The sequence below is a fragment of the Pseudomonas sp. GW821-FHT09C10 genome (genome assembly GCF_059418085.1).
Genome location: NZ_JBWKPE010000018.1, coordinates 114,983 through 171,625 on the forward strand (window position 1 = coordinate 114,983; position 56,643 = coordinate 171,625).

The window sequence follows — 56,643 nt, forward strand, 5'->3', positions numbered from 1 at the left end:
ATCGGTCAATTATGCGCAGGTGACCGGCGACCTGCTGAGGAGGTCCTGCAAGAAGCCATTCGTCCGTTGCTGCGCAAGCACTTCAAGCCTGCCTTATTGGCGCGAATGCATGTCGTGCCGTATTACCCGATCACGGGCGAAGTCCTGCATGACCTGGCAAGGCTCAAGCTGGAACACCTGGGGCAAAGGCTGCAACTGCGCAAGCTCACCTTCAGCTATACCCCCGAACTGGTTGCCTGTGTCGCCGAGCGTTGCGCTGACGGTGACAGCGGTGCCCGCTCTATCGATCAATGGATCGACGCACACTTGCTGGCGCAGGTGACGGATCGTTTGCTGGAGGCCATGGCCGGGGGCGAATCGCTGTCCCGGGTGCATGCCGGCCTGGATGGCAGCGGTTGCCCTGTCTGTGAGGTCAGCCAATGACGGAAGATGCTTTCAACCGGTTGCCCCATCCTTCGGGGTACGCCGACGCGATGCTGGGTTGGTTCACCCGCCTGGGGATCGATGGTGACGCGACAACCTTGCCGGACCTGTGTGTCGCGGCGGTAGCCCAATTGAGCCAGTGCGAACTCAGCCAGTTGTATTGGCGCGACGAGGCGACGGGTCGGCTTGCACTGATTGCCCAGCATTTGCCAGAGGAGCTGCCATCCGGCGAGCTGGCTTCAGGCGTGGATTTCCAACATGAGCAGCTGTTGCAGTATGTGCTCAGTCAGCGCACAGCCTTGAGTCTTGAGGATCTGGAAAACAGCGTCTATGAAAGCCAGTTCCTTCCGGCGATGGCGACGCCTTGGCAATCGTTGACGTGCATGCCGTTGTTCGGTCGGCACAGGACTCTCGCGGGCGTGTTGCTGTGCGCCAGCCGGCGTCCGAAACAATTGGAGCACTACACCCGCTCATTGACTCAACTGGGCAGCTTTGCCTTGAGGCAGCTTGCACTGATGCAGCGTCTGAGTCCTGGGGTGAATGTCACGCCGCCAACGTGTCGCACGCCGGGATCCTGTGCCAGGTTCGGATTGATCGGCAACAGCAAGGCCATGGATGAAACGTGCCGCTTGATCGGCAAGGTGCTGAATACGCCCTACACCGTGCTGCTGCATGGCGAGACCGGTACCGGCAAAGAGGTGGTGGCGCGCGCCATCCATACCGCCGGCCCACGCAGCGGTAATGCCTTCGTGGTGCAAAATTGTGCAGCCTTTCCCGAAGGGTTGCTGGAAAGCGAACTGTTCGGCTATCGCAAGGGGGCGTTCACGGGGGCTGAACGCAACTACACCGGTTTGTTCGACACCGCTCACGGCGGCACATTGCTACTCGATGAAATCGGCGATATGCCGTTGTCGTTGCAGGCCAAGTTATTGCGGGTTTTGCAGGAGGGCGAGATTCGCCCATTGGGTGCCAGTACGGCCCATAAGGTCGATGTACGCATTATTGCCGCGACGCACCGTGATCTTCCCGCGATGGTCGCCCAGGGCAGCTTTCGCGAGGACCTGTATTACCGGCTCGCGCAGTTTCCCATTGAGTTACCGGCCTTGCGTGAACGGGATGGCGATGCGTTGCTGTTGGCTCGGCATTTTGCGCAAAAGGCCTGCGTTGCGCTGGGTCGCGTAGCGGTGGCCTGGTCAAGTGCGGCGTTGGACCAACTGTCCAGCCATGGCTTCCCCGGCAATGTGCGAGAACTCAAATGCCTGGTGGAGCGCGCGGTACTGCTCTGTGACGACGGTGTGATCCTGCCGGCGCACCTGCCCCTGTCACCGGCACCCGCCAACGATGCTGTCGATGCAACGTTGCGTCAACGCCTGGAGCGAGTGGAGCGGGTGTTCCTGATTGATTGCCTGCACAAGAACCGTGGCAATCGTACCCGTACCGCGCGGGAGTTGGGTGTCGCACGACGCACGCTGCTCTACCGCCTGGCACGCTTGAAGATCCCGGTTGGCGATGTTCGAGAGGAATGCTGAATAGCGTATGCGTGGACACCTTACTTTCATGGGAGATTCCTGATGCCTCTTCGTCCGTGGCAAGCCGTGGCGCTTGTGCTGTGTTTGCTGGGTGGCTGTAACGCCAATTATGTCTTTGACGATGCTGACTACCGTCCACTGGGTGACCCCCAGGCGAGCCGTCGTGGCCATTGAACAGGGGAGCCTTGCCATGCAGTTAGTGCTTGAAGTGTGCTCCGCCAGTGGCGAGCCGCCAGCCCGTAAAACCTTTGATGGTGTCGGCGGTGTGATCGGCCGTGGGACGGCGTGTGACTGGGTCATCCCCGACACCGCACGCTTGATATCCAGCCACCATGGCTTGGTCAGTTTTCGCGGCGGCCATTACTTTTTGACGGATATCAGCAGCAACGGTATCGGCGTATCCGGCAGCCTGGAGCGCTTGCGCAAGGGGCACGCGCGGCAGATCAGTGATGCAGAAGTATACCAACTGGGGGCGTTGGAAATTCGTGCCCGACTGATTGAGCATCAACGACCGCCGCTCGGGCGGAGCGAGGTGATTCCAGACGATGCTTTCCTGGGGCTGGACCCGATTCAGGCACTGGATCGCGAACAACGACGCGGCGAGTCGTCGCAAGAGCTGGAGGCATTGAACACGTTGACGGAGTCGACCGCCCAAGCGTTCTCTCCGGGAACCGTGGACCAGGACCACCTGGTCGTACCGCAATGGGCTGAGCCTGTCAGTGACGTAGTACCTGCACAGCCCGTTGTGGCTGCATCCGCAGTCCCTGAGACGTTCTGGGCGCAGTTCGGCGAGGCGTTGGGCATGGAGGTGGGGGCGCTCGATACGTCGGGTCGCGAAGCCCTTGCGATCAAGGTGGCCGGGTTGTTCAGGCAAGCCATCGAAGGTTTGCAGCAAAGCCTGCGAACTCGCGACGAGCTGAGCAGTGAGGTGCACCTGGGTTGGACCTCCCCGGCGCTTACGCGGCAGAACCCGTTGGTGGATTGTCCAGACGTCCAGACGGCCTTGACGGCGCTGTTGGGGGACGGTGAGTTGGGGCATCTGCCGCCCGAACGGGCGGTGGCCCACGCCTGCCGGGACCTGCAGATTCATCAGTTGGCCTTGGTGGTGGCCTGCCGTGCCGTCGTTCGCAGCGCGCTGGCGGCCTTTGCTCCAGGTCATCTGCTGCTGTGCTTCGAACGCGAGGGCAAGCCGCCCAGGCTCCTCACCGATGGCGCTCATTGGCGGGCGTACCAGCGCTATTACCGACGGCTGACCGACGAGGCGTCGTTGGGCGATCAATTATTACGCAACGACTTTTGCAAGGCCTACGAAGAGCAGGTGCGCCTGGTCTCTAGCCTGCATGCGGCTTACCCGGGATGACGTTCATGTATCTAACCACCGTTGCATCAACACTGCTGGCACTGGGCATGTTGACCGGCTGCAGCAGCGTTTCACCCTTTTCGACCTTGACCAAGCTGGACCTGGCGTTGATGGCCAGTGACGAGGTCAACCCCGACCTTCATGGCCGTCCTTCACCGGTGGTGGTGCATTTGCTTGCGCTGCGGCACCCCGTGGCATTCGAGAATGCCGACTTTTTCAGCCTCTATGGACGGGCCGAGCAGGCCCTGCCCAAGGACTGGGTCAGCAGCGAAGAGCTGGAGCTGCGACCCGGTGAACGGTTGATGCTCAAACTCAGTGTCGAGCCCCAAAGCCGCTATGTCGGCGTACTGGCGGCCTATCGCGACCTGCCCCATGTGCAATGGCGACTGGTGCTGCCTGTTGCCCCCCAGCAACGGACGCGGGCCAGAATAATGCTGGACCAGAACGGTATTCGCATGGCCGCCCCGCAGACCGGTCGGACGGAGGATTGAGATGCACATCCATAACGTTATCTGGCAGGAAGGCATGTTGCTGCGGCCCCAGCACTTGCAGCACAACGACCGCTACTATCATCAGCAGCTCAACCGAACGCGCTTGCTGGGCAGCGACGCCTGGGGGTTCCTGACCCTGGACATCGATGTGCAGTACCTCAACCTGGGCAAGGTGGTCGTCAACCAGGCCAGCGGCCTATTGCCGGACGGTAGCCTGTTCGAACTCAATGGCGCGATGGAACCTCTGGTATTGCAAGTGCCTGCCAACGTCGGTCGGCAAGCCGTGTACCTGGCGTTGCCGCTGGTTACCGACAATCAGATTGAAGTGCGCAGGCCGGAGCAACACGAAATCCTGGCGCGCTATGTTGCCTGTGAAATGGATATCGGGGACTCCAATGCCGGTGTCGATGCCCGTTGCCAGATCAGCTGTGCGCGTCCGGACCTGCGCCTGATGCTGGGGGAGCACTCCGGTGATCCGTTCCATGTGAAGCTGCAGGTCGCTCAGGTGCTGGACTGCACCCGTGAAGGCGGCGTGCGACTGGATACCGATTTTGTGCCGACGTTCATCTTTTTGCAGGGCGCCGGGTATGTGTCGTCGTGCGTCAAGGAGGTCATCAGTCTGTTGGCCAGCCGTGGAGACGCGATTGCCGCGCGCATCCAGGGTAATGGCGCGTCGGCCGGTGCGCAGGTGGGCGATCTTCTGATGCTGCAACTGATCAATCGCGCTGAATTGATGTTGCGCCACTTTATGAGCCAGGCCCAGGTGCGCCCGGAAACGTTGTATCGCGAGCTGCTGTCGATCCTTGGGGAATTGGCCACGTTCGCCACCGACAGCAAGCGCGCCCAATTGGAGGTGCGTTACCAGCATGGTGATCAAGGCGCGAGCTTTCGCGGGTTGATGGAGCGCCTGCGCGCGGTGCTGTCGATGGTGCTGGAGCAGCATGCCATTGAGTTGATGCTGCAACCCCGTCAGTACGGTGTGCTGGTATGCCCGGTGAGTGACCTCAAGTTGCTGGGGACGGCGACGTTCATCCTGGCGGCAACCGCCCAGTGTGATTCGGAAACGCTGCGTCACCGGCTGCCGGCGCATCTCAAGATTGGACCTGTGGAGCGCATCCGCGAGTTGGTCAACCTGCACCTCACCGGTATCAGGATCAAACCGTTGCCAGTAGCGCCGCGACAGATTCCGTTCCACGCGGGCAAGACCTATTTCATGCTCGAGCTCAGCGCCCAGGACATCGCGCAGTTGGAGCAGTCAGGTGGATTCGCCCTGCATGCCAGCGGCGAGTTTAACGAGCTGGAACTCAACTTCTGGGCTATCAGGAACTGAACCCTATGAGGATGGACAGTGAATACCCGCAGGACGAAAAAACCGTCTTGCTTGACCGCGAGGGACGCGGTCCGGCGCAGGGGGCGGTGACGGACTTCCCATCGCCGCCGCGTTTCGAGCAGTTGGAGGACAGGATGATCTATACCGCCCGGCTGCACAGCGCGCAGAGTCTGACTGTGGGTCCCAACATCCTGGTGGCGGCGGCTTGGGACCTGTTGTCGCAGGTGGTGCAGCTCAAGGGCAGCTCCGGCCGTGAAAGCCTGCAGACCCTCAACGACCGGTTGTCTTCGGGCATCACGACGTTTGAAGCGCACGCCCTGCACCTGGGGGGTGAGGAAGGTCAGGTGATGTCGGCGCGCTATGTGCTGTGCAGCGTCATTGACGAGGCGGTGGTCACCACCGCGTGGGGCCGCTGCAGCGACTGGTCCAGGTCCAGCCTGTTGAGTCGCTTTCACAACGAAACCTTTGGCGGCGAGAAGTTTTTCCTGCTGCTGGAGCGATTGTCCCGCGACCCTGTCAAGCACGTGGCCATGCTGGAACTGATGTACCTGTGCCTGTCGCTGGGGTTCGAAGGCCAATACCGCGTGATGGAGCGGGGAGGTGCTCAGCTGGAAGGGGTACGCGACGCGCTGTACCGGCAGATCAGGCATGTGCGGGGCGATCGGCTCTCGATGGCCGCGCCATCGGAGGCAGGCAAAGTCCGCGCCGTGCCGGTGCGCATGCTCTGTGCCAAGTGGCTCATTGCTGTTGGACTGGCCTGTTTGCTGGCGATGTACTCAGGGTTTGCCTGGGTGCTGGGCACGGAGCGCATGACGGTGCTGCAACCTTTTCAATCGTTGGCGTCGGACCAGGCTCGGACGCCCTTGTAACGCTGGGAGCAATGAATGAACGCATTCTTCAAGGGCGCGGGCACGATGCTGCGCAAGATTTGGTTATGGAGCCTGTTGCTGGTGCTGTCCAGCGCATTGCTGGTGTGGTTTTTCGGACCATTGCTGGCGGTGGATGACCATCGGTTCTGGCAAAGCGCGACGGCTCGCTTGCTGACCATCTGTGGCCTGTTCCTGCTGTGGGGACTGGCAATGGTGGTGGTCGGCGCACGGCGCGCCACGCGGCTCAACCAGCCGGAACACCAGGCGCATCATCAGCGCCAGGGGCTGATCCACGATGAGCAGAGTCAGGTACGCGGGCGATTCAAGGAGGCGCTGCAAACCCTGAAAACCTCCCGCCGCTACGGTGAACGCAGTGAGCGTTGGCGCAATGCGCTGCCCTGGTACCTGTTGATCGGCCACCAAGGCAGTGGCAAGACCCATCTGCTGGCCGCCAATGGATTGCAGTTCCCACTCGATCGGGCCGAGTCGCCAACGCCAGGTGCAACGGCCTACTGCGACTGGTACTTCGCCGATGACGCCGTGCTGCTGGAGACTGCCGGACGTTACCTGGACCAGCCTGACCGTACGGTGGATGCGGCGGGATGGTCGACGCTGCTCGGTCTGCTCAGGTCGCGCCGTCGGGCTCGCCCGCTCAACGGCGTTGTAGTGACGTTGTCGGTGGATACGCTTTGGGGGGGCAATGAGCATGACCTGGAACTCCACGCGCGTCATGTCCATACCCGCTTGCAGGACATCCAGCAGACGCTGCATGTGGATGTGCCGGTTTATCTGGTGTTGACCCGGGCCGACCGTTTGTCAGGGTTCGCCGAGTTCTTTGATGCGCAGCAGGGCGACGGCACGGAAGATATATTGGGCGGGCACCTGGTGGCGGGCACGTCCGGAACCGACATTGCCCAGGTGCGCGAGGCCTTCGAGGCGCTGCTCCAACGCCTGGCGGCGGAGCTGATCCCACGCTTGCATCAGGAGCGTAGCGGCGAGCGCCGCGATCGCATGCTGGATTTTCCTCGGCAGGTCGCACGCCTGGGCGACCGCTTGGGCCTGTTTGTCGAGACGGCGTTTTCCGCTCAGCGCTATCAGCGTATCAATGGCCTGCGAGGGTTCTACCTGACGTGTGCGAACGTGGGCGATACGCGCTCGCAGTTTGTCCAGGGCTTGTTCCGCCGGGTGATCTTCGCCGAGGCCGATCTTGCCGGGCTGCATACTCCTGAGCGCCGCCGCCTGCATCGACGCCAAGGAGGGCTGGCGCTGGCCACGGCGTTGGTCATCGGTATGGCGGGGTGGCTATGGGGGCACAGTTATTCATTCAATCATCAGCGTCTGATGCAGTTGCAGGCGCTGAACACGCCTGTGCCTGCTCAACCCGATACGGACGAGAGCCAGGCATTGCTGGCGCTGCTGGACAGTCGTCTGGCAGCGACCCGCGTGTTTCCACCGGTCACTGAGGTCCGCTGGGTTGATCGAGCCGGCTTGTATCAAGGGCAGGTGAGTCGTCCGTTATTGACCGATGCCTATCACGAGAGCCTGCGCCATCAGTTACTGCCGCACGTGGCAACCCTGCTTGAAGAACAGGTGCAGGCCAGCCTTGGCGAGCGCGAGCGGTTGCTGGACAGCTTGCGGGCGTACCTGATGCTCAACCTGCGCGAACGGCGTGATAACGCGTGGTTGGCGGAGTACATGGCAGGCCATTGGTCTGCGCGTTATGCGGGGGACACTTCGACGCAGACGCGTTTGAACGAACACCTTGGGCGATTACTGGAGCAACCGTTCGCAGCCCCGTTGAACGATACACTGGTGGCCCAGGCCCGCCAGGCATTACGCGGCGAGTCGCTGGCAGAGGTGGTCTACCGTGCACTGCGTGAACAAGCCCGCAGCCTGGAGCCTCTGCGACTGGCCGATGGCGGCGTGTTCGCCAACCTTGAGCCGCCCATACCCGGTTTCTACACCAAAAGGTACCAGCAGTATTTCGAAAAGCAGGGCCCTGCACTGGTCAATGCCATTGCCCAGGATAACTGGGTACTTGGGGAAGGTACCGACCTCAGCGCCATGGATATGCGCCGGTTGCTGCAGGCACTGGAACAGCGTTATTTGAGTGAGTACGCCGATGCCTGGAGTGACGCCCTCGGTCGTGTCCGCCTGCAGGAAAGTGACAGTCTGCGGCACAGCGCCGACCAACTGGCGAGCCTGATATCCGCCCAGTCGGCGTTGATGCGCCTGTTGCAGCAGGTTCGCGAAAACACTCGGCTGTTATCGATCCATGATCGGGTCGAGGTGCTGAGCCAGCAGGCCGGCGAGTCAAGTGCAACGGTGTCCGGTGCGTTGGTCAAACCGTTACAGGGCCAGATGCTGCCTGACACGGCCCGGCGTGCGTTGCAGCGCCGCTTCGAACCACTGCACCTGCTACTTGATGAAGAACAGAACCCGGGTGCTGAACTGACCCAGGCATTGCGGCTGCTCGATGAATTACACCTGCAATTGTCGTCGCTGAGCCGGGAGAGTTCCCCGGAGCAGGCAGCGTTTACATGGGTCAAGCAGCGCATGGAAGGGCAGCAGCCTCTTCTGGCCAATCTGCGTAATGCCGCCGCCCGCTTGCCGCTGCCGCTCAAGGGCTGGCTCGAAGACATTGCCGACCACGCCTGGCGTCATCTGCTTGATGGCACCTATGTCTACGTGAACCAGCGTTACCAAAGCGAGCTCTATGGTTTTTACGCCAGGGCCATCCAGCGTCGCTACCCGTTCAATGCGCATGCTACCAGTGACGTTGCCCTGGGCGATTTCCAGACGTTTTTTAAACCTCGAGGTTCCATGGCGCGCTTTTATGAAACGTACCTGCGGCCTTTTATCAGCGCTGATGGCAACCGGTATCGACTGCGGGGCCTGGACGGTCGCAGCCTGCCGATATCGCGCTCGCTGTTGGACCAACTGGCCAGGGCCCAGATGATTCGGCAAGGCTTTTTCACCGAGGAACAGGGTGAATGGGCTGTTCGATTCACCTTGGCGCCCTACAGTCTCGATCAAGCCGTCAGCCGGGCGATCCTGCGAGTGGGTGACCAACACTTGGAATACCGTCATGGGCCGATTGTGCCTGTGGCCTTCCACTGGCCAGGCGAGACGCCTGGCAGCCGCAGCAGCCTGGTGCTGGAACGGGGTGCCGAGCGACCGCTGGGGATCGAAAAAAACAGCGGCGAGTGGTCGTTGTTCCGCTTCTTCGACCTGATGCAGAGTGAGCCGGCAAATGGCAGGGATGCGCACATTCTCAAGGCCGACCTGGCCGGGCTGCGCGCCAATTACCTGCTCACCAGCCAGCGCAACCCGAGCCCGTTCCAGATGGTGGCATGGCGCACCTTCCGCCTGCCGGAGCAACTGTGAACACGGCGCACACCTGGCGCAGCGCCGGGCGCACGGTTCAAGGCAAGTTGCGTTCGCGCAACGAGGATGCGTTTCTCGATTGCCCCCAGCGTGGGTGCTGGGCGGTCGCCGATGGAATGGGAGGCCATCAGGCCGGGGATGTGGCCAGCCGATGGGTAATCAGCAGTCTTGCATCGCTGCCGGATCAGGGCAGTTTTGATCAGCGTGTCGAGGCCGTCCGGCGCTGCCTGCGCGGGCTCGACAGCCAGCTGGGGCAGGTGCCGACTGCGCCGGCCGACGGTCCGGCGGGCATCATGGGCAGTACCGTGGTTGCACTGTTGCTCGAAGACCAGCGTGCGGCCTGCATTTGGGTGGGCGACAGCCGTTGCTATCTTTGGCGCGGGCAGCGGCTGTACCAGCTGTCCCGTGACCATACCGTGTTGCAGCAACTGATGGATACGCAGCAGTTGAGCCTGGAACAGGCCCGGGTCTATCCGGGCGCGAGGGCCTTGACCCGTGCGATCGGCGCCCGACAGGCACTGAGTCTGGAAGTACTGGAGCTCAGTACTCAACCCGGGGATGTATTTTTGTTGTGCAGCGACGGCCTGTACCAGGGGCTCAGCCATGGCGAGCTGGGCAGCGCCATGAGCGTAGGCACACCATGGCGGGTGGTGGAGCGATTGTTCAACGACGTGTTACGCGGGCCGGCGCGGGATGACCTTACGGCCGTCGTGATCCAGCCATGAGCGAGGAGGCAAGCTCGACGAATTTGCTTGCCGGGCGCTATCAGCTTGAACGCAAGCTGGGCACAGGCGGCATGGGAGTGGTCTATCGCGCTCGGGACCTGCTGCACGAGACGTTCGGTGAGCCCGCCTCCAGCGTGGCCCTGAAACGCTTGGACGAAACATTTTCCGCGTGCCCTGACGCCCCTGTACTGCTGTACAGCGAGTTTGCCCTCACACGCCGCTTGCGGCATGAGCATGTGGTGCGGGTGTTTTCCTTCGAAGTCGACACGCTGCACCAGGTGGCATTCTTCACCATGGAGTTGCTGCACGGCATGACCCTCGATCGGCTGTTGATGGAATGTCCACAAGGAGTGCCCTGGCAGGAACTGCAGCCCATGGCCTTGCAGCTGTTGGACGCGCTGGCGTACACCCACCAGCAGGGCATTCTTCATGGCGATGTGAAGCCCGCCAATATCATCGTGGGTGAGCAGGGAGTGCGTTTGTTCGATTTCGGCCTGGGCCGGTCGAAGGTGCAGCAGACAGCCGGGCTGCCGGGCTTGAACCGCAGCCGTTTGAACGCCTGGACGCCCGCGTATGCAGCGCCGGAACTGATGGCGGGTGGAGGCTTGTCAGCGGGCGCCGATTTGTATGGCGCGGCCTGCGTGATCTATGAATTGGCCCAGGGCCAGCGCCTGGGTGAGCGCCAGCCCGATCGACCACTGCCGCGGCCGCGCCGATTGCCCAGGCATTGCTGGTCGGCGCTGCACTCAGCGTTGGCCATGGATCCGCAGCGGCGCAGCGTTTCCGTCGCCGAGTTGCGCGAAGCGCTGGATGGCCGGCGGCGGCACTGGTACCTGCCGTTGCGGGTTCAGCCGGGCAAGTCATGCAATTGACAGTACTCGGCCCAGCTCAGGCCGGCCATCTGCGCCACTTCCTTGTGTACTTCAAGACGCTGGGCCTCAAAGGCTTCGCGGGAGTCCGCAGTCAGCTTGAGGGTCAATTCCCAGGCAAACAGGCCCTGGCGCTCGGCTTCGGCTTCGAAGGCTTCATGCAGGCGTTCATCGCGGTACTGCGCCAGGGTTTCGCCCTTGGCTTGGGCCGCAAGCGGGTTGAGGGTGTTGAGTTCAAGAGCCACGTCCGGATGTTCGCTCAGGAATCTATCCAGGGCGCGCTGGTGGTTATCGCCAGGTGGGGTCAAAGGTTTACTCCTGAAAGGGAACGGTATCGGGGCCCTGGGCAGGTTCTCGGCGTTGGAGCGCCAATCGTCCACAAGGGCCTAAATTGATTTGGAATAATGACGGGTAGTGTGGCAAAAGTCTTTCGCTCACGGCATCAGGGCGTGTAGCGTGACAAGGGTTTTTTGGGCCTGCCCCTTGGGGGCAGAGAGCGATGGCAGAGGGATGGGGCATGGCGCAAACGCTATTCAAACTTTTCCTTACTCAGCGCCTGGCGGCCTTGGCCAGTACCGAGTCATTGCGTGCCATCCGTGAAGGGCTGCTGTGGATCCTGCCCTGCCTGCTGGTGTCGGCAGGGTTTCTGATCCTGTCCGAGTGCGCCCGAGCACTGGGCTTCGCCCCACAGGTGGTGACATTCCTGGCCGGGCTGCACAATCAGATCAGCTCAGTGATCCCGCTGCTGGTCGCCGCTTCCATCGGTTACATGCTGGCTATCCAGCACCGCCTGCCACAACTGCCGGTGGCATTCCTGTGCCTGGCCCATGTGGTGGTGGCGACGTTTATCCTGCGCGAATACCCTCGGGCCTCGGCGACGTTCGTGCTGTTCATCGCTATCGCCTCACCGTTGCTCAATGTGCCGGCCATTGCCTGGCTGCACCGTTTCCGTTGGACCCGCCTGGTCAACGAGGACCTGGTGGGGCACAACCTCAGGGGCACGATCAATATGGTGGTGCCAGGCCTCATCACGGCCCTGTTGCTGGTGGCGGTGTTGTCCTCGCTGTTGCAGGTTCCGTATGTGGCGCAGCTTCAGGGGCCTCAGGTACTGGATGCCCTGGAGTCGCCCTATGGCAGCGGTTTGTTCGTGACCCTGATGAACTCATTGCTGTGGTTTTTCGGGATCCACGGTGTGTACGCCATGCAGCCGCTGTTCGATGTACTGGACCAGGCCGTGGTGCTCAATAGCGCAGCGTCGGCGGCGGGCGAGCCGATCAGGTATGTATTGAACAGCGGCTTGCTGGGCAGCTTTGCTTTTATCGGCGGCTCGGGCGGTGCGTTGTGCCTGCTGCTGGCGATCCTGCTGTTTTCCAAGAGCCAGTCCATGCGCCTGGTGGCGATGGCGAGTTTGCCGCTCTCGCTGTTCAACGTCAGCGAGGTGCTGCTGTTCGGCTTGCCGATCATTCTCAACCCGCGCTTGTTCCTACCGTTTCTGTTAGTGCCCGCCATCAATGCCATGGTGGCGTTGACGGTGGTGCAGGTGGGTTGGGTGTCGCCGGCGGTCGCCAGTGTGCCGTTCACCGCACCGATACTGCTCAATGCCTACCTCAGTACCCATGGCGACCTGGCGGCGGTGGTGCTGCAACTGGGGTTACTGGGCCTGGGCACGCTGGTGTATGCGCCCTATGTGCGCGCGATCCATCGCCAGCCCGCCGAAGGCGGTACGGTGTACCTCAAGTCCCTGGACATGACCTTTCACGGCCTGGAAGAAAAAGGTCGGCTGCGCGAGCTTGACCCCGTGCTGGCGTCGCACCGGATCCAGTTGCGCCAGGCCAATGAACTGAGCCGCATCCAGCAGATCAGCGACTATGAGTTCTATCTTGAATACCAACCGCAGGTCTCGACCCGCACCGGGCTGTGCACCGGTTGCGAAGCGCTGATGCGTGCCCGCGACGCCCACGGTACGGTGCATTCGCCCTGGGAGTTCCTGCAATGGCTGGCCCAGGCGCGGTTGATGCCGGACGTGGATATGTGGGTGGCATCCCAGGCGATTCGCCAGTACCAGAAGTGGCAGAAACTCGGCTTTACCCTGCCGATGACGATCAATATTTCCAGCGCCACCCTGACCGACGCCGCCTACGGCGAGCGCCTGGTGGCGATCCTCGCCCAGGCCCACGGCCAGGTGTCGGTGGAGATCACCGAAGATGCACTGGTCAGTGATATCCCGGCCACGCGCCAGAACATCCAGAAATTGCAGGCCATCGGCGCCAAGGTCTATATCGATGATTTTGGCACCGGGTTTTCGGCCTTGAGTTACCTGCACCAGTTCCCGGTGGACTTTATCAAGATCGACCGCAGTTTCGTGGTGGCGCAGCACGATCCCAAGGGCGCCCAGGTCCTGACTGGCATGCTGCGTTTCTGCGAAGCGCTGAACCTGGGCGTGGTGGTGGAGGGCGTGGAGACCGCCGAGCAGTTGGCCTTCTTGAACACCGGCGACGAGCTGATTATCCAGGGCTGGTATTTCAGCAAGGCACTGCCGGGAGACCAGTTGGAAAGCTTTGTGCGCCAACGTGTGGCCATGGCGCAGGTCTAGTAGCCGCGTTGGGTTTGTTCGATCTCCTCGACCAAGCGATCGATACCCGTCAGGCGTGCACGGTTGTCGTGATCCCAGGGGTGAAAGCCGGGTTTGAAATAGTGCAACCACGGCCGCAGCATGCGCGGGAAAACGCCCTTGGGGCCATAAAGAAATTTCAACATGCGCCAGAAGCCTTTGAGGTGCCCACCCGCCTTGCGGTCGGCAATCAACAGACGCACATGAAAATCCAGCACCACCAGCCAGAAAAACACCGTGGTGGTCAGCATGGTCCCGGTGCGCAGCAGGTAACGCTTGGGCCCGGGTTTGATCACCGTGTTCCATACGTCGAAGGCCACGGCCTTGTGTTCGGTCTCTTCCAGAGCGTGCCAATACCACATCTGCTGATAGCCCTTGAGTGAGTCGCCAAAGCGCGACGGGTCGCTCAGCAGGATCTCCGCGAGCATCGCCGTATAGTGCTCAAGGGCAATGGTGATCGCCAGGTTGAACGACGGTGCGAAGTGTTTCTTCTGCAGATCGAGGATGAATTTAAGCCGACGGTCCAGGGTGTGCGCCGGAAGCCCGGCTGCTTGCATCAGGTCGTTATAGGCCACATGTTCGCGGCTGTGCATGGCCTCCTGGCCGATAAATCCCTGGATCTGTTTCTTTAGCGCCGGGTCGTCGATGCGTTGGCGGTAGTGGCGCACGCTGTCCATGAAGAACAGTTCGCCCTGGGGGAACAGCAGCGACAAGGCATTGAAGAAATGCGTGATGAACGGGCCCTGTTCGTGCCAGTCGGTGATGCGTTCGGCGGGCAGGGCAAAGTGGAGGTCGCGGCGGATCGGCAACATGATTCGTGCTCCTGTTCAAAGACGGGGCTTGTCGTTGGTTTCAAACACTGGCCTGCGTTGCTTGGGGGCCATGCGCTTGCTGGCCAGCACCACCAGCGCTTGATAGGCGGCCGGCAGGCAACGGGCGAGCAGGTCGAGGAAATACGCGTCACGGCCAATCAGCACGCGACGCTTGTTTTTGCGCACGCCTTGCAGGATCACCTTGGCGGCCTGGTCGGCATCGGTGATGAAGAGTTTTTCGAAGTCGGCGCGGGCCTGCTGTTCGCTGTGGATCAGGAAACCGGTCATGTTCGCGTCGATGCGGCTGCTGCGGCAGATATCGGTGCGGATGCCGCCGGGGTGCACGCAGGTGGCCGAGACGCCGCAGCGTTGCAGGTCCAGCTCCTGGCGCAAGGCTTCGGTAAAACCGCGCACGGCGAATTTGGTCGCGTTGTAACCGCTCATGCCGGGCTGGGAAAACAGGCCGAACACGCTGGACGTGTTGATCACATGGCCGTCGCCGCTGGCCTTGAGGTGCGGCAGGAACGCCTTGGTGCCGTGGACCACGCCCCAGAAGTTGATGCCGACTATCCACTCCAGGTCGGCGTAGTCCACGCCTTCGACCGTACTCGACAGGGCCACGCCGGCGTTGTTGAACACCAGGTTGACCTGGCCATGCTCGGCCACGCAGCGCGCCGCCCAAGCCTCCATGGCCTGGCGGTCGGACACATCCAGCACCTGGGTGGTAATCGTCACCGGCGCCAGGGTTGAGGTCTTGATCAGTGCCAGGGTCTGCTCCAGGCCCTGGGTGTTTTTGTCCGCCAGTGCCAGGTGGCAACCTTCGCGCGCGAGTGCCAGGGCCAATGCGCGGCCCATGCCGGATGCCGCGCCGGTAATCGCCGCCACGCGGCCGTTGAATGACTTCATGAGAGGCTGCCTTCTGCGGTGGAGTGGGGCGCCGTGGCCGGGCGGGGGGGAACAGTGAGGGGCAACAGGTCGACCGCATAGTCCTTGAGTGCGAACTGCCGGGTGACTCGCTTGAAGCGCCATGTCGAAGCGGGCCACAGGGTGGTGTTTTTGCCGGTACGTGGGTCCAGGTACCAGCTCTGGCAACCGCCGGTGTTCCAGATGGTGCGCTTGAGTTGGTCTTGCAATTGACGGTTGTAGGCCTGTTCCACCGTCGGTTTGACGTCCACCGTGGCGATGCGATGGCGCTGCATCTGCCTGAGCGCGTCGAGGATGTAGGTCACCTGCGCCTCGATCATCAGGATCATCGAGTTATGGCCCAGGCCGGTGTTGGGCCCGATGATCAGAAACAGGTTGGGATAGCCCGGCACCGTGGTGCCCTTATAGGCGTGTGCACCGTCGCGCCAGGTGTCCATCAGGTCCACACCGTCGCGACCGATGATGCAGTCCCGGGGCAGCGGGTCAGTGGCCTGGAAGCCGGTGCCGAAAATCAGGCAGTCGGCCGGGTGCTTGATACCGTCGGCGGTGATCACACCGTCGGCTTCGATGCGCAGGATTTTGTCGGTCACCACCTCGACATTGCTGCGCGACAGCGCCGGGTAGTAGTCATTGGAGATCAGCACACGCTTACAGCCGATGGTGTAGTCCGGCGTCAGAGCCTTGCGCAGGGAAGGGCGCGGTACTTGTTTGCGAAGGTGGCGCAGGGCGACTTTCTGCACCATTTTCATCAGCCGCGGATGCAGCGCAAACCCCAGCACACGGCCTTCCAGTGCCCAGTAGAAGGCGCCACGCACCAGGCGCTGGGTAACAGGCAGGTGCTTGAACAGCCAGCGTTCGAACGCTGAAATCCCGCGATCCGGCTTGGGCATGATCCACGGTGGAGTGCGCTGAAACAGATCCAGGTGCGCAACCTGCGGCGCAATCTGTGGCACGAACTGGATGGCACTGGCCCCCGTGCCGATCACCGCCACGCGCTTGCCCTTCAAGGCGTATGCGTGATCCCACTGCTGGGAGTGGAAGCGCTTGCCCTTGAAGGTGTCCAGCCCTGGAATCTCCGGCAGCGCCGGGCGTGCCAGGGCGCCCATGCCCGACACCAGCACCCGCGCACTGACGTGGCGGCCATCGCTGAAGCTCAACTGCCAGCGTTGTAGCTGTTCATCGAACACCGCGCGCTTCAGGCCCATGCCGAAACGCAGGTAGGGCGCCAATCCGAAGCGCACCGCGCAGTGTTCCAGGTAGGCGCGGATTTCCGCTTGCGGCGCGAACTGACGTGTCCAGTCCGGGTTGGGCGCAAAGGAAAACGAATACACATGGGACTGCACATCGCAGGCGCAACCTGGGTAATGGTTGTCCCGCCAGGTGCCGCCGAGGGTGTCGGCCTGCTCGGCGATAAAGAAGTCGGTGAACCCCGCTTCCTTGAGCTTGATCGCCATGCACAGGCCGGCAAAACCTGAACCGATGATGGCGATGTCGATGGAATCACTGTGGGCATTCATAGGCGGTCCTTCATGGGCATCGGATGGGCTCCTGTTTTTGTTGTGTCTTTTAGATAGAACACCATTGCAAAGAAAAATTGAATTAATTATTTTAAAAAAGATTTTAAATAATCTACCTGAAAATAGCGCCTACGCTAGGACCTTGTGCCTTATGTGCGACTTGTCCGACGGACGAGCGTGGTACGCACGCCGTTCAGGTCCAGGGTGTGGACGTTGGCCGAGGCCTTGATCAATTCCGGTCAGGTCGCCGGTCACAGGGAAGCTGAGGACGAGCTATGGCTGTGCAATGGGTGATTGCTGCAGGTGTGCTGGTGGGGGCGAGTGCGGTGCTATGGGGTTTCAGCGCCTGGATGACACGGCGCATCGAAGCCGCCGTTCCGATCAACGGGCGCTTCGTGGAGGTGAATGGCGAGCGCTTTCATTATGTGGAAGAGGGCAAGGGACCACCCCTGGTGATGATCCACGGGCTGATGGGCAGCAGTCGCAACCTGACCTATGCCTTGTCCGGCCAGTTGCGTGAGCACTTCCGGGTGATCACCCTCGACCGTCCCGGGTCGGGGTATTCCACGCGGCATAAAGGTACCGCTGCGGACTTGCCGGCCCAGGCGCGGCAAGTCGCGGCCTTCATCAACCAGCTTGGCCTGGACAAACCCCTGGTGCTCGGGCATTCCCTCGGCGGAGCGATTTCCCTGGCCCTGGCCCTCGATCATCCCGAGGCTGTATCGGGGCTGGTGCTGGTGGCACCGTTGACCCATCCCCAACCCAGGTTGCCGCTGGTGTTCTGGTCGCTGGCGGTGCGACCGGCGTGGTTGCGACGTTTTGTGGCCAATACCCTCACCGTGCCCATGGGCCTGTTGACTCGACGTTCAGTGGTCAAGGGCGTGTTTGCGCCGGACGCCGCTCCCGAGGACTTCGCCACCCGGGGCGGCGGCTTGCTGGGGATGCGCCCCGATAATTTTTACGCCGCCTCCAGCGAGATTGCGCTGGTCAACGACTGCCTGCCCGGGATGGTCAAGCGCTACCCCCAACTGACCCTGCCCATCGGCCTGATCTATGGCGCGCGGGACAAGGTGCTGGACTTTCGCCGGCATGGCCAGGCCCTCGCCGATAAAGTGCCCGGCCTCAAGCTGCAAGTGGTGGAAGGGCGCGGCCACATGCTGCCGATCACCGCCACGGCGCGGGTGGTCGAGGCCGTGCTGCACGTGGCCAAGCGCGTGCGCCCGGTGGAAACGGCCACGGTCCTGCATCCGCCCTTTGCCTTGGCGAACAAATAATCGTGGCCCTCATCGCCGGGTCGAGCGTCGCAAATGCCTGCCCTAGAGACCTGACCAAACGGCTGAAAAACAGACTGTTCAGTCACGTAAAAAAGGCCTCGAAAAAGTAGTTGACGACCTAACGATTCCGCGCTATTTATTTAAAAAAATATTTCAATATTTATTTTGAAATGATTTTTGAAATGCCTAAGAGCGAATAAAAATGAAAAAAACGTCTTTTATCGCATGGTTGATTTCCCGGAGCATCCAGCGCTCCCTGAACCTGTTGACCGCCTGCCTGCCAAGGAGGCTGCCATGAACCAGACTCTGGCAGCGCCAAGCGTTTGGACCGACGGCAAGCGCCACCTGTGGTGGTTGGGCATCCTGCCATTGGCCACCCCTCTGTTGTCCGGCGCACTCGCCATTGCCACTGGCATCCAGCAACTGTGGTGGGTCGGTGTACTGGTGATCTTTGGCCTGATCCCCCTGATCGACGGGCTGCTCGGCGAAGACATCAGCAACCCGCCCGAATCCGCCGTCAACCACCTTGAATCCCAAAGTTATTACCGTTGGATCGTCTACACCGGCGTGCTGTTCGTCATCTCGTCGGTGGTGATTACCGGATGGCTGGCCGCCGACGGCATCGACTGGATCATCCGGGGCGGCCTGCTGCACGCCACCGCCAACCTCGAACCTTCCAGCTGGTTGGCCCACGTCGCCGGCTACATCACTGAGCGTGCGCAACTGCATGGTCAACCAAGCTGGTTTACCTACCTGGGCATGGCCATGTCCACGGGGGCTGCCACTGGAATTGCGATCAACACGGCCCATGAATTGGGGCACAAGCCCAATGCCCTGGAAGTGTTCCTCGCCAAGGTCACCCTGGCGCCGACGTTTTACGGGCACTTTTATACCGAGCACAACCGCGGCCATCATGTGCGCGTCGCCACGCCGGAAGACCCGGCCAGCTCGCGGCTGGGTGAGAGTTTCTGGGCTTTCCTGCCACGCTCGGTGTGGTTCAGTGCTCGCTCGGCCTGGAACCTGGAGCGCGAGCGCCTGCGCAAACTCGGCCTGCCGGCCTGGCATCGGAAAAATGCTGTACTCAGCGCCTGGATGTACAGCGTGGTGTTGTGGGGGGCGATGATTGCCTGGCTGGGGGCAGCGGTGATTCCGTTCCTGGTTATCCAGGGCATCTACGGCTTCTCGTTGCTGGAAGTGGTGAACTATGTGGAGCACTACGGCCTTAAACGCCAGAAGTTGCCCAACGGTCGTTATGAACGGTGTTCGCCTCGGCACTCCTGGAACAGTAATCGAATTGTCACCAATATCTTTCTGTTCCAACTGCAGCGGCACTCCGATCACCACGCCAACCCGACGCGCAGTTATCAGTCGTTGCGCCACTTCGATGAGTCGCCGCAATTGCCTTATGGTTACGCGAGCATGATTGTCTGGGCCTATGTACCGTACTTGTGGCGGCGGCGCATGGATCATCGAGTGCTTAATCATTATGCCGGGGATATCACCCTGACCAATCTTCAACCTTCACAGCGTTTGAAGTACCTGGAGAAGTACAGCGGCAGTGCCAAGCCGTTTTGATCTGAGGTAACACTGAGTGTTGTTGTGTACTCGGGGGCCTGATTGCCGCGCAGGATTTTATCGCCCCGAGAAAGTGCTTTGACCCGAACAACAATAATTAAAGGGAAGGACATCCACCATGCAATCACCTGCCAAGTTCACCACCCATATCGTATTGGCCGTGCTGGGCCTGATCGCCTATCACCAGGCCCAGGCCGCGCGTATCGAACCGGCGGGCAGCGCCTTTACCGCCCAGGGCCCGATCAGCTTCTCCAAAGGCGCGCTGATCAGCGCCGATTGCACCATCAAGGTGGCTGGCAAGGTCGCTGCGGACGGTTCCTCGGTCAATGTCGACAAAGTCGAATTCGACGGCGGCCTCAAGTGCAGTCGGGTCGAAGCCATCAACTTGCCGTGGATTCTGGTTGCCAAAGATACCAGGAGCGGTTCCATGTCGAAAATCAGTGTGGATGTTCACGCCTTCGGCCTGGGCGGCAAGTGCGGGCCTTCTACCGCCGATGGCACCTGGGATAACGCCACCGGCAAGTTGGAAGCCGCCAATGTGCCCATTGGCGAAGACTGCAAGATCAAGACGGTGTCGATCAAGATGCCGCCGAACTTCAAAGTTGTTGAATAACGTGCTGCGGTAATTGAATTGAAATTTGGCTGGAAAGGGAAGTTCTGCAGTTTCACCGTGACCTCTCGTTCATGGCCATTACCCCCCGGCGAAATGAATTCGCCATAACATGTGAGGAAAAACAATGAAAAGTTTGAAAACCCTCGTATCGTTGTCTGCTTTGGCTGTTTGCATGGGTGCTGCTTCGATGGCGAATGCTGTCAGCCTGAGCCCAATTAATACAGGCTTTACCGCCACGGGTTCGATCACGGTTAAATCCCCGTCGTCGATCCAGATTCCAGTGACGTGCAGTGTGACCTTTACCGGGAATGTCGATGGCAGTGGCCTTGGGAAAATCACCGATGTCGTCGTGGGTGGCAGTAATTCACTGTGTAACCTGCCGCAGACCACCAATAAGCCATGGACGCTAACGGCTACAAGCCTGACGGCTCCGACCGCCGTGGGCAACGTTACCAACGTGGGTTACAACATTACCGCTTCAGGTGTTATCCCATCGAACTGTGGCCCGTCCACAATCACCGTTGGGTATAACAACACCACTAAGGTGCTGACGGCCTCCAACCAGCCTTTGTCCGGAAGTTGCACCGTTCAAAGCTTGAGCGTGACCGTAGTGGGTGCCGGTGGAGTGCCTATTGTTGTTGTTCCTTGAGGCAGTCTTGAGGACAAAGGGCTGATCACCCATTGAAAGACAGGCACCTTGAATAAGGTGCCTGTTGGGTGGCCCCAACAGCAGAGTGGGTGACCATAAGTGTCCACAGGAGATGTTATGCAAGCGCTGATTCGGTGTGCCTGTAAGACGGTATCGATGTTGGTAGTTGTTTTAATATCTTCCGTCTGCATGGGGGCAACATTTTCACCGGTGGGACCATTTGGTTCAATTACGGGTACGCTGACGCTTAAGTCGCCCTCGTCATTGCAAATTCCTATCAAGTGCGACATTCGCATGAGTGGCCAAGTGTCGCAGGATGGCACGGTCAGCATTACTAATAGCGTGATTTCAGGTGCGAATACGTTATGTCAGTACACGCGTACTGGCAGTACACCTTGGACACTGTCAGCCACCAGTCTTGCGGGTGTGACAATGTCGAATGTGCAGTTCTCAATATTCGGCCCTGGGGTGATTCAAAGTGCCTGTGGGCCCTCTACGCTTTCCGCTGGGTGGACGGGTTCATTTCGCCAATTGAATGCCTCGAGCCAGGTATTGTCGGGGAGCTGTACGCTGGTCTCATTAGAAGTGTTGTTCTGGTATTTGGATATTGTTCCTTAGTGGGTTTCACCATAAAGGAAGTTGTAAGCGTTGCAACGCCTGTTGTTCGAGACATGCCGTTGGTCGCGGTGATAACAATAATTAGGAGTGGTAAATGAATAATAAAAAACAACACGCTCGCACCTTGTTAGGACTTGCGGTAGTCGGTGGGCTGGTGTTCGCTACTTCTGCACACGCCGGTGGTTTTGCGACACCCACGTTCGGGGCAGAAGGGTGGGGCCGCGCCTTTGGTGGTGGTTCAATGTTTAAAGATGATCCTTCATCGGCCTATAACAACCCCGCGGCCATGGCGTTTATTGATCACAACATTGCACAATTCAACGTCGATTACGCGCGTATCAACATCAAGTATAAAGGCACCGCCAAAGATTACGCTGGCAATGACCCTGCCAAAGTGACCATTGACCCCGTGACGGGTGAGACAAGCTCTGTGCCCCGCACCGGTGACGGCGGCCAAGGCGGGTTCACCGCCTGGTTGCCGACCGGTTTCATGGTGATGCCGCTCGGTGACCGTTTCGCCTTCGGTCTGAGCCAGGTCGTGCCTATGGGCGCGCGCACCACGTGGGATGACGATTGGGTCGGTCGGGACTTTGCCGTAGATACTCGGATTGAAACAGTGGGCGTGACCGGCTCCCTGTCATTCAAGGTCAATGACGAATTCTCCGTAGGCGCCGGCGCCATCGTTCAGCATACAAAAGGGTTTGTCAGTCAGAACGTCGACCTGCTTTCCGCTGCGGCCCTTTCGCCCAACATCGGCGTGCCATTTCCATCCGGTGCGGGGTACACGTTAATGCGTGTGAAGGTCGACAATACTTCGGTTGGCTGGTTCGCAGGCCTGGCGTGGAAGCCCACGCCGAAGGACACTATTGGCCTGAACTACCACGCCAAGATCAAAAACAAACTGGAGGGTAAGTACAGCATTTATGCCGATCCGATTTCCACGGGATTGATTGATTCCGGGCTTCCCTCTCAGGCCTACCCGGGACTTACGCTTAATTCCAACGGCGCAAAAGCCTCTGCTCAGCTGGACGTTCCAGCCAACGCCTCCGTTGACTGGGTGCACCAGTTCACCGACCGATTCACCCTCGGCGCCAGCGTCACCTGGACCCAATGGTCGTCGTTCAAGGACCTGACCCTGAAGTCTGAGGGTACGACCATTGTCGCCATTCCCTATAACTACAAGGATGCCTGGATGGTGTCCCTCGGCGGTGACTACAAGCTCACCGACGATTTCACCCTGCGCGCCGGTGTGGCCACGGACCAGACGCCGACGCGTAACTCCACCCGCGACCCGCGTATCCCGGACGGTGACCGGATTTTCACCTCCCTGGGTTTTGGCTACAAAATCCGCGCCATCCCCGGCCTGGGTATCGACGGGTCCTATTCCCACCAGTTTGTAGAGAAGGCCAAGCTGCAAACGCATAACCAGGATCGCCTGGGTGGGGCAACTCTGGATGGCAAGGCCGATGCTTACGGGGACGTGGTCAGCCTGGGATTAACCTACGAGTTCTGACGCGCCACTGCCGGGTGCAGTACCGGTGTAAACCTGCCGTCAGCGCATCTTTCTGCACGGTTTCACACCGGTCATGCATCGACGGGGCGCCTACGCGCTCCGTTTCGATTTCGTAACCACTCAACCATCAGGCTGAATCATTCAGTCGACATTTCTTTGGCTAAAGAATTAAATAAAAATTTCAAAACAAAATTTGAATTTAGCTTTCCAAGTTTGTAGTGTGGCTTTACGCCGCAGGTCGATCCGACCTTTCGCACGTAAACCACGCCCTGAATCGAGTAGAGGTATCCCCATGGTTATCTGGTTATTGGTGGGTGTCGCAGCCGCGATTGCCCTGGCGTATCGACAAGCTGCCGCCCTCCTGTGGTTGGGCGCTGGCCTGATCTGGCTGACAGCGGGCTACCTGTTCAATGGGGTGGCGGCTTTCGGCGCCACCGTCGCGGCAGTGCTGGTGGTATTGCCGGCGTTGTTGATGAGCCTCAAACCGCTGCGCCGCGCGCTGTTGACCGGCAAGGCCCTCAATCTGTTTCGCACGATCATGCCGGCGATGTCCGACACCGAACGCGCCGCCATCGAGTCCGGCACCGTGTGGTGGGACGCTGAGCTGTTCAGCGGCAAGCCCGATTGGCAGCGCCTGCTGCAAGCGGCCCCGGCGAGCCTCAGCGCCGAGGAGCAAGCCTTTCTCGACAATGAAGTGGAAACCCTTTGCGACATCGCCAACGACTGGGAAACCACCCAGGTCTGGCAGGACATGTCCCCCGAAGGCTGGCAGTACACCAAGGACGCCGGCTTCCTTGGCATGATCATTCCCAAGCAGTACGGCGGCAAAGGCTTCTCCCACTACGCCCATTCCCAAGTGGTGATGAAGCTGTCGACGCGCTGCTCGGCGGCGGCGATTTCGGTGATGGTGCCCAACTCCCTGGGCCCGGCCGAACTGCTGCTGCATTACGGCACCGATGCCCAGCGCAATTACTACCTGCCACGCTTGGCCCGGGGCGAAGACATCCCGTGCTTTGCCCTGACCAGCCCGTATGCGGGCTCCGATGCCGGGGCGATTCCCGATCTGGGCATCGTCTGCAAAGGCACCCATGAAGGCCAGGAGGTGCTGGGGTTTCGTGTGACCTGGGACAAACGCTATATCACCCTGGGACCGATCGCCACGGTGCTCGGTCTGGCGTTTCGCGCGGAAGATCCGGACGGATTGCTGGGGCCGAAAGGCTCGCTGGGCATCACCTGTGCCCTGATCCCCACCTCCCATCCCGGCGTAAATAGTGGTCGCCGGCACTGGCCGCTCAACGCCGTATTTCAGAACGGCCCGACCACCGGCAAGGATGTGTTTATCCCGCTGGAATGGGTGATCGGTGGCCGCGAGCAAGTCGGCAACGGCTGGCGCATGTTGATGGAATGCCTGGCCGCCGGCCGCGCGATTTCCCTGCCATCGGCCAATGTCGGCCTGGGCAAGGTCGCGGTGCGCGGCACTACGGCCTACGCGGCGATGCGCAAACAGTTCGGCTTGCCCATCGGCAAGTTCGAAGGGGTGCAGGCGCCGCTGGCGCGCATGGCCGGGCACCTGTATGCCTGCGATGCGGTGCGCAAGGTCTCGGTGGCTTCATTGGATGCCGGTGAGAAACCCTCGGTGATCTCGGCCATCGCCAAGTACCACGTCACCGAACGCGCGCGGATGATCGTCAATGACGGCATGGACATCGTCGCCGGCAAGGGCATCTGCATGGGCCCGAATAACTTCCTGGCCCGTGCCTATCAGCAAAGCCCCATCGCCATCACGGTGGAAGGCGCGAACATCATGACGCGCTGCCTGATCATCTTTGGCCAGGGCCTGATTCGTTGCCATCCCTATGTGTTCCGCGAAATGGAGGCGGCGCGCAACCCGGACCGGCGCCAGGCGCTGGAAGATTTTGATAGCGCGATGTTCGGCCATGTGAGCTTTGTATTGGCCAACACCGTACGTGCGGCGGTACATGCCCTGACCGGCGGGCGCCTGATTTCCGCACCGGCCAAGACCGACCCGGTGCTGGCGTCCTACTATCGCCAGGCCAATCGCCTGTCGGTGGTGCTGGCGCTGATCTCGGATATTTCCATGGGCGTGCTGGGCGGTGCCCTCAAGCGCAAGGAAAGTATCACCGGGCGTTTGGGCGATATTCTGTCGCAGCTGTACATCCTGTCCTGCGTGCTCAAGCGCTTCGAGGACGACGGCCGGCCCCAGGCAGACCTGCCGCTGGTGCATTGGGCGGCACAGGACGCATTGCTGCGTGCCCATGAAGCCCTCGCCGAAGTGCTGGACAACTACCCCTCCACAGCGGCGGCGGCGGTGCTGCGTGGCTTGACGTTCCCGTTCGGTATTGCGCTGCGCAAACCTTCGGATCGGCTGCTGGCCCAGGTGGCCGATGTGGTGCAGACCCCCGGCGAAACCCGCGACCGCCTGTTGGCCAACTCCTACATTCCACGTCCGGAAATCGACAAGCTGGCCTACGGCGAATTGGGCTTCCGCCTGCTGCCGCAGGTGGAGTTGATCGACGCCCGGCTCAAGCCGGCCATCAGGCAAGGTCTGCTCGAACCGATGCCGATCGCCGCCACGGCCTTCACCGCCTGGCGCGTCAAGGCGCGGGCGCTGGACCTGATCAGCGACGACGAAGATGCCTTGCTGGCGCGCTATGTGGAATACGCCGACCACGCTATCCAGGTGGATGACTTCCCCCAGGACTTCGGTTTGCTGGAGGCGTTGCAGCAGCGCAGGCAGGCGTTGGAACCTATGCCCAAACGCCGAACCGCCCAAGGTGAAAACGCCCCGGTCAACTGATGTGGGAGGGGGCTTGCCCCCGATAGCGATTTGTCTATACCCATCCTGTGGTCTGACACACCGCTATCGGGGGTAAGCCCCCTCCCACACAAACCGGGTTTACACGGCAAGTTTGTGTGGTGAGTGGATCTATCTATGAGTGACAGCTACCTATCGTTCGTCAATTCCCCCTGGGGCCGTCGCCTGGCCCAGGTGGTGGGCTTGCCTCAGCCCGTGCCGTTGCAGCGCCATCGCAGCGGCCAGCCTGGCCTGGCCAACCCGGTGATTTTCGCCGGGGCAGGGCGCCTGGCTGCGCAGGTGCAACAGGTGTTCAGCGCCACCGACACGGTCACCGCCACCCCGGCGACGCTCAAGGCGCCGTCCACGGTCAAGGTGCAGGGTGCAGTGTTCGATGCCAGCGGCATAACCGGCCTGCAACAACTGGACGAGCTCTATGAGTTCTTCCACGCCAACGCCAGACGCCTGGGCCAACACGGCCGCGTTGTGGTGCTGGGCACCGCGCCGGAACACTGCACCGAGTTGCCCCAGGCCATCGCCCAGCGTGCGCTCGAAGGCCTGGTACGTTCATTGGCCAAGGAGTTGCGCCGGGCGATCACCGTGCAGTTGTTGTACGTGGCGCCGGGAGCGGAAGACGCACTGGACAGCAGCCTGCGTTTCTTCCTGTCGCGGCGTTCGGCCTATGTGTCGGGGCAGGTGGTGCGCCTGGAAAAACCGGTGGATGGGCCGGTCGCCGTCAATTGGGACAAACCCTTCGCCGGCCGACGCGCGCTGGTCACCGGCGCTTCCCGAGGCATTGGCCTGGCCATCGCCCAGGTCCTGGCCCGCGAGGGCGCCCATGTGGTCTGCGTGGACGTGCCCCAGGCCCAGGACTCGCTGCAACAGGCGGCCGCGAGTGTGGACGGTTCGGCGCTGCCGTTGGACATCACGGCAGCGGACGCCGCTGCCCAGTTGCATGCCCATGTCAGCCAATACGGTGCCTTCGATGTGGTGGTGCACAACGCCGGGATCACCCGCGACAAGACCATCGCCAAGATGCCTGAAGCGGCCTGGCGCAGCGTGTTGGCGGTCAACCTCGAAGCACCGTTGCACCTGAGCAGTGCCTTGTTGGACAGCCAGGGCCTGAATCCGGGGGGACGTATCGTGTGCGTGTCGTCGATCTCCGGCATTGCCGGCAACCTCGGGCAAAGCAACTACGCCACCTCCAAGGCCGGCGTGATCGGCCTGGTGCAAGGCCTGGCCCCGCGTGCGTCGGCGCAACAGGTGACGGTGAATGCGGTGGCACCTGGATTTATCGAGACCCAGATGACCGCCAAAATCCCGTTGATGATTCGCGAGGCCGGGCGGCGCATGAACTCGATGTCCCAGGGCGGGCAGCCGATCGATGTGGCCGAAACCATTGCCTGGCTGGCGCACCCGGCGTCGGGCGGGGTCAACGGCCAGGTCGTGCGCGTGTGCGGCCAAAGCCTGCTGGGAGCCTGAGCCATGGACTACGTGACGCAGATTATCGACCCTCCGCCATCGCGCACGCGCCTGTTGCTGGACGGCGTGCGTGCCCTGCGCAAACCCAAGCTCGACGGCGCACCGCTGTTGCCCAGGGAGCGCCTGGTGCGCTCGGCGGTGGAATTGTCCGCTGCGGGCATTGCGGCTTACGGCCGTGCCTGTGGCTTTCGCCGCGAACAGGGCGTGCCGCTGTCGTACCCCCATGTGCTGGCGTTCCCCCTGCACCTGATGCTGTTGACCCGTCCGAGTTTCCCGTACCCGGCCAGCGGCATGGTGCACCTGGCCAATCGCATTCGGCAGCACCAGCGCCTGCAGGAAGGTCAGGCACTGCGCCTGGAAGTCTTTTGCGAACGTTGGGTGGCCCATGCCAAGGGCCAGGCGCTGAGCATCGTCACCCGGGCCTACAGCCGCGGCAGCCTGGTGTGGGAAAGCGACAGCCTGTACCTGCGCCGCGAGGTGAAGGATCCCGTGGGCGGGCCGTGGGATGACGCGCTGCCGTTGCAAGAAGAGGGCCTGTTGCGCACCCAGCGCTGGGTGTTGCCCGCCGATCTGGGTCGGCGCTTCGCCAAGGTCTCGGGGGACTTCAACCCGATCCACACCTCACTGATCGGTGCGAAGCTGTTCGGCTTTCGCCGCGCCATCGCCCATGGCATGTGGACCCTCGGCCGCGCATTGGCCGCTCAACAACCTCCCGGTGGCCTGGGTCAGGCCGAAGCCCATTGCGACTTCAAGCTGCCGATCTTCCTGCCCGGCCAGGTCGCCCTGTGGCAACACCCCGTGAGCGGCCCGCGGCGCGAATTCGAAGTGCGCAATTTCGCCGGCGACAAACCGCATATGCGCGGGCTATTTGTCTGGAATGAGAGCCCTACATGAGTGACTACAGCTTCAACCCGGCCCCGACCCGCCGCGTGGCGATCATCGGCGGCAACCGCATTCCGTTTGCCCGTTCCAACACGGTGTACGCCCACGACAGCAACCAGGACCTGCTGGTGGTGGCGCTGCAAGGCCTGGTCGACCGTTACAACCTGCACGGCCAGCGTCTGGGCGAGTTTGCCGCCGGCGCGGTGATCAAGCATTCGCGGGATTTCAACCTGGCGCGTGAATCGCTGCTGTCGACCACCTTGTCCCCGCAGACCCCGGCCTACGATGTGCAGCAAGCCTGCGGCACCGGCCTGGAAGCGGCCTTGCTGGTGGCGAATAAGATCGCCCTTGGCCAGATCGACGTGGGCATCGCCGGTGGCGCCGACACCACCTCCGACGCGCCCATCGGCATCAATGAATCCCTGCGCCACACCTTGCTCGCGGCCAATCGCGCCAAGGGCATGGGCGAGAAGGTGAAGGCACTGCTGAAGGTGCGTCCGTCGATGTTGTTCAAGCCGCTGTTGCCGCGCAATGGCGAGCCGCGTACCGGTTTGTCCATGGGCGAACATTGCGAAGCAATGGCCCAACGCTGGCAGATCAAGCGCCTGGCCCAGGACGAGTTGGCCCTCACCAGCCACCAGCGCCTGGATGCCGCGTATCAGCGCGGTTTCTTCGACGACCTGATCAGCCCCCATCGCGGCCTGGCGCGGGACAACAACCTGCGCGCCGACGCCAGCCTGGAGAAACTCGCCGGCCTGTCCCCGGCCTACGACCGCCAGCACGGTACCCTCACGGCGGGCAACTCCACGCCACTGACGGATGGCGCCTCGGTGGTGCTGCTGGCCAGCGAAGATTGGGCGGTGGCCCATGGCTGGCCGGTGTTGGCCTACCTGCGCACGGGCGAGACGGCGGCGGTGAATTTTGTCGACGGCAGCGAAGGCCTGCTGATGGCGCCGGCCTACGCCGTACCGCGCATGCTCAAGCGCGAAGGGCTGAGTTTCGCCGACTTCGATTTCTTCGAGATCCACGAAGCCTTTGCCGCCCAGGTGCTGTGCACGCTCAAGGCCTGGGAAGACGCCGATTACTGCCGCGAACGGCTCGGCCTGGAGGCGCCGTTGGGCGCCATCGACCGCGCCAAAATGAACGTCAACGGCGGTTCTCTCGGCTGCGGCCACCCGTTTGCCGCCACCGGTGGCCGGCAATTGGCGGCGCTGGCCAAGGCCATCCACGAGCGCGGCGGCGGTCGCGGCCTGATTTCCATCTGCGCGGCGGGCGGGCTGGGCATTACCGCTATCGTCGAAAAGTAGCCCCATCAAAAACAACAATAAGGAGACTGCCATGAACGCTATCAGCCTGGAACACACCGAACGGGTCTGGTTGAACGCTTACCTGCCCGGCGTCCCGGCGGACATCGATGCCGGTATCGAGGACTACCCGTCGTTGCGCGAGGTGTTCCTGGAGCACCTGGAGAAATTTCGCGAGCGGGTCGCCTACGTCAGCATCGGCACCGAGATGACCTACGCCGACTGGCAGGTGCAAGGCATTGCGTTCGCCGCCTGGCTGCAGGGCCAGGGCGTACAGAAGGGCGACCGCGTGGCGCTGATGATGCCCAACTGCCTGCAGTACCCGATCTGCCTGCTGGGCACGATCCTGGCCGGTGCGGTGGTGGTCAACGTCAACCCGTTGTACACCGCCCATGAGCTCAAGCACTTGCTCAAGGACAGCGGCGCCGAAACCGTGGTGATCTTCGAAAACTTCGCCCACACCCTGGAAAAAGTCATCGCCGGCAGCAGCGTCAAGCGCGTGGTGGTGGCCGCCATCGGCGACCTGCTCGGCAGCTTCAAGGGGGCGGCGATGAACTTCATCCTGCGTCGCGTGCAAAAGCAGGTGCCGGCGTTCAACCTGAGGGGCTCGGTGCGTTTCAACCAGGTGCTGAAACAGGGCCGCGCGCTCAACCACTTCCCGGTGGACATGCACCTCGACGACCTGGCCTTCCTGCAATACACCGGCGGCACCACCGGGGATGCCAAGGGCGTGATGCTCAGCCATCGCAATATCATCGCCAACCTGTTGCAGGCCAAGGCCTGGGTCGGCGACCAACTGGACCAGGACAAGCAGGAAACCAACGTTACCCTGCTGCCGCTGTACCACATCTTTTCCCTGACGGTGAACTGCCTGATGTTCATGTGCCTGGGCGGGCGCAACATCCTTATCGCCAACCCGCGGGATGTGAAGCGGGTGCAGATGATCCTGCGCAAGGAGCGCTTCAATGGTATTGCCGGGGTCAATACGCTGTTCAACGGCTTGCTGGAGAATAAGGAGTTCTGCGCTCGGGACTTCTCCGACCTGCGCATGGTGATCGCCGGCGGCATGGCCACGCACACGGCGGTGGCCAAGCGCTGGAAGGACGTCACCGGGCTGCCGATCATCGAAGGCTACGGCCTCACCGAATGCTCGCCGGTGGTGAGCATCAGCCCGATCGATATTGCGCGCATGCGCGAAATGGAATTCACCGGCAGCATCGGCGTGCCGCTGCCATCGACCTGGGTGCGGTTTATGCGTGAAGACGGCGAACTGGCCGATATCGGCGAGCAGGGCGAACTGCAGGTGCGCGGCCCGCAGGTGATGCAGGGGTACTGGAAACGTCCGGACGCCACCGCCGAAGTGCTGGACGCCGAGGGATGGTTGTCGACCGGTGACATCGGCGTGATGGATGAACGCGGCTATATCCGCCTGGTGGACCGCAAGAAAGACATGATTCTGGTCTCGGGCTTCAACGTGTACCCCAATGAAATCGAAGACGTGGTGGCGCTGCACCCGGGCGTCGGCGAAGTGGCGGCCATCGGCGTGGAAGACGGCGTGACGGGGGAAAAGGTCAAGATCATCGTGGTGCGCAAGGACCCGAACCTGACCCAGGAACAGCTCCTCGCCCATTGCCGCGAATACCTGACGGGCTACAAGGTGCCCAGGTATGTGGAGTTTCGCAGTACCGAGTTGCCTAAAACGACAGTGGGCAAAGTGCTGCGTCGCGCCTTACGCTAGAAAAGCGGTTTTGTGTGGCAGGCAAGCCGGCTCATCAACGTCTTGTTCAACGGATAGCGGGGAAGGGGCCCACAGGAACTGAATCGGCCATGCTTGCCACATAGGGACTACTTGCAACCCTGCGTTATCACCATGTGTCTGCGTCTTGGTGCGATGCTGGACAGGCAGGTGAACTTTTCGCCAAACCGGACTGGAGACATCAAACGATGTTGGCACCTGCTTTCGATAAATCTGTTATGTCCTCACCCTCGCACCTGAAGGCGGATCAGGGCAATACCGCTCCGTCAAAACCGATGGCGAATTCGTCCGCAATCGCGCAAAGGAGCGGCTCAATCAGCTTTCAATTAGGCGATACCCCACGGTTGTCGGGGTTTTACGGTAACGCGGTTACCGCTGGATTCGAGGAGCGTGACCGCGCACAGCACATCAAAGCAGACTACTGGCCCCGGGGTGGGATAGGCAGTTTCAAGCAGTTCATCCGCCACTGCTTTGGCGCCCAGCGCCCTCCAAGGCCCGACCCGATCCCCAACTGGCCCGGCCACGGTTTCGGCAGCAAGAGCAACGCAGAGCTTTCACGCATGCTGCTCGATAGGTTCGATGACTTTAAGGAACCCCATCATCCGGGGATCATCACCAAGGACGGCCTGAAGAATATGGCCGGCAAACCGCTGACCGGCGATTATGCCAAAGACCAGAATATCCTCCTGGCACGGGAACTGATGAAGCGTGGAGACCTGGTCGACGATATGGACCGTCACCATATCACCGGCGGGCTGGATAGCCTGATCGATCGCAACAACCTCAACATCACGATGTTTAAAAACCAGAATGACAAAGAGTTGGCCCGAGAGCTGATGCGTGATCTCGATCTGTTCAAGGACCCGCAGCGGCCCGGCCACCTCAGCCTCGAAAAACTGCATGAAGTTGCCAACTGGACTGTTACCAGGCATCCCTACTTCGGTCGCCAGGCGTGGCTGGCGAAGGAACTCCTCAGGCGTCCCGAAATGCTCGACAGGCTTCACTTCCGCTGATTGAGAGGTGTGCGGGTGATCTAAAGGTGGGAAGGGCTTGCCCCTCCCACTCGGGGTTTTGCATTGCGCTTCAGAGCGAGTTTAGGTTGACCCAGCGCTCTTCACGGGCAGCCACACGAATCGCCGTCGCCAGCCGTTCCACCTCCCATGCCGCGTCAAAGTCGGTGCCATCCGCGCCCTGGCCGGCCACCGCCATGATCAACTCCTGCACCTCCAGGGTCTTCAGCTCGTTGTAGCCCAGCTGATGCCCCGCCGCCGGGCTGAACGCCGCGTAGCCGGGCAGGGCAGGACCCGCCAGCAAACGCTGGAAACCGTCCTGGCCGACACGGCACAGGCGCAGTTCATTCAAGCGCTCCTGATCGAACGCCAAGGTGCCCTTGGTGCCGCTGATCTCGAAACTCAGGTGGTTCTTGTAACCGTGCTTGAGCCAACTGCTGCTCACCGCGCCGCGCGCGCCGTTGGCAAAGCGCAGCAGGGCGTGCACCTGGTCATCCACGGCGATGGCTTTCTGCTCGGCGCTGCCTTTGACGGCCGGGCGTTGGGCGTGGACGGTCTGGGTGTCGGCACACACGCCGGTCACATCGCCCACCAGGTAACGCGCCATCGACAGCAGGTGGCTGCCCAGGTCCGCCAGGGCGCCACCGGCATGCCCCACTTCACAGCGCCACGACCACGGTGACGCCGGGTCGGCCATGAAGTCTTCGCTGAACTCGCCCTGGAAGCTGATGATGTCGCCGAGGTCACCCTCGGCAATCAGTTGCCGCGCCAGGCCGATCATCGGGTTGTGCTGGTAGTTGTAGCCGACCCGCGTCACCACCCCGGCTTCGCGGGCAGCCTGGCGCATGGCATCGGCCTGCTCCAGGCTGACCGCCAGGGGTTTTTCGCAGTACACCGCCTTGCCCGCTGCAATGGCCGCCATCGCCATGGGAAAGTGCAGGTGGTTCGGCGTGGTGATGGCCACCACATCCACGGCCGGGTCGTCGATCAGCGCCTGCCAGTCGCCGTGGGCCTGGGCAAACCCCCAGGCCGTGGCACAGCGCTGGGCGCGCTCGGTGTCGGCATCGGCCAGGGCGGCCAGCTTCAGGTGTACCGGCAGTTCAAATACCGTCCGGGCATTGTTGAATGCCAGGGCGTGGGCGCGGCCCATGAAGCCTGTGCCGATCAAGCCGATTCCGAGTTCACGCATAGCCGTGGTCCTTTGGATTACTGTTTTCAGGAGGGCCATTAATGGAATAAAAATTCCTAAAGTTCAATAGATAGAATAAAAATTCATTAATCAGCCTGGCTGATACCCGCCTATTCAGGTATGGCTAAACGCCGCCAGTTAACAAAAGATAACGTAGCACCGATTGTCAGACGATTCGAAAGCCCGATAGGATGGCCCCTGCTTCCTCCAGGCGCTCTAGATTGCAGGTTTCAGGGCCCGGGAAGGCGAGACGACCTAACAATAATAAATGGGAGAAAGGTCTATGAGTGAGCCTGTCATGGGTTGGGTTGTTTGCCGCCCACGCGCCGCACGCAGGGTTGCGTTGCTGGCCGCAGCGCTCTCGCTGTTTGGGACTGTCGCGTTGCCGACCGTCGTCCAGGCCGCCAGCGATACCTCTTTTGCGATTGAATCCCCCAAGGCCGCCAAGGGCCTGATGATCGATGTCGTGCATGCTGGCAAGCGCCTGGTGGCGGTCGGTGATCGTGGGCACATCCTCTATTCCGATGACCAGGGCAGCACCTGGACCCAAGCCAAGGTTCCCACCCGGCAACTGCTCACGGCGGTGTATTTCGTCGATGACAAGCAGGGCTGGGCGGTCGGCCATGATGCGCAAATCCTCGCCAGTTCCGACGGCGGTGCCACCTGGACCCAGCAGTATCAAGACCTCAAGCGTGAAGCGCCGTTGCTCGATGTGTGGTTCAACGATGCCCACCACGGCCTGGCCGTGGGCGCCTACGGGGCGCTGATCGAAACCACCGACGGCGGCAAGACCTGGGAAGACGTCAGCGACCGCCTCGACAATGAAGACCAGTTCCACCTCAACGCCATCGCCCGGATCAAGGACGCCGGCCTGTTTATCGTCGGCGAGCAGGGCAGCATGTTCCGCTCCAGCGACGACGGCCAGACCTGGGAAAAACTCGAAGGCCCCTACGAGGGCTCGCTGTTTGGCGTGATCAGCACCGCACAACCCCAAACCCTGCTGGCCTACGGCTTGCGCGGCAATCTTTACCGCTCCACGGATTTCGGCAGCACCTGGGAACAGGTCGAACTCAATGCCGCACGCGGCGCCCTGGAGTTCGGCCTGTCGGGGGCCACCTTGCTCGAAGACGGTTCGCTGGTGGTGGTCGGCAATGGCGGCAGCGTGGTGGTCAGCCATGACGACGGCCAGACCTTCAGCGTGTTCAATCGCCCCGACCGTATTTCATTGTCGGCCGTCACGGCGGCAGGCAACGGCAACTTGATTCTGGTCGGGCAGGGTGGTGTTCGCGTCGCCACACCCACTGGCGCCGAACCGACAAAACAATAAGAAGGCGGGGAACGCATGAGCAGTCATCACAACGATAAAGCGACCTTTCTTGAGCGCCTGATCTTCAATAACCGCCCGGCAGTCATCGTGATCTGCCTGTTGGTGAGCATTTTTCTGTTCTGGCAGGCGACGTTGATTCGCCCGTCCACCAGCTTTGAAAAGATGATCCCCCTCAAGCACCCCTTCATCGAAAAGATGATGGAACACCGCAACGACCTGGCCAACCTGGGCAACACGGTGCGTATCTCGGTGGAGGCCAAGGACGGTGACATCTTCACCAAGGAATACATGGAGACCCTGCGCCAGATCAACGACGAGGTGTTCTACATCTCCGGCGTCGACCGCTCGGGCCTTAAATCGCTGTGGAGCCCAAGCGTACGCTGGACCGAAGTCACCGAAGAAGGCTTCGCCGGCGGTGAAGTGATCCCGCAGAGCTACAACGGCTCGACGCAAAGCCTCGATCAACTGCGCAACAACGTGCTCAAGTCCGGCCAGGTCGGACGGCTGGTGGCCAACGATTTCAAGTCGAGTATCGTCGACATCCCGCTGCTGGAGTCCTACCCGGACCCGCAGGACCAGGGCAAGTTGCTGGCCCTTGATTACCGCAAGTTCTCCCATGAACTCGAAGACAAGATCCGCGACAAGTTCGAAGCCCAGAACCCCAACGTCAAGATCCACATCGTCGGCTTCGCCAAGAAGGTCGGCGACCTGATCGACGGCCTGGTGATGGTGGTGCTGTTCTTCGGCGTTGCGTTCGTCATCACCCTGGTTCTATTGCTGTGGTTCACCAACTGCCTGCGCAGCACCATCGCGGTGTTGAGCACCACACTGGTGGCGGTGGTCTGGCAACTCGGCCTGATGCACTTCTTCGGCTTCGGGCTGGACCCGTACTCGATGCTGGTGCCGTTCCTGATCTTCGCCATCGGGATTTCCCACGGTGTGCAGAAGATCAACGGTATCGCCCTGCAATCCAGCGAGGCGGATAACGCCTTGACGGCCGCGCGGCGCACCTTCCGGCAACTGTTCCTGCCGGGGATGATCGCGATCCTGGCGGATGCGGTGGGTTTCATTACCCTGCTGATCATCGATATCGGTGTGATCCGCGAACTGGCCATCGGCGCGTCCATCGGCGTGGCGGTGATCGTGTTCACCAACCTGATCCTGCTGCCGGTGGCGATTTCCTATGCGGGTATCAGCAAGCGTGCCATCGCCCGGAGCAAGAAGGACGCGCACCGCGAACATCCGTTCTGGCGCCTGCTGTCGAAATTCGCCAGCCCCAAAGTCGCGCCGGTCTCGGTCCTGCTCGCGCTGGTCGCCTTTGGCGGCGGCCTCTGGTACAGCCAGAACCTGAAGATCGGCGACCTCGACCAGGGCGCGCCGGAGCTGCGCCCGGACTCGCGCTACAACAAGGACAACAACTTCATCATCAGCAACTACTCCACCAGCTCCGACGTGCTGGTGGTGATGGTCAAGACCAAGGCCGAAGGTTGCTCGCGTTATGAAGCCATGGCGCCCATCGACCAGTTGATGTGGAAGATGCAGAACACCGAGGGCGTGCAGTCGGCGATCTCGCTGGTGACCGTGTCCAAGCAGATGATCAAGGGCATGAACGAGGGCAACCTGAAATGGGAGACCCTGTCGCGTAACCCTGATGTGCTGAACAACTCCATCGCCCGCGCCGACGGCCTGTACAACAACAATTGCTCCCTGGCGCCGGTGCTGGTGTTCCTCAACGACCACAAGGCCGAGACCCTCGACCGCGCGGTGCATGCGGTACAGGACTTCGCCAAGGAGAACAACAAGGACGGCCTGGAATTCATCCTTGCTGCCGGTAACGCCGGGATCGAGGCGGCCACCAACGAGGTGATCAAGGAATCGGAGCTGACCATCCTGATCCTGGTGTACCTGTGCGTGGCGACCATGTGCATGATCACCTTCCGCTCCTGGGCGGCAACCCTGTGCATCGTGCTGCCGCTGGTGCTGACCTCGGTGCTGGGCAATGCGCTGATGGCGTTCATGGGCATCGGCGTCAAGGTCGCGACCTTGCCGGTGGTGGCCCTGGGCGTGGGGATCGGCGTGGACTACGGCATCTATATCTACAGCCGCCTGGAAAGTTTCCTGCGTGCCGGTTTGCCGTTGCAGGAAGCCTATTACCAGACGCTCAAGTCCACCGGCAAGGCCGTGCTGTTTACCGGCCTGTGCCTGGCCATCGGCGTGTGCACCTGGATCTTCTCGGCGATCAAGTTCCAGGCCGACATGGGCCTGATGCTGACCTTCATGCTGCTGTGGAACATGTTCGGTGCGTTGTGGCTGCTGCCGGCGCTGGCACGCTTCCTGATCAAGCCCGAGAAGCTGGCGGGGCAGAAGGGCAACTCGTTGTTTGCCCACTGAGCCTGGCTAAAGAGCAGCGAGCGAACTGTGGTGGCGAGGGCGCTTGCTCCCGCTGGGCCGCGAAGCGGCCCCCACAATGGGACTGCTGCGCAGTCCAACGGGAGCAAGCGCCCTCGCCACAGTCCTGTCAGCGGGCCAGCGGCAGGAACCAGCGCTGCGCCAGCGCCTTGCCGATCAAGCCACGATGCACATCCACCACGGCTTGTGGGCTTTGGGCCCTGGCCAGTTGCGAGTAGTAACTGACCCGGCGCTGTTCGCGGCTCTTCAGGTGGGCGGCGGTATAGGCCTGCTTGGGCGTGTCGGCTGCCGGGTAGTGGAAGTGGGCGTACCACAAGGGGTAGCCACCCTGGTCGTTGATTGCGTATTCCTGGACAAAGTCCCTTCGTTCACCGCTCAACTGGATACGCTCGCCCAGCAGCGCCATGTTCGCGCGCTTTTGCTCGATCAGGAACTCCAGGCTGCCGTGGGTGGGAGGTAGCTCCAGGCACCGTTGAATACGCAGGGCCAGGCCGTGCTCGCTCAGGCGTGCCGCCGCCTGGCGCATGTCACGCTCCAGGTTCTGGTCCGCGAGCGTGCGGACCTCGGCCGATTGGGCCTGGATGGCCTGGTGCAGTTCGGTCGCCAACTTGTCGTAGCGTACCGACTCATACTGCAGCACCTCCTGGACCTCTTCCGGATGCCGGGAGATTTTCTTGTATTGATCGCCGCGTTTCAGGTGTTCTTCCAGCATGCCCAGCAGTTTGCGCGCTTCCCCCTTGACCAGGCTCAGGCTGCGGGCAGTCGGCGCGGTGGGTGAGGGCGGCGACTCCTTGAACTCGATCCATTGTTCGCCCCGTTGCGAGTAGGTGCCCAGCACCTCGCCCGTGACTTCCGAGCGGACTTCCACGGTTTCCAGTGCACCCAGCGGTTTGACTTCGCCGATAAAGGTGCCTTTTTTCGAGGTGCGGATGACCTTTTTCTGCGGTCTGCCCACCGCCGTCGGGCTGCGCCGGCTCGGGCGCGGGGCGGGCTGGGCAAGCGGCTTGATTTCGCTGGCCAGCTGCCTGGCGGCCTCCTGGTACAGCTCCTCCACCAACTTGACCAGCTTGGCGAAATAGTCGCCGTCGAATTCATCGGCGTTGACGATGCCAATCCCCTGCAACGAGTCCAGCCCCCGACCATAGTGCTCCACCAGGCTTTCCAGCACGTTGACGCGTTCCTCTGCCGACAGTTCCAGGTCGTTCAGGTCACTGTGGGTACGCAAGTGCTCCTGGAGCGGCTCAAGGATATCGATCAGCACGCCCACCAAAGGGTGATCAGGCTGTTTATGGGTCATCAGCTCATAGTTGCGCATCAGCAGGTCCTTGACGGCCAGCACGCTGATCTCCTGCGGGCGTTCCGCGGTCAGGCGGATGTAGTCTTCCGCGCTGGCGGTGCCGAGGTTGAACAGCTGATCGAGGTAGCGATCGCGCAGCTCGAGCCAGTATGCCGAGCGTTCATTGATGGCAATCATTGCGCGGATGAACTGGCGGTAGGCCGGGAAATCGGTCAGCACCGCTTCGGCCAGGCGGCCTCCCTTGGTGGTGAAGCGCGGGTGGTTACGGTAGAGCGCTGCGCGGTCTTTTTCGGCCACCACCACATGTTTGCGCGCGTTGTTGACAATGTTTTCCAGCAGGCTCGCCACTGACCGGGACGGCAGGGCAATCCCCAGCCTGCTGCGTTCCGGCAGGCTGTCCAGTTGCTGCTGGTAAGCCTGGGTCTGTTCCAGCAGTGCGGTATCGAATCGTTTACGACTGTCGGCTTGCTGCGCTTCGGTGAAACGTGGGTCCTCCGCGGTTCTGGTCATCACCGCCAGGATCACGTCGAGCTGACTCTGCACGGTCACCTGTGCCTGGACGAACTGTTCGAAGCTCTTCTTCAGTTCGCTGATGCGCTGTGCCTGGCGCTGGCGTTCGGCGGCAATCCGTTTGGGCGGCATGCCGCCACGCAGGCGCAGGCGGGTGTCAACCGACCACACCCCGTGGCCGTCAGTGCGCAAGTACGGGCCGCTCTGGGACGCGTCGCCAGGCGTCACCACACGAATATCGCCCGTTGGCTCCAGGGCAACCTGCAGCCACGCGTCTTCCACCAGGGCATGCCAGCGGTTTTCGACGGGGTAAAGCCCCCGGCGTGGCCCGTTCAACACCGGTTGGGGCAGGGGCGTTGGGCGAGGGGTGCTGAAACTGGCGAGGCGGCGGCGTTGGATCGTGGTCAGGCGCGGGCGAGCCTGGGTAAAACTCAAGTCCAGTACGGTGTTGTCCACCCGCTCCAGCGCACCGGGCAGGATAACCGCGCCTTCGCGGATGGCGGGCGGGGGCGGTTGCGGCCACTGCTCGGCGACCCACGGGGCCAGGGGCGGGGGCAACGCTTGGTCCTTGAGCCCCGCCGCCAGCGCGAGGGGCGCGGCGGTGACTGCGGGCACGGCTTCGAACAACAGCAACCCCAGGTTGAGCAGCAGGTCGACGCTGGCCAGTTCGCGCGCTTGCGGGTCTTCGGAGGCCAGCGCCGGAATGTCCTCGCCCAGGCTGGCCATCAGGCCCCAGAGCCAGCCGGTCAGCATGGCCGGCCCACGCAGCAGCGGGAGCAACAGGTTGCCGAACAACAGGCTGCTGCCCTCGCGCAGCACCTGCCAGCGGCTTTCGCTGTTGGACACCGATTCGCGATTGGCCTGTTCGATCAGGGCCCGGGCGTGATCACTGTACAGGTACGTCATCAGGCGCCCGGTCACCAGGCACTGCTGCAACTCGTCATTGATGCCATCGGCGGCCAGGGTGGCCGGCGCCGGCCTGTGCAAGGGGGCAAACTCGTCGCCCTGGCCAAAGCGCAATGAGTGGGGCTCGCGGAACCCGCCATTGGCGTAGATCGGCCGGGCCCTGTCACTCAGCCAGGTCAGTACGCTGTCCTGCAGCGGCCCGGTTTCGGCGATGGCCTCCAGCAGCGCCTCACGGCTGGCAAATTCCTGCAGCGCCTCGGCATACAGCGGGCGATACAACACATGGGGGCCGCCGCCGATGTCCTGCGGCTCGATCAGGTACATGGCGCTGACCGTGTCCGGATGGGCGCCGGGTGCCGACAGCAGGGCCAGGTGACGGATCACCACCGGCCGTTGGTCGACCTTCTGGTTGGCGGCGTCCGGCTCCATCAGTGCCGCCACCAGGCGTGCGCCTTTGGCGCTCAGGCCGGCTTGCTGCTTGAGGGCCAATTCGAGGGCCAGCAACGGCAATTGCACGGCCTGTTGTTCGGCGAACAGGGTTTCGCGCTGGCGTGCCTCGGGGCTTTCACCCAGCCAATGGGCCTCCAGCAGCCGCGGGTAGTGCTGGCCGATGTCCACGCGCGCCACCGGGCCGTCGGCTCCCATCAGGTAGTCGGCGGTCAGCCAGGCCGGCAGGGGCAGGCCGTGACGGTGGGTGAGGGTCACGCTGCCGCTGGGGCGGCTGGACAAGTTGTCGATGGCCAGGTCGGTCAAGCTCATGCGTTCATGGCGGATGATCCCGGAGGTGCCTGGGTAGCCGGCGGCGATGGTGAAGGTCAGTTGCAGATCATCGGGGTGCAAGGCGCCGACGGAGGGCGGTGCGAGGGCCGAGCTGCCCAGGGTCACGGCATCCTGCTGCAAGGCCTGTAACAACGCCTTGACGGTGTAGGTGCGCAGGTCATCGATCTGGCTGAAGGCCGTACGTCCCGCCGCGCGCCGTTTGGCGCCGGCCATGGCGAGGGCGTAGCGCCGGTACGTGGCCTGGTCGTCGGCGTCGGCGTCGCGCAGCCAGGCCGGCAGGTGCTGGCGCAGGGTGTCCAGGGCCTGGGGCGGGGCGGCGGGCGTGTCGCGGAAAAACCGCCCCGGATCGGTGATCTCGGCGTACAGCGCCTGCCAGGTACTGAACGGCTGGCCGGTGGGCAGGCGCAGGTTGCCGAGGTCTTCGAGCTGGCGATCGAGGATCATCGACGCCTGGTGCTCGAAGATATCGCCATCGGGCTCGTAGCGTTGAATCAGGATGTCGTCGACCTGGTACTGGCGGCTCAGTCGCTGCCCACAGGCCTGGATCAGGGCGTCCATGCTCGGGAAAACCTCGGCGGTGCGCTGCGGGTCACACAGCACCACCGAGACCTTGCCGTTGACGGCGCGAATCAATGCCAGCTGCGGCCCCATCCGTGTGACCGAGCGTTCGGCGTGGGTGAGGGTGGCTTGCAGGGCGTAGGCAAACACCGCATTCACGCCATGCCGCGCAAGGCGGGCCTCGCGGTCAGGGCAGTCGATCAATTGTTCCAGGGTTTCCCTGGCGGGTTGGTCCAGGCCGGCCTGGCCCAGGGCGCCGATGCGCAGGGTGTCTCTCAAGACGCCGGCCAGCCAGTGCCAGGGGCCGGTGTCCCAGTACGCCGCCAGCGCATTTTGCAGGGCGATGGGCAGCGTTTGCGGCAGTTCGCCGACCCGCTTCGCGATGACCTGCATGTCGAGTTTTTCCTCGGTCAGGCCAGGCAGTTTCAGGCGTTTGGGCGGCTCGTCCGAGAGGTACCAGGGCGAGCCGTTGACCTCGCTGAAATCCAATGGCGCACCACTGGCCAGGGCATCGTGTACCACCGGCATAAAGGGCTGCAGCAGCCAGCCGCGGCGTTGTGGCCGGGCCAGGCGGGTGTGGCGCAGGTCCAGGCTGAGGCTGGGGTACGTGTCGCCGATGGCCGTGGCGAGTTGCTCGCGGATCACGGTTTCCAGCGCCGGGCGCTGAGTGAAGCGTGCGCTGACGGCGTGGGCAATAGGGTCAGGTAGTTGCATAAAAATCCTTTTCAGGCGATGCGATGCCATGCATAGCGGGGTTTCAGGCGGGCAGCAGGCTCAGGAACAGACGCTGATCCAGCGGCGCCGTGATCGGGTTGTACAGGTCGCGCACGATGCTTCGGTTATCTGCCCCGGCCTGGGCGATCAGGTCCCGGAGGGTGACAAACCGCTGTTCGGGGCGCTTGAGATGGGCCGCCGTATAAGCGCCCGGCGGGCTGTCGGCCTGGCTGTAGTGAAAGTGCGCATACCACAGCACCGTGAGGCGGTTTTTCTCGCGCACGGCGAACTCCGACACATAGTCCTTGGCGGCGGTGCGTTGCGGCCCGTGGACCAGGCCGATATCGACGGCGGCATGGGCGCGCAGGAACTCGATGTTTTCCTGGCGCGGGCGCTGGGCCTTGTAGCCTTCGATGCAATGCTGGCGGCCTTGGGCGCGCAACTCGTCGGCGCGCAGGCGCAGGCGCTCGACGGTCTGGAGCACGTCCGGCTTGTCGGCCGCGTGGCTGGACAATTCTGTCGCGACGCTGTCGAGGCGCTCGGCCTGGTGCGCGAGCATGTCGTGCCAGTCACGCGGGTTGAGGTCATCGCGACGCGTCGGGTCGCTGAGTTTGCGTTTCTGGAAGTCGATGGAGCGCTCTATGGCCGGCACCTCTTCCAGCAACCGTTGCGCCTGGGCGCGCAGTGTGGACAGCGCCGGTGCCTGGGATGGCTCGGCGGGACGGCTTGGCCTGGCCTCGACAATTTCCACCCAGCCCTCGTTGGGGTGCTCCATAAAGCGCCCGCTGACCTGCTGGGTAATGGGGTTGCGGGTCACGATGGTGGGGAAGGGCTGGTCACGCTGCGCCGGCTCCAGGTCACCCACCAGGGTGCCCTTGTCCCGCGACTTGAACACCCGTTTGGTTCTTGACGGAGCCTGTACCGGTTTGAAGGCGCCCGGTTGCGGCGGCAGGAATTCATCTTCGCGCAGCAGCGCCGCCAGGTCGGCCTCGGCGCTGTCGCGCACGGTGTTCAACCGCTCGATCAGCAGCGGCATGTAGCGTGGGTGTGCCAGGGGCGAGTCGAGTTCCAGCAGGCTCTGGTAAATCTGCAGGCGCCGGTTGTAATGCCTGACCAGGTTGGTCAGCACCTCCTTGCGTTCGGCCGTGGTGAAACCTTCGGTGGTCAGCAGGTCCAGGTGGGAGTCTTCCAGGGCAGACAGGGAGGATTGCAGGTGCTCATGGCGCGCGAGGAAATAGTGCTCCTGCGGGGTGCTGGCCGGGAGCGTCCGGTCGATGCTCAACTCGGTGAGCACATCCAGGGATTCGAGGGTGGCATTGAGGCGGTTGTAGAACCGGCGCTTGGGATGCCCGTTGAGGTAATTCAGGCGCTGGGCCGCGCCGGTTTTCAAACGTGCGGCCATCGCCTCCAGGGTGTCCTCGATGGCAATCATCGCCTGGGCATGGCGCTCGGACACGGCAAAGTTGGTTTCCAGCAGGTCGTTGACATAGCGCAGCGCCTGCACCTCCTGGGCGCTGCCTTGCAGCTCGATCAGCGATTCGCCCTGCTCGGACACAAACGTGGCCAGGTACAGGGACGACAACTGGCTGACGCGAATTTCATCGGTGGCCAGGATCGACTGGTATTGCTCCACACACTGCCCCTCGTAGTCGAAGCGGCTGTCCACGGCTTTCATCCGCCCGTAGGCCTCGATCAAGGCGCGCCGCTGCTGCAGCAACTCGGCGGCGGCCGCGTCGAAGCGCTCCTGAAACACCTGGAACCCGGCCCTGGCCCGGGAGCGCTGGGCGACGCTGGCGAGGTGTTCGGCCACCCGCGCCGGGTCGTCGGGTGCGCCGCGCAAGCGGGTGCGGGCCAAACCCAGGGCGTTATGGGCCTGCTCGAACTTCTGCCGGGCGGCATCCAGCACCTGGTCGATAGGCTGCAGGCGTTTGATCAGGCCGCTGACCTCATCACTGATGCGATTGATCTCCTCCGACGCTTGGGTGCGCTGCTGGTCGATGTGCGCCAGCTTGGCCTTGAGGCGGTTTTTCGGCCCGCCGCCGCGCAGTTTCAGACCCAGGTCCAGGCCCCATTGGCCCTGGGCATTGCGCACCAGCACGAAGCCTGGATGCTGCGGTTTCTGCGGATGGACCAGCCACACCTCACCCAGGTCCGCGGCGATGTTTACCCGAAACAGCAGGCCGCCCACCGAGGCATGCCATTGCTGGTCGATGCGGTACAGCCCTTTGAACACACCGGCGTCCAGCGGCTCGGGGGCCGGCACCGGCCATGGCACATGCAGTTCGCGCAGGGCTTCGAGCAGGCGCCGGCGGCTGGCGTCGCGGGCGTTGGAATGGACAAAGTCGACCAGGGTGCGGTCGCCGGCCGGCGGCTCTGCGGGCAGGCCCACCGGGCCCAGTTCCACTGGGGTGGCCGGACGTGGCGCAAGGCCTGGCGGGCGCTGCAAGGCCGCGAGGGTGACCGGTAAGGCGGGCTCCGAGGGTAACTCGAGGGTCGGGTGTTGCCGGGGGGCCATGTGCAGCAGGATCAGGCCGATGTTGAGCAGCACGTCGACCCAGGCCAGTTCGCGGGCGGCGGCGTCGTCGCCGTGCAGGGCGGCCATATCGTGCCGCAGGCTGACCGCCAGTTGCACCATCCAGCCTGCAACCAGCGCCGGCCCGCGCAGCAGCGGCAAGAGCAGGGCGTTGAACAGCAGCCAGCCACCTTCGAGCAACACCGCCCAACGGCTTTCGGCATTGGACACCGCGTCGCGATCCGCCAGGTCCACCAGCGCCCGGGCGTTGCTGCCGTAGAGGTACTGGGTCAGGTTGCCGGTGGCCAGGCATTGCGCCAGGGAACCCTCGACTTCGCTGCCATTGAACTCCTGTACCAACTGCGCGGGCGGCGGCGCCGGCCACTGCACCGTGTCGTCGCCCTGGCCGAAGCGCAGGATATGCGGGCTGCGGAAGCCGCCGTGGCTGTAGATCGGCCGGGCCTTGTCGCTCATCCAGGCCAGCACGCTGTCTTGCAGTGCACCGGGCTGGGCGATGGCGTCGAACAGGGCCGCGCGGCTGGCGAATTGCTGCAACGCGTCAGAGTACAGCGGGCGATAGAGAATCGACGGCCCGGCGTCGATGTCACGGGGTTCGATGATAAACATGTTGCCGACGATATCCGGCACGGCAGCGGGCTTGCGGGCGAAGGCCAGCGGGCGCATCACGATGTCGAGGGTGTCGACCACGCGCCCCGCCGCGCTGGGGTGCAGCACCGCCTTGACGTAGCGATACCCCAGGAAGTTGAAGCCCTGTTGCCCGCGAATCGCCAATTCCAGGGCCTGGTGCGGCAGTTGCACGGTTAGCGCCTGGCCGAACAGCGTCTCACGCCGGCGTACCTGCGGGTTGTCGCCCAGCAGCAGGTCGCGCAGGTGTTGCGGGTAGCGCCGGCCGATATCCACTTGGCGGATCAGGCCTGGCGTGCTGTGGAACAGGCCTTTTTCCCCGAGGATATAGTCCTCGGTCAGCCAGGCCGGGAGGGCGGCCCCGGACGTGTCCTGCAAGGTCATGCGGCCGTGCGGCGCGGCGGCGAGGTTCTTGATCGCCAGCTCGGTCAGGCCCAGGGTCACCGGTGCCAGGTAGCCGCTGTGCAAGTCACCCACCGGGACATGGAAGGTCAGCCGCAGGTTGTCCGGTTCCACGCTGGCGCCAGGGTGGTCGCGGCGCATCTGCTCGCGCAGGGTGCGGGAGGCAAAGGCCGGCAGGCTCTCGACCCCGTCCAGGAACGACGCCCCGGCCTGTTGGCGCTGCAAGCCTGCCTGTTCCAACAGCCCTTGGCGATAGGCGAAACGCTGCTGGGCATTGGCGCTCTGCAGCCAGGCGGGCAACGCCGTCTGGATGGCGTTCTGATGTATCGGGTCGGGTGCCGGCGCAGCGACAAAGACGGCGCTGGGGTCTGTCGCCAAGGCAAAACGCTGCTCCAGGCTGCGCACGCCGTCGGAGGCGGGCAGGACGATGGCTTCGAGGTCATCCAGTTGCTGGTTGAGCAACAGGGCGGCCTGGGTATCGAAGAGATTGCCATCGGGCTCGTAGCGCCTGACCACCACCTTGTCGACCTGCAACCGCTGGCTCAGGCGCTGGCCCCAGGCCTGGGTGAAGACTTCCAGTGAGGCGAATGGCTCGATGCTGCCCGACGCCTGGCACAGCAAGGCCTGGTGGCCTTGCACCAACAGCAGGTCGCTGCTCAGCAGGCGGGCCTCACGGCCGTGCCGGATCACACAGGCTTCCAGGCAGTAAGCATGCACAAAACCAGTGCCCCCGGCCTGGCGTTCACGTCGGTCAGGCTGGCGGGTCACGCTGTCCAGCATGTCTCGCGGCGTGCCGGCGGGCAGCAGGCTGGCGCTGCTTTTGAGGGTGTCCGCCAGTAGATCGCCAAGCCATTGCCAGCGGCTGCTGCCGGTGTCGGCAGCGCCGTTCCAATAGGTGGCCAGGGCTTGCTGAAAAGCGATGGGCAGGGTGAAGGCCAGGTCCAGGATCAGCCGTTCGATCACCGCCATGTCCGGCTCGCGGGGGCCATTGGCCTCATAGGTCAAGCGTGAGGGCGGGCGCTGGGACAGGAAGCAGCGGCGTTGGTCGACCACCTGCGTCAGGTTCAGGGCCGTACCATTGCCCAGGTGCTCGAGGACCACATCGGTCAAGCGCCTGAGGTCCCAGCCGCGCCGCTGGTTGGGGGTGGCCAGCTTGAGGGTGGGCAGGTCCAGGGGCAGCCCTGGGAACTGTTCCTGCAGGCGTTCGTGCAGGTGCCGTTCGACCACCTGGCGTAACGTCGGGCGTGTGGCGAACTGCTGGGCGACCGCCAGGGCCGGGGTGTTGCTGCGGTGTGCGAAGTGCAGCGGCCCTGCCGGCGGGGCGTTTGAAGTGTCTGGCATAGGAGATTCCATTCTGTGGGGAGTTCGCCCCCAGAATGGCAAGCGCCGGCCGCTGCCGTGCGGTAGCCCGCTATCGCGACACGACGGCGTGGCCGGATTGGCCTATCATCAGCGTTTTTTCCAGCGATGAATGAGCCTGATGACTGCCGCCTCCCTGCTTACTGAACTCCACACCAGCGACATGCTCGAAATCGATGGGCTGCATGCCTTTGATTTCAGCCTCGACGATCAACAGCTGCTGATCAAGAGCATGGACGGCCGGGCCGAGAAACGTTGGTCCTTCAGCCTGGTGCAGGTGCAGGCCGCAACCTTCGATGACGCCTTGCAAAGCTGGACCCTCACCGGTGATTCGGGCGAGCACCGCCTGGTGTGCATGGCCGCCTTCACCGGCAACAATAACGACGAGGAAGACGAGCATGATGATGCGTAAATTCTGGCCGCTGCTGATGGCCGGCAGTGTGGGGGCGATGTCGGTGCAGGCTGCACCGGCGGACACCTATGAGTTGCTGGTGGGCAGCTACACCGCCGGCTCCAGCGAAGGCATTTATCGCCTGCAATTCGACAGCCGCACCGGGCAGTTCCAAGGCAAGCCGGTACTGGCGGCGAAGTCCGCCAACCCTTCGTGGCTGACGGTCTCCAAAGACCAGAAGCACCTGTTCGTGGTCAATGAAAACGGCCCGGGCCAGCAAGACCCGGTCGGCCGCGTCAGCAGCTACCGCATCGACCCGAAGAATCATCAGCTCATCCTGGTCAATCAGGTGCAGAGCCTGGGCAACGAGCCGACCCATTCCAGCGTCGCGGCGGATGGGCGCTACCTGTTCGTCGCCAACTATTCGGTGCTGGAAGATCCGGGCGGCAGCCTGGCGGTGCTGCCGGTAGATGCCGAGGGCAAGCTGTCGGCACCGGTGCAGTTGAGTGCACACCCGGCCAGTCGCGTGAACCCTGAGCGCCAGGCCTCCAACCATGTGCATTCGGTGGTGTCGTCGCCGGATGGCAAGTACGTGTTTGTGCAGGACCTGGGGGCGGACAAGCTGTTCGCCTATCGCTACGACCCCAAGGCCAACCACGAGCTGCCGCTGACCCCGGCCGATCCGGCCTTTGTGCCATTGCCACCGGGCAGCGGCCCGCGTCACCTGTTGTTCAGCGCCGATGGCAAGCATGCCTGGCTGACTACCGAAATGAGCGCCCAGGTCGCGGTGTTCGATTACGCCGATGGCAAGCTCAGTCAGACGCAATTGGTGGACTTCGCCGCCGGCCAACCGGTATCCGACAAGGCCGGCGCCGCACTGCACGCCTCCAGCGATGGCAAGTTCCTGTACGTGAGCAATCGCGGCACCGCCAACCAGATCATCGTATTGGGCGTGGACCCGGCCACCGCCCACCTCAAGGAGCTGCAGCGCCGCAGCGTCGAAGGCGACCACCCGCGGGAGTTCAGCCTCGATCCGAGCGGCAAGTTCCTGCTGATCGCCAACCAGAAGAGCAACGAAATCGTGGTGGTCGAACGTGACCCCAAGACCGGCCTGCTGGGTAAAACCGTGCAGAAACTGCCGATCGATGCCCCCAGCGACCTCAAGTTCCTGGTGCGTCAATAAGCCACAGGCCCCGCCATGCGGGGCCTGACCCTTAGTATTAATTGTATTAATAGCGGCTACTGTTTCAAAGCATTTCTAAGGTTCAACCCTCGGGCGTAAGTTGGGTTCCAAGGCCTTCCCCGGCCACCCAACCGAACGAACACAAGGGTTACCGACATGAACTTGAATCTCTTCTCCGTCATCGCCGCCTCCGCCGTTTCCGCCACCGTCGCCCTGCCTGCCGCCGCGAGCGTGGAAGTCAGCGGCAAAAAATCCAGCACCAGCGCCTACACCCAGAAATACCTGCAACAAAGCGCCAACTTCTACGCCGCCCTGGATCACAAGACCCAGCAATGAGCGCTGATTGACCCTGCATACAAGCAGACGCCAAACCACTGGAACGTAAACGCGCGTTCGAGTGGTTTGGCGTTTGTGCATCTTTCGAAGAAAAAATGAGGTAATGGCGCATTGCCATATGTTTAAATTGACGCTTAAATATTGACGCGCTCTTTTATGGAATCGACAGCATGGCACTTCGACTCGCCGCACTTATCCTCGCCCTTTATTCCACCCCGATCCTGTCATCCGTGCAGTTGACGGACGGCGAGCCGGAGATCGCTCGCGAGCGGTTGTTGAGCCTGATCGAAGGCTAAGCCTTCGCCATCACGTCGATAAACAGGGGGGATTGCAGGAAGCCTTCCAACCAGCGTTGCAACGCTTTGTACGGCGTACCGGCAAACCATTCGCGGTCCACGTGGGCAAACTGCCGTATAAACGGCGCCAGCGCCATGTCCGCCAGGCCAGGGTGGTCGGCCAGCAGATAGGCGCGCTGGGCCAGCAACCCCTCGAGCTTCTGCAAGAACACCTCGCCTTCGGCTCGATAGTGTTCCATCGGCTGCTCGGGACAGCGTTCGGGGTACTTGTATCGATTCAAGTGATGCTTGAAGGTTGAATCGTTCTCGGCGATCAGCTCAAGTACCGCCGGATCCCCCTGCAATAACCAGTTATCCGGATCACGCCGGGCCAGGGCCCATTGCATGATCGCCAGGCTCTCGTCGATTACCTCGCCATCCACCACCAGCACCGGCACCGTGCCCTTGGGCGACAGTGCCAGCATCTCGGCCGGCTTGGCCTTGAGGCTCACCTCGACAATCCGCACCGCCACCCCCGAATAGCGCAGCGCCAGGCGTGCGCGCATCGCATAGGGGCAGCGCCGGAACGAATACAGCAGCGCCTCGCTCACTTGACCTCCAGGGTGCTCAGGCCATTGCCCTGGCGCTTGACCTGGATCTGCACCGGGATGCGCTCGTGCATTTCCTGCACGTGGGAGATCACCGCCACCTTGCGCCCCTGGGCCTGCAAGCCGTCGAGGGCGTCCATGGCCAATTGCAGGGACTCGGGGTCGAGGCTGCCAAAGCCTTCGTCGATAAACAGCGATTCGATCTTCAAGGTGCTGGACGCCATCGACGCCAGGCCCAGGGCCAAGGCCAGGGACACCAGGAACGTCTCGCCGCCGGACAACGAATGCACCGAGCGCAGTTCATCGCCCATTTCCGTGTCCATCACCAACAGGCCCAACATGCTGCCGCCGCGCTTGAGACGGTAGCGGCGCACCAGTTGGCGCAGTTGCACGTTGGCGTGGTGCACCAGCAGGTCGAGGTTGTAGGCCTGGGCAATCTTGCGGAAGGTATCGCCGGTGGCCGAGCCGATCAGTGCGTTCAGGCGTGCCCAGCGTTGCCACTCGTCATAGGCCTTGGCGATCTGTTCGGCCAGGGCACTGTTGGCGTCCTGGCGACGCTGGTCTTCGGACTGGCGCGCGCGCAGTTCAGCGCAGTGTTTTTCGCCGTCGGCCAAGTGTTGATTGAGCGCAGCGAGGGCGCCGTTGAGTTGTTCGGCGTCCAGGTTGCCGTTGTGCAGGGCCTGGTGTTCGGCGAGGCGTTGTTCGCGTTCCTGCAGCAATACCTTGGCTTGCTCGACGGCTTTTTCGCTGCTGTGCAGATGTTCGCGCAGCGTGGCGATGTGTGTGTCATCGAACGCCAGCAGACGCGCCAGGCCGTCGTCATCCAGCTCGGGGTGCAGGGCGCGCCATTCGTGGGTGCGGGTCTGGAGGGCCTGCTGCTCGGCTTCAAGGGATTGCCGGCGCTCCTGCCGGGCCTTGAGGTCGGCGGCCAGTTGGATCAGTTGGTTGCGGATGTCCTGCAACTGCTGGTTGGCGTCCGTCTCGCTCTGGCGTGCCTGCACCACGGCCTGTTCCAGTTGCTGTTGCCAGTGTTCGGCGCTGGGGTGTTCGCCCAGCAGGGCAGTGAGTTTTTCCTGGGCGGCCTGCTGCTGCGCGGCCAGCTCGGTAAATTGCTGGTCCAGGGCCTCGAGTTGCTGTTGGCGATGCTGCTGGTGCGTGTGCTCTTTCTCGATGGCCTGCTGGCGTTCCTGCTGCTCGGCCAGCTCATCCTTCTGATGGCCCAGTTGTGCAAGGCGTTGGCTGACCTGCTGGTCCAACTGCATAAAGGTCGCGGCCGGGTCGCTGCGCAAGCCTTCCAGGGTGTCGGCGGGGAGCAGGCTGGCGAAGGCGTTGAGTTCTTCGTCGAGGCGCTCGCGGTCGTTGGACAGCTCGCGTTGCTGGTCCACCAGCAATTGGCGCGCCTGCTGGCTGGCGTCCTGGGCGGCTTGCAGTTGTTGCTGCAAGCGCCCGGCGTTTTGCTGCAGGTTGAGCAGGGCGGCCTGGCGCTGTTCGTCCTGGGTGATGCTTTGGGTCAGTTGGCCGAGTTGCTGGGCCAACCAATGGCTGCGTTTGCTTTGTTCCTGGTTGAACAGCGAGGCCGCCAGCGGGTGGGCGTCCAGGCTGGGCTGGAGCGCTTGCTGCTGGCTGGCCAGTTGCTCCTGTTGGTGCAGGAACTCCTTCTGTTGGGCGATCAGGCCGCCGACTTCACCGCGCAGTTCGGTGAGTTTTTCCTTGAGGGTATCGACCGCTTTCTGTGCCGTGGCCTCTTCGTTGTCGTCGTGGCGACCGAGGCTGTGCAGCAGGGCTTCGGGCTGGTGATACGGGTGCTCGTGGCTGCCGCACACCGGGCAGGGCTGGCCGTCCTGCAGCTGCTCGCGCAATTCCTCGACGCTGGCGCTGCGGGCCAGGCGCTGGCGCTCCAAGAGTTGCTTGGTCACCGTCAGGGTCTGTTCGGCCACCGCCAGCTCGGCCTTGGTTTGCAGGCCGGTCTGGTTCAGTTGGTCGCGTTGCCGGGCTGCATCGGCGAGCTTTTGCGTGAGGGCAACGGCTTGCTGCTCCAACTGCTGCTGGCTGTCCCACAGGCGTGACAGGTCTTCGAAGGCGCGCTGCTGCTTGCGATTGTCCTGCAACAGGCTGGCCAGCAGTTGCACCTGTTCGGCCACGGCATGGGGTTCGGCGCCGGCTTCTTGATACAGCAGGTCGAGGGCTTCGCGTTGCTGGGCAAATTTTTCTGCGGCGCTGGTAGCACGCTGTTCAAGGTGTGGCAGTTCGGCCTGGCCTTTTTTCAGGCGATTACCGATCAGCATCAACTGTTGCAAGCGATCGCGGTAGGCGTTCCAGGCATCGCTGAGCGGGGCGAGGGCGCTGCTGCGTTCAAGTTCGGCGGCGAGGCGTTGCAGGCGCTCGTCGACTTGTTTTTGCTTGTCGAGCAAGCCATTCAAGTTGGCTTGACCTTCAGTGCAGGCGGTTTGCGCCAACTGTTTTTCAGACGCAAATTTGCCCAGGCTCTCGGTCAGGTGGGCGAGGGTGTTTTGCGCATCGAAGGCTTGGCGTAGCAGGGGCGCGGCGGCAGTTTGTTGCTGCTGTGCGTCAACCAGCGCCGTCTGGGCGGCGGTCTGCTGTTGTTGCAGTTGCGCCTGGCGGGTCTGCAGTTCAGCCTGTTGCTCGGTGTGCTGCTGAATCTGCGCGGCCAGGGGCGTCAGCAAGGTGAGGAGTTCCGCCCTGCGCGCAAACTGATGGCGTTGCGGTGCCAGTTGGTCGAGGCGGCTCAGCTCCTGGCGCTGCGTGGCCTGGTTGTCCCACTCCGCTTGCGCACGCTGGAGCTGTTCGGTGGCACTGCGCTGGCGGTCCTGCCATTCGCGCAGTTCCTTGAGCCAGGTGTGCTGTAACTCCAATTGCTTGAGTTGGGCCTGTTGGGTCTTGAGCTGTTGCTGGGCCGCGTCGAATTGCCGGTCCAGTTCGGCGCGCGCCTCGGGGGCCAGGGGCACCACGCCGGTGGCCTGGTCCTGCAGGTATTTGTGCGTATCCTTGGCCTCCTTGGCCTTGTCGAATGCGCGGCGGCCGAGCTGGGTGTACAGCGCTGTATCGGTGAGCTTTTCCAGCAGTTCACTGCGCTCATTGTCGTTGGCCTTGAGAAAAGCGCTGAACTCGCTTTGCGCCAGCAACACGGCGCGGGTGAACTGCTCAAAGTTCAGGCCCAGGGCCAATTCCAGCTGGGTCTTGTATTCGGTCTTCTGGCTGGCCAGCAGTTGGTCGCTGTCCAGGTCGATCAAGCTCTGCCGACTGTTCTGCAACTTGCCGCTGGCCTTGTCGCGGGCGCGATTGGCTTCCCAGCGCGCACGGTAGCGACGGCCGCTGACACCGACAAAGTCCACTTCGGCGTAGCCGCCACCGGTGCCGCGCCGGATCAGGGTGCGTGGATCGCCGATGGAAATATCGCTGTCGGCATCCGGCATCTTGGCCTGGCCGGTATCGCCCAGGCGTGGCACGGCGCCAAACAGCGCCAGGCACAGGGCATCGAGCAGGGTGCTTTTACCGGCGCCGGTCGGCCCGGTAATCGCGAACAGCCCGGCACTGGCCAGAGGCTCAGCGGTAAAATCGATCTCGAACGGGCCGGCCAGGGAGGCGAGGTTTTTCAGGCGGATGGCAAGAATCTTCATGGCTGTTCACCTGCCTGTTGCACTTCCTGGAGCAGCACGGCGAAATCCTTCAAGGTCTGTTCATCCACTTCACTGCCGTAGCTGTCCTGCCAGGCACGGCTGAACAATTCCTGGGGCGTGAGCTGGTCGAGTTCGATCAGTGCGTCTTCGTTGCTGTCGTCGCGACGGCCTTGGCCGGCGTATTCGGCGGCGATGCGCACCAGGCGCACGGCCTTGCCTTGCAGGGCGGTTTCGATCTGTTGGCGCAGGTCCGGTTGCGGCTCGTCGAGGCGTACGCGCACTTCCAGCCAGGGGTGGCGCTGGGTTTCGGCGAGCAGGTCGATGTCGGGCAACTCTGCCAGGGCCTTGAGGATGTCGGCCAGGGGCGCGGCTTCCAGGCGTTGCAGGTTGACCGAGCGGGGAATCAGCAGCGGTTCGACGCTGACCAGTCGTTCGCCCTGGAACGTCACGTCGAGGATCTGGTGCTTATAGCCAATTTCGGAAAATGACAGCGGTATCGGCGAGCCGCTGTAGCGAATGCGCTCCTCGCCATTGACCTTCTGCGGCTTGTGCAAATGCCCGAGGGCAACATAGCCGACACTTTTGTCGAACAGTTTGGCCGGCAGCGCCTCGGCATTGCCGATGATCAGGCTGCGCTCGGAATCTTCCGACACCGAACCGCCGGCCATGTGTGCATGGCTGATGGCAATCAACGCCTGGCCTTTCTTGCGTTTGGCGTTGGCCGCCGCGATCAGCCATTCATGGACCTGGCCGATACCCAGCAGGTAGTCATCACCCAGGTGGGCACCGGTGACTTCCGCCGGGCGCAGGAACGGCAGCGCCAGGCACCACGCGGCGACCTTGCCCTTGGCATCCGGCAGGGGAATCAGCAGGCGTTCGGCGTCCAGCTGGCCGTCGTCCAGCCACAGCACGCGGCCCAGCGCATGGGTGCGCAGGCGCCGCATCAACGGCGCGGGCAGCTCGATCCGCGAGCCGGAGTCGTGGTTGCCGGCGATCATCACAATGGTCAGCTTGGGGTTTTGTTCGTGGGCGCTGATGATGAAATCGTACAGGCGCTCCTGGGCCTTGAGCGGCGGGTTGACCGTGTCGAAGATATCGCCGGCGATCAACAGCACATCGGGTTGCTGGGCCGCGATCTGGCGCAGCAGCCACTCGAGGAAGCAGGCGTGTTCGAAGTCGCGTTCCTGGCCGTGGAGGTTTTGGCCAAGGTGCCAGTCGGAGGTGTGGAACAGACGCAAGGCGAACTCCGTGGAGAGGATGAAAAGGAGGGAGTTTACCTATAAATTTTTGGAAGGGGCGCTGGGCAGGCAATTTAGCGCCCGGTTGGCCAGGGCTTTGCTGAAGATTGCCACTCAGGCCTTGGTTCCTGCAGGTTGCGCAGCAGGTCGCAGCCAGTCGCCCAGAGCGCGATCAAATACATCCGTCACCGTGGTCGTGGCGAACTCATAGTGAAAAAAGGGCCGGTCAATTGCTAAATAGACCAGGCCCTTTTTTCTCCAGTTTGTGCGTTTAACTTAGCGGGCTAATGTTCAGATCCTTTGCAAACACCATGCACCAAATATAGCGTCAGGGTTAAGTATGTTCATGCAAAGTGCGCCGCGATATCTATAGTCGTAATATATCGAGTGATAAGGCGCACAACCGGATCCGCTATCGTCGCAATACCAATAGCTTCTATCGGCCGGCCATGGAGAAAGATATCTGCGCACCATGTCAGCCTCGCCGGAATTCATAGGGATTGCTTGGTTGGCGGCTCTCCAATTGACAGCAGCACCGAAGTTAAGTGGAAAGTTATTTTGAAGGAGACGGAATACGTTACTGACCTGAACAACATACGAAGCTGTTGCTCCATTTTGGTCGCGGGCAGTGATCGTCGCTGTTCCGTTTGCATTGCCGATGACAAAGCCAGTGGTGGCGCCGACGGTGGCAATCGCCGAATTACTGCTTGTATAGCTATAAGGTGGAACACCGCCACTGGCTACTCGAGTGGCCGTATTGTTAATGGATTCCAAGCCTGTTCTTGGCCAGTTTATTCTCACCGATATTCCATTCAGTACCATTGGCGTCGAGGGGATAACCAGCTGCGGTATTTGTCCTACTACAATGTACCGCGTTTGCGGAAAAGCGGTGGAGGTGGCATAGGAGGCACTGCCATCAAACGCAACTCGACAAACCACAATAACTTCGGCGCCACTGCGTAATTGGTTAAGCCAGGTCCTTAAGACAGGTTTGTTTATCAGCCCATTCGCCGCTTCAGAATCGTTGATGGCAACACCATCAAGCACCAACATCCTTGTGGCGCCGACACTGAGGCATTCGAGCCACACTCGCTGGTCTTGTTGGCTCAAACGCCATTTGAGCAGCGATATCATGGCGTTGCCGCTGAAGGTTCTGAGGTCCAGTGTCGTGCCGTTGGGAAGGTTATTGATCAATGGTTCAGGCAAGTCCGACGCATGGATATTTTCTACGTTCAATGTTTGGGTGAAGGAATCCACTTCTTGACCATTAATAACCGCGACATATCTTAATGTAATGGTTTTACCGACGCTGTCTGCCAGGATCCTCTGGCTGATTGCAAAATCCACACGACCGCCATCCAGACCATATTTTGCTGGAATGCTGGCCATCGTAGTGTTGGGGTAAATCCACTGTAAGGTGATCAGTTGTGTACTCCTCATCCCGGTATAGGCCACCGTCACCGAGGCGTTATGCTCGTAATCCAGCGGGTAAATACTCAGGTTCGGGGCAACCCGGTTGGCGAACGCCGGGGCCGGTAACGTCGAGGGAATGGCCTGCACGATATGCTCGCGTACGCCAAACAGCACCGCCTGATCCAGGCTGAAACTTTCAGACAGGGTGACCCAGAAGCGGATGGTCAGCCGCGAGCCGTCCCTGAGCCGGCGCAGTTTATCCACCGGCGCAGGGGGGGAGATGCCGTTGACGACACCGGTCTCGGTCACCAGATTGGCCGTGTAGGTGTTCTCGATAAACGGCGTGCCATCGTCAAACGTGCCCTCGTAGCGCATCCACATGCGCTGGTTGGCCGCGATGAAATTCCACACTGAAATACGCGTACGCGTCGCGTCGGTGAGCAGGGACAGTTGCAGCACCATGCTGTCGCCGATCCCGTCCAGGGTCGGTGTGGGCAACCCGGTCAGCGGCAGCAATTCCAGGCTCAGAACATCTGACTCATAGGGAATGGCACCGCGGAAAAAATGGTACTGCACGCTGATGCGGTTGCCGTCTTCACGAATACCTTTGGCGAT

40 protein-coding genes (1 of these 40 running past the window's edge) are annotated in these 56,643 nt (G+C 62.2%); 29 read left to right on the forward strand and 11 right to left on the reverse strand.

Annotated features, from left to right (window positions below; all coding sequences use genetic code 11):
- The 10 genes in view from tssH to AC07OT_RS27690 are tightly spaced (at most 42 nt apart) and all read left to right on the forward strand, a layout consistent with a single transcriptional unit that may run on beyond the window.
- Positions 1–423 carry the end of a type VI secretion system ATPase TssH gene (gene tssH / locus AC07OT_RS27645; RefSeq protein ID WP_495109563.1) on the forward strand. Its footprint begins 2,145 nt before the window's first position, so only the last 423 of its 2,568 coding nucleotides appear in the window; the start codon falls outside the window, past its left edge; the stop codon is at positions 421–423.
- Complete coding sequence (locus tag AC07OT_RS27650; RefSeq protein ID WP_495109564.1) at positions 420–1,952, forward strand: sigma-54 interaction domain-containing protein; 1,533 nt, start codon at positions 420–422, stop codon at positions 1,950–1,952. The genes tssH and AC07OT_RS27650 overlap by 4 nt, the downstream gene beginning before the upstream one ends.
- Before the next feature lie 42 nt (positions 1,953–1,994).
- Entirely contained in the window at positions 1,995–2,126 is a 132-nt protein-coding gene (locus tag AC07OT_RS27655) for a type VI secretion protein (protein ID WP_083236517.1), read from the forward strand.
- 16 nt (positions 2,127–2,142) lie between these two features.
- Complete coding sequence (gene tagH / locus AC07OT_RS27660) at positions 2,143–3,312, forward strand: type VI secretion system-associated FHA domain protein TagH (protein WP_495109565.1); 1,170 nt, start codon at positions 2,143–2,145, stop codon at positions 3,310–3,312.
- 5 nt (positions 3,313–3,317) lie between these two features.
- Positions 3,318–3,803, forward strand: a complete 486-nt coding sequence (gene tssJ / locus AC07OT_RS27665) for a type VI secretion system lipoprotein TssJ (protein WP_065942124.1) — start codon at positions 3,318–3,320, stop codon at positions 3,801–3,803.
- Position 3,804: 1 nt separating this feature from the next.
- On the forward strand, positions 3,805–5,133 hold the full coding sequence (tssK, locus tag AC07OT_RS27670) for a type VI secretion system baseplate subunit TssK (protein ID WP_495109566.1): 1,329 nt from the start codon (positions 3,805–3,807) through the stop codon (positions 5,131–5,133).
- Positions 5,134–5,138: 5 nt separating this feature from the next.
- Positions 5,139–6,002 carry a type IVB secretion system protein IcmH/DotU gene (gene icmH, locus AC07OT_RS27675; RefSeq protein WP_495102348.1) on the forward strand — a complete coding sequence of 288 codons (864 nt, stop codon included), beginning with the start codon at positions 5,139–5,141 and terminating at the stop codon, positions 6,000–6,002.
- A 15-nt stretch (positions 6,003–6,017) separates the two neighbouring features.
- Positions 6,018–9,389, forward strand: coding sequence for a type VI secretion system membrane subunit TssM (gene tssM / locus AC07OT_RS27680; RefSeq protein WP_495109567.1), 3,372 nt, complete (start codon positions 6,018–6,020; stop codon positions 9,387–9,389).
- The gene (locus AC07OT_RS27685) at positions 9,386–10,114 is read left to right on the forward strand and encodes a PP2C family protein-serine/threonine phosphatase (protein WP_495102346.1); all 729 of its coding nucleotides are present in this window, start codon (positions 9,386–9,388) and stop codon (positions 10,112–10,114) included. The genes tssM and AC07OT_RS27685 overlap by 4 nt, the downstream gene beginning before the upstream one ends.
- The gene (locus AC07OT_RS27690) at positions 10,111–10,986 is read left to right on the forward strand and encodes a serine/threonine-protein kinase (RefSeq protein WP_495109568.1); all 876 of its coding nucleotides are present in this window, start codon (positions 10,111–10,113) and stop codon (positions 10,984–10,986) included. Before AC07OT_RS27685 ends, AC07OT_RS27690 begins: the two co-directional genes overlap by 4 nt.
- On the opposite strand, the gene AC07OT_RS27695 is transcribed toward AC07OT_RS27690, so the two are convergent.
- Entirely contained in the window at positions 10,962–11,291 is a 330-nt protein-coding gene (locus tag AC07OT_RS27695) for a DUF6388 family protein (protein WP_065941999.1), read from the reverse strand. The two genes, AC07OT_RS27690 and AC07OT_RS27695, sit on opposite strands and share 25 nt — an antisense overlap.
- Before the next feature lie 209 nt (positions 11,292–11,500).
- On the opposite strand from AC07OT_RS27695, the gene AC07OT_RS27700 reads away from it, so the two are divergent.
- Positions 11,501–13,576 (forward strand): EAL domain-containing protein, encoded by a 2,076-nt coding sequence (locus AC07OT_RS27700; RefSeq protein ID WP_115488190.1) that lies wholly within the window; start codon positions 11,501–11,503, stop codon positions 13,574–13,576.
- On the opposite strand, the gene AC07OT_RS27705 is transcribed toward AC07OT_RS27700, so the two are convergent.
- From AC07OT_RS27705 to AC07OT_RS27715, 3 genes are read right to left on the reverse strand one after another with little or no spacing between them, the layout of a single operon-like run.
- Positions 13,573–14,406, reverse strand: a complete 834-nt coding sequence (locus AC07OT_RS27705; protein WP_115488189.1) for a metal-dependent hydrolase — start codon at positions 14,404–14,406, stop codon at positions 13,573–13,575. The genes AC07OT_RS27700 and AC07OT_RS27705 overlap by 4 nt on opposite strands.
- Positions 14,407–14,421: 15 nt before the next feature.
- Positions 14,422–15,312 (reverse strand): SDR family NAD(P)-dependent oxidoreductase, encoded by an 891-nt coding sequence (locus AC07OT_RS27710; protein WP_495109569.1) that lies wholly within the window; start codon positions 15,310–15,312, stop codon positions 14,422–14,424.
- Positions 15,309–16,847, reverse strand: a complete 1,539-nt coding sequence (locus tag AC07OT_RS27715; RefSeq protein ID WP_495109570.1) for a flavin-containing monooxygenase — start codon at positions 16,845–16,847, stop codon at positions 15,309–15,311. Before AC07OT_RS27715 ends, AC07OT_RS27710 begins: the two co-directional genes overlap by 4 nt.
- A gap of 275 nt (positions 16,848–17,122) precedes the next feature.
- On the opposite strand from AC07OT_RS27715, the gene AC07OT_RS27720 reads away from it, so the two are divergent.
- The 12 genes from AC07OT_RS27720 to AC07OT_RS27775 all read left to right on the forward strand — a co-directional run bounded on the left by AC07OT_RS27720 (position 17,123) and on the right by AC07OT_RS27775 (position 32,341).
- Positions 17,123–18,121: an alpha/beta fold hydrolase gene (locus tag AC07OT_RS27720; protein WP_495102342.1), complete on the forward strand. Its 999-nt coding sequence runs from the start codon at positions 17,123–17,125 to the stop codon at positions 18,119–18,121.
- A gap of 294 nt (positions 18,122–18,415) precedes the next feature.
- The gene (locus AC07OT_RS27725) at positions 18,416–19,696 is read left to right on the forward strand and encodes an alkane 1-monooxygenase (RefSeq protein WP_495109571.1); all 1,281 of its coding nucleotides are present in this window, start codon (positions 18,416–18,418) and stop codon (positions 19,694–19,696) included.
- A gap of 118 nt (positions 19,697–19,814) precedes the next feature.
- Positions 19,815–20,309, forward strand: coding sequence for an alkane oxidation protein activator PraA (praA, locus tag AC07OT_RS27730; protein WP_495102340.1), 495 nt, complete (start codon positions 19,815–19,817; stop codon positions 20,307–20,309).
- 124 nt (positions 20,310–20,433) lie between these two features.
- Entirely contained in the window at positions 20,434–20,958 is a 525-nt protein-coding gene (gene praB / locus AC07OT_RS27735; protein ID WP_115488183.1) for an alkane oxidation protein activator PraB, read from the forward strand.
- A gap of 117 nt (positions 20,959–21,075) precedes the next feature.
- A complete protein-coding gene (gene praB, locus AC07OT_RS27740; RefSeq protein ID WP_413771014.1) occupies positions 21,076–21,576 on the forward strand; it encodes an alkane oxidation protein activator PraB in 501 nt (166 codons plus the stop codon).
- Positions 21,577–21,670: 94 nt separating this feature from the next.
- Complete coding sequence (locus AC07OT_RS27745; protein WP_115488182.1) at positions 21,671–23,089, forward strand: outer membrane protein transport protein; 1,419 nt, start codon at positions 21,671–21,673, stop codon at positions 23,087–23,089.
- A gap of 292 nt (positions 23,090–23,381) precedes the next feature.
- Entirely contained in the window at positions 23,382–25,907 is a 2,526-nt protein-coding gene (locus tag AC07OT_RS27750) for an acyl-CoA dehydrogenase (protein ID WP_495109572.1), read from the forward strand.
- Positions 25,908–26,042: 135 nt separating this feature from the next.
- Positions 26,043–27,386, forward strand: a complete 1,344-nt coding sequence (locus tag AC07OT_RS27755; protein ID WP_495109573.1) for a 3-oxoacyl-ACP reductase — start codon at positions 26,043–26,045, stop codon at positions 27,384–27,386.
- Positions 27,387–27,389: 3 nt separating this feature from the next.
- Positions 27,390–28,280: a MaoC/PaaZ C-terminal domain-containing protein gene (locus AC07OT_RS27760; RefSeq protein ID WP_495109574.1), complete on the forward strand. Its 891-nt coding sequence runs from the start codon at positions 27,390–27,392 to the stop codon at positions 28,278–28,280.
- Positions 28,277–29,575, forward strand: a complete 1,299-nt coding sequence (locus AC07OT_RS27765) for an acetyl-CoA C-acetyltransferase (protein WP_495109575.1) — start codon at positions 28,277–28,279, stop codon at positions 29,573–29,575. Before AC07OT_RS27760 ends, AC07OT_RS27765 begins: the two co-directional genes overlap by 4 nt.
- 31 nt (positions 29,576–29,606) lie before the next feature.
- Entirely contained in the window at positions 29,607–31,310 is a 1,704-nt protein-coding gene (locus AC07OT_RS27770) for an AMP-binding protein (RefSeq protein ID WP_495109576.1), read from the forward strand.
- Positions 31,311–31,516: 206 nt separating this feature from the next.
- The gene (locus tag AC07OT_RS27775; RefSeq protein ID WP_495109577.1) at positions 31,517–32,341 is read left to right on the forward strand and encodes a hypothetical protein; all 825 of its coding nucleotides are present in this window, start codon (positions 31,517–31,519) and stop codon (positions 32,339–32,341) included.
- 70 nt (positions 32,342–32,411) lie between these two features.
- Here AC07OT_RS27775 and AC07OT_RS27780 read toward each other — a convergent pair whose 3' ends face one another.
- On the reverse strand, positions 32,412–33,527 hold the full coding sequence (locus AC07OT_RS27780; RefSeq protein WP_495109578.1) for a Gfo/Idh/MocA family protein: 1,116 nt from the start codon (positions 33,525–33,527) through the stop codon (positions 32,412–32,414).
- Positions 33,528–33,825: 298 nt separating this feature from the next.
- Between AC07OT_RS27780 and AC07OT_RS27785 the strand changes: the two genes are divergently transcribed.
- Positions 33,826–34,854 carry a WD40/YVTN/BNR-like repeat-containing protein gene (locus AC07OT_RS27785; RefSeq protein WP_495109587.1) on the forward strand — a complete coding sequence of 343 codons (1,029 nt, stop codon included), beginning with the start codon at positions 33,826–33,828 and terminating at the stop codon, positions 34,852–34,854.
- A gap of 15 nt (positions 34,855–34,869) precedes the next feature.
- Positions 34,870–37,245, forward strand: a complete 2,376-nt coding sequence (locus tag AC07OT_RS27790; protein WP_027608582.1) for an efflux RND transporter permease subunit — start codon at positions 34,870–34,872, stop codon at positions 37,243–37,245.
- A gap of 127 nt (positions 37,246–37,372) precedes the next feature.
- Here the strand turns inward: AC07OT_RS27790 and AC07OT_RS27795 are convergent, their stop codons facing one another.
- Together AC07OT_RS27795 and AC07OT_RS27800 are read right to left on the reverse strand one after the other, a co-directional pair.
- Positions 37,373–42,028: a dermonecrotic toxin domain-containing protein gene (locus tag AC07OT_RS27795; protein WP_495109579.1), complete on the reverse strand. Its 4,656-nt coding sequence runs from the start codon at positions 42,026–42,028 to the stop codon at positions 37,373–37,375.
- Positions 42,029–42,071: 43 nt separating this feature from the next.
- A complete protein-coding gene (locus tag AC07OT_RS27800) occupies positions 42,072–46,928 on the reverse strand; it encodes a hypothetical protein (protein ID WP_495109580.1) in 4,857 nt (1,618 codons plus the stop codon).
- Positions 46,929–47,067: 139 nt separating this feature from the next.
- Here AC07OT_RS27800 and AC07OT_RS27805 point away from each other — a divergent pair, with 139 nt between their 5' ends.
- The 4 genes from AC07OT_RS27805 to AC07OT_RS27820 all read left to right on the forward strand — a co-directional run bounded on the left by AC07OT_RS27805 (position 47,068) and on the right by AC07OT_RS27820 (position 49,152).
- Positions 47,068–47,358: a DUF5629 family protein gene (locus tag AC07OT_RS27805; RefSeq protein ID WP_027608579.1), complete on the forward strand. Its 291-nt coding sequence runs from the start codon at positions 47,068–47,070 to the stop codon at positions 47,356–47,358.
- Positions 47,345–48,520: a lactonase family protein gene (locus AC07OT_RS27810; protein WP_495109581.1), complete on the forward strand. Its 1,176-nt coding sequence runs from the start codon at positions 47,345–47,347 to the stop codon at positions 48,518–48,520. Before AC07OT_RS27805 ends, AC07OT_RS27810 begins: the two co-directional genes overlap by 14 nt.
- A gap of 156 nt (positions 48,521–48,676) precedes the next feature.
- Positions 48,677–48,856 carry a hypothetical protein gene (locus AC07OT_RS27815; protein WP_027608577.1) on the forward strand — a complete coding sequence of 60 codons (180 nt, stop codon included), beginning with the start codon at positions 48,677–48,679 and terminating at the stop codon, positions 48,854–48,856.
- Positions 48,857–49,026: 170 nt separating this feature from the next.
- The gene (locus AC07OT_RS27820; RefSeq protein ID WP_256097795.1) at positions 49,027–49,152 is read left to right on the forward strand and encodes a hypothetical protein; all 126 of its coding nucleotides are present in this window, start codon (positions 49,027–49,029) and stop codon (positions 49,150–49,152) included.
- Here the strand turns inward: AC07OT_RS27820 and AC07OT_RS27825 are convergent.
- From AC07OT_RS27825 to AC07OT_RS27840, 4 genes are all read right to left on the reverse strand, one after another.
- A complete protein-coding gene (locus AC07OT_RS27825; RefSeq protein WP_495109582.1) occupies positions 49,149–49,742 on the reverse strand; it encodes a glutathione S-transferase in 594 nt (197 codons plus the stop codon). The genes AC07OT_RS27820 and AC07OT_RS27825 overlap by 4 nt on opposite strands.
- Positions 49,739–53,377 carry an AAA family ATPase gene (locus AC07OT_RS27830; RefSeq protein WP_495109583.1) on the reverse strand — a complete coding sequence of 1,213 codons (3,639 nt, stop codon included), beginning with the start codon at positions 53,375–53,377 and terminating at the stop codon, positions 49,739–49,741. Before AC07OT_RS27830 ends, AC07OT_RS27825 begins: the two co-directional genes overlap by 4 nt.
- Complete coding sequence (locus AC07OT_RS27835; protein WP_495109584.1) at positions 53,374–54,615, reverse strand: exonuclease SbcCD subunit D C-terminal domain-containing protein; 1,242 nt, start codon at positions 54,613–54,615, stop codon at positions 53,374–53,376. Before AC07OT_RS27835 ends, AC07OT_RS27830 begins: the two co-directional genes overlap by 4 nt.
- A gap of 291 nt (positions 54,616–54,906) precedes the next feature.
- Positions 54,907–56,643, reverse strand: a 1,737-nt coding sequence (locus AC07OT_RS27840; protein ID WP_495109585.1) for an Ig-like domain-containing protein, incomplete at its 5' end; no start/stop codon positions are given.

Bases quoted from the DNA above. Each gene is read 5' to 3' on its own strand.
- AC07OT_RS27780 (WP_495109578.1), bottom strand. From the start codon at position 33,527: ATGCGTGAACTCGGAATCGGCTTGATCGGCACAGGCTTCATGGGCCGC.
- AC07OT_RS27765 (WP_495109575.1), top strand. From the start codon at position 28,277: ATGAGTGACTACAGCTTCAACCCGGCCCCGACCCGCCGCGTGGCGATC.
- tagH (WP_495109565.1), top strand. From the start codon at position 2,143: ATGCAGTTAGTGCTTGAAGTGTGCTCCGCCAGTGGCGAGCCGCCAGCC.
- AC07OT_RS27815 (WP_027608577.1), top strand. From the start codon at position 48,677: ATGAACTTGAATCTCTTCTCCGTCATCGCCGCCTCCGCCGTTTCCGCC.
- AC07OT_RS27790 (WP_027608582.1), top strand. From the start codon at position 34,870: ATGAGCAGTCATCACAACGATAAAGCGACCTTTCTTGAGCGCCTGATC.
- AC07OT_RS27655 (WP_083236517.1), top strand. From the start codon at position 1,995: ATGCCTCTTCGTCCGTGGCAAGCCGTGGCGCTTGTGCTGTGTTTGCTG.
- AC07OT_RS27750 (WP_495109572.1), top strand. From the start codon at position 23,382: ATGGTTATCTGGTTATTGGTGGGTGTCGCAGCCGCGATTGCCCTGGCG.
- AC07OT_RS27705 (WP_115488189.1), bottom strand. From the start codon at position 14,406: ATGTTGCCGATCCGCCGCGACCTCCACTTTGCCCTGCCCGCCGAACGC.
- tssK (WP_495109566.1), top strand. From the start codon at position 3,805: ATGCACATCCATAACGTTATCTGGCAGGAAGGCATGTTGCTGCGGCCC.
- praB (WP_115488183.1), top strand. From the start codon at position 20,434: ATGAAAAGTTTGAAAACCCTCGTATCGTTGTCTGCTTTGGCTGTTTGC.
- icmH (WP_495102348.1), top strand. From the start codon at position 5,139: ATGAGGATGGACAGTGAATACCCGCAGGACGAAAAAACCGTCTTGCTT.
- AC07OT_RS27800 (WP_495109580.1), bottom strand. From the start codon at position 46,928: ATGCCAGACACTTCAAACGCCCCGCCGGCAGGGCCGCTGCACTTCGCA.
- AC07OT_RS27690 (WP_495109568.1), top strand. From the start codon at position 10,111: ATGAGCGAGGAGGCAAGCTCGACGAATTTGCTTGCCGGGCGCTATCAG.
- praA (WP_495102340.1), top strand. From the start codon at position 19,815: ATGCAATCACCTGCCAAGTTCACCACCCATATCGTATTGGCCGTGCTG.
- AC07OT_RS27785 (WP_495109587.1), top strand. From the start codon at position 33,826: ATGGGTTGGGTTGTTTGCCGCCCACGCGCCGCACGCAGGGTTGCGTTG.
- AC07OT_RS27795 (WP_495109579.1), bottom strand. From the start codon at position 42,028: ATGCAACTACCTGACCCTATTGCCCACGCCGTCAGCGCACGCTTCACT.
- AC07OT_RS27700 (WP_115488190.1), top strand. From the start codon at position 11,501: ATGGCGCAAACGCTATTCAAACTTTTCCTTACTCAGCGCCTGGCGGCC.
- praB (WP_413771014.1), top strand. From the start codon at position 21,076: ATGCAAGCGCTGATTCGGTGTGCCTGTAAGACGGTATCGATGTTGGTA.
- AC07OT_RS27710 (WP_495109569.1), bottom strand. From the start codon at position 15,312: ATGAAGTCATTCAACGGCCGCGTGGCGGCGATTACCGGCGCGGCATCC.
- AC07OT_RS27775 (WP_495109577.1), top strand. From the start codon at position 31,517: ATGTTGGCACCTGCTTTCGATAAATCTGTTATGTCCTCACCCTCGCAC.
- AC07OT_RS27755 (WP_495109573.1), top strand. From the start codon at position 26,043: ATGAGTGACAGCTACCTATCGTTCGTCAATTCCCCCTGGGGCCGTCGC.
- AC07OT_RS27760 (WP_495109574.1), top strand. From the start codon at position 27,390: ATGGACTACGTGACGCAGATTATCGACCCTCCGCCATCGCGCACGCGC.
- AC07OT_RS27745 (WP_115488182.1), top strand. From the start codon at position 21,671: ATGAATAATAAAAAACAACACGCTCGCACCTTGTTAGGACTTGCGGTA.
- AC07OT_RS27715 (WP_495109570.1), bottom strand. From the start codon at position 16,847: ATGAATGCCCACAGTGATTCCATCGACATCGCCATCATCGGTTCAGGT.
- AC07OT_RS27820 (WP_256097795.1), top strand. From the start codon at position 49,027: ATGGCACTTCGACTCGCCGCACTTATCCTCGCCCTTTATTCCACCCCG.
- AC07OT_RS27805 (WP_027608579.1), top strand. From the start codon at position 47,068: ATGACTGCCGCCTCCCTGCTTACTGAACTCCACACCAGCGACATGCTC.
- tssJ (WP_065942124.1), top strand. From the start codon at position 3,318: ATGTATCTAACCACCGTTGCATCAACACTGCTGGCACTGGGCATGTTG.
- AC07OT_RS27830 (WP_495109583.1), bottom strand. From the start codon at position 53,377: ATGAAGATTCTTGCCATCCGCCTGAAAAACCTCGCCTCCCTGGCCGGC.
- AC07OT_RS27725 (WP_495109571.1), top strand. From the start codon at position 18,416: ATGAACCAGACTCTGGCAGCGCCAAGCGTTTGGACCGACGGCAAGCGC.
- tssM (WP_495109567.1), top strand. From the start codon at position 6,018: ATGAACGCATTCTTCAAGGGCGCGGGCACGATGCTGCGCAAGATTTGG.
- AC07OT_RS27650 (WP_495109564.1), top strand. From the start codon at position 420: ATGACGGAAGATGCTTTCAACCGGTTGCCCCATCCTTCGGGGTACGCC.
- AC07OT_RS27810 (WP_495109581.1), top strand. From the start codon at position 47,345: ATGATGATGCGTAAATTCTGGCCGCTGCTGATGGCCGGCAGTGTGGGG.
- AC07OT_RS27720 (WP_495102342.1), top strand. From the start codon at position 17,123: ATGGCTGTGCAATGGGTGATTGCTGCAGGTGTGCTGGTGGGGGCGAGT.
- AC07OT_RS27770 (WP_495109576.1), top strand. From the start codon at position 29,607: ATGAACGCTATCAGCCTGGAACACACCGAACGGGTCTGGTTGAACGCT.